We start from the raw sequence: 54,198 nt of genomic DNA on the forward strand, positions 1-54,198 counted from the left end.
GCAATCCGTCCAGCCCGACTTCCGTACCCACATCGCTCTGCTGGCGCGAGTTGCGCGGCAGCTTGATGCCGTTTTGCCCGAAGATGAAATTCATGAAGGACGAGCAATCGAACGTATCCGTTTGACCGAGCGACGCGCCGAAATCGTACGGCGTCCCCATGTACTGCATGCCCAGCAGCGCCACCGCATCGGCACGCCGCTCCCAATTGGCCGCCCCTTCTCCGGCCGGCATATACTTGTAATGCGGGTAGTTGCCGTTGGAATCTTGCTCGCCGGCCAGCGGGTCGTCTTCATTCTCGGCGGTAATAATCGCCGTTTGCGTCTTTTCGTTCCACTGCACTTTGTACCCGAGCGATTGCGCGGCCAGACGAAGCGGCACGTAAGTCGTTCCTTTGTAATTGAGGCTCGACGGAAGCTCCGTGTCGCCGTCGGCGTAAGGCTTGTCCGAGCTGTAGGTCTGCCCTCCGACGATCCAGCGGAACGGCACGGCGTCCAGTTCGACCTTCATCGTCCCGGAAGCGAGCGCGATTTGCGTCATAAACGAAAGTCCGGCCAACCCTGTCAATGTATAAGCGATCCATTTGCGCATCGAGCTTCTCCTCCGCTGCGTTGATTGGTGATCTTATAACGGTTCGGATCGACTGGCGGGTTTCGGGCAGTGAGTCAATTGGTACATATAACCAAAAAGCGCTTGGGGCGCAGGGTTATTTTATATACATAAACGTATATTATATTAAAAAATATTTGACAAAGCGGCGCCGATCTTTCAATATGAAAGAAAAGGCAGCTTACAAACTCGATCAGGGAGATGTCATCGTCATGAAACTACTCGGAATATCCGGAACGATCATCGGAGCAAAGACCGGCATTGCCGTCCAAAGCGTGCTGGAAGAAGCCAAGAAGCTCCATCCGGAGCTGGAAACGGAGCTTCTCGATCTGAAGCAATACAATGTGCAATTTTGCGACGGACGCGATCCGTCCGCCTACGACGGCGATACGCGGACGGTTATCGATAAAGTGAACGAAGCCGACTTTTACGTCATCGGCACGCCCATATTTCAAGCTTCCCTGTCCGGCCCGTTGAAAAATTTGTTCGATCTCATTCCCGTAACGGCTCTCACCAAAAAAGTCGTCGGCTTCGTCGCCACCGGCGGGACGTTCCAGCATTACCTCGTTATCGAAAACCAGCTCAAGCCGATCGCCGGCTATTTCCGCTCCTATGTGGCGCCGAGCTATGTGTATTTGCACGACAGCCACTTCAACGAGCGCCGGGAAATCGTCGATCCTGACGTGACGGACCGGATCGGACGGCTCGCGCAGGAGCTTCTGCATATGCATACCCGCCTGAACGGTTAAAACGAACGCGGCAGGCGGCGCGAAAGGGGGACACAACCGATGAAGCTGAGCGTGACCGATGCGGCCGTGTTTTGTTTTTCCAAGGAATGGGGCTTTCGCGAGGGCGAGCATATTCGCGTATACGTCCGCTATGCGGGCGGAGGTGAAGACCCGTACGCTCTCGGCATTATGAGCGGCAAGCCGATGGATGCCGGCCTGGAATCGAAGGCCGGAGGAATGACGTTTTTTATGGAAGAAACGGATCTGTGGTATTTGGAGGAGCGCGATTTGACGCTGGACGCCAAAGGCGAAGATATTTTTTTCCATCTGTCCGATTTAAGCTAGGCGCTTCGGAAGGTGGATGGGAAGAGACGCTCGGTGTTGTCGCCGGCGTCTCTTTTTTGGCATGTCCTTTATATTAGGCCGCAAGCGGCGGCATCCCGGAGAGGCAAAAAAAGCTCCGCATATGACATGCGAAGCTTGTCTGTAATGATCTATGCCGTTAGCGCGTCCGCTTGGACGAGACGCGTTCCTGCAGCAGCCGATACAGTTGAATGACCGAATCCTGATTTTTGTTGAACCGGAACGAAATTTTCGTTTCCCCTTGCCAATAAAAAATAAACAGGTTGTTTTTGCGGCCGATGACCAGCTCCACTTCCCATTTCGAATCCGTCAGCCGGTATTTGTCTTTGTTGAAAAACAGCTTGGGCCCGTCGGGCGTTTCATACATACCGAAAAAATCGTCGCCCAGTTTCAAATAAAAGCCGCGCTCGGTCGAGTCGAGCCTTTCTTCCATGACGCTATCGCTCCTTTGCTTCCGTTCGTTAGCATTCTTTATGCGAGCTTTCCCGTTCCCCGCAAAAAACAAAGCCCGAACAACAAAAAAACTTCAATCGGTTCGTTCGGCAGCTGGCTGGCATCGTTTTCGGTCAAGGCGACCTACGACTTTAGCCCCTTTAGCTTTGCGTCCCCAGCTTTCGCTAGGTTTGCCATTATCGGGAAATTTCCTGAAGTTTCGACGGCTATCAATCGACTCCTATTCATAGGATAATAGAGGACCTTGCTCTATACATCCTACTTTGTACCTATCTTTCAACCAGTACCATGCCTTTATACATAGCTCAAAAGCGTCACAAAACAACCGGACGGCAAACCGCCCGGTTGTTTCTGCTTCGCATTTTCATTGAACGAGCGCGGTCGTGACTCCGATCGAGGATTAATGCTCCTGATGCGGCTCTTTGATGACGAGCACGGGAATATTCGCATGCTGCACGACATGATGACTGACGCTGCCGAGGAACCATTCCTTGATCGTATTCAAGCCTCTGCTGCCGATGACGATCAGATCCGCCCCGGTTTCGGAGGCGCACTCCAAGATCGATTCGGCCGCATCCCCCTGCAGAAGCGTATACGTCACGCCCGGCAAATCGGTTACGCGAGCCTTCGCTTCGTCCAGCAGCTGCTCGGAGCTGGTCATTTCTTCGAGATCGGTAACGACAGGTGCGACAACCATCGCCTCGCCAACGATAAAATTCGGGTATTGAAACGCATGGGCCACCGTCAAATGCGCCCCGGGCGTCGCGCGGACCAGGCTTACCGCCCGATCCAAAGCCGATTGGGATTGCGGAGAGCCGTCATAAGCGACGAGTACGTGTTGGAACGGCATGGTCGAACACCTCTTCTATACGAAATTAGGTTTCTGCCTACAGTATATCATTTGCACCTTTATTATTCATACCCTTGTCTGACCGGTTTGAACCACCGGCATAGCGCGCGAAAAGCCGGACGCTCCTTGTGAGAAAGCCATTACTTGCCGGGAAAGATTTGGTATAATAAATAAGTCAGACTTCTGTTTGAAAAGAGCATCCATTCCTAAGAATGACCTTGCCAATCGAACATTTCCCAACGGGAACTTGTTTTGAATAGCGAAGTCGTTCCCTCACCTCATTTCACTTCGCATTTCCTTGAAATCCATTCGTTCAGCATATATAGACCAAGAATAAGGGAGTAATCCGATGAAAACGAACAGCAAGCACACCCCCGCGACGGCACCAAAAACCACACGATCCGCCAGCCAAGCCGCATTCGGCTCCGAAAGCGCGGCCAAGCCTGCCTTCGGAACGGGAGCCTCCTGGATCACGGCTCAGCGGACGATGGGCAACCGTGCGGTCGGCCGCATGCTCGAACAAACCGTTATGCGTCGCGCGGAGCCTCTCATGCCTATCTCTACGGCATCGAATACGGCCGTTCAAAGACTGATGAGCGAGGACAGCTTCAAGAAGCTGACAAAGGTGGATTACCGGATTCGCTCTAAAATCAAACCGGTGGACAAAGCTCTGGCCAAATACAACGCCACCGACAAATCCGATTATGTGAAAAGAGACGCGCTGCTTGATGACATACGCATGCACTGCGAAAACTACCTGGCCCATCCGAAAGCGCATCCCGACCGGATCGCGGGGGTTCAAACGCTGCTTGGACAAATCGACCGCGAGAAGGAAGTCTACGTCCCGTTGGCCGAAGCATCCGCAGCAGCAGATCCGAAAACAAGGTTCGCCAAATTGTGCGAGGGGCAAGACGCGCTCTTGGCCATCCGTGACAGAGAGGCCCTCGGACTTGATAACATGTCGCTCGATACGCAAATCATGAGCTGTCTGGAAGAACTCAAAGCCGTGCCTGGCGCAATCGACGATATTCTTCAACAAGAGCTGAACCAGCTATTGTCCATTATGAACGCCCCGGATACGCCCGACATTACGAAGCGCGTTCTGGCAGAAGTGCTGAACAATGCCGATAAGGTCCATATGAAATCTCATTTGCCGGGCGCCAGGCTGACCAATCAAAAGGAGAAGGATGAAGGTATCGGGGAAAAGTATGTCGTCAACCATCGCTTAGTCGCTCCGCTCGGCACAACCGAACGTCTGGGCTCGTTGGCGCACGAGCTAACCCACGTTTCGGTCTCGGAGCAGTTCGATAACTCTCAGCTGTTCTTCGCTTTCCCCCGAGATGCCAGCGACGACGAGGTCATGGATCTGGTACATAAGCGCCATGGCGATCTGGACGCGCTGCTCGGGCTGTTGGATCGAACGGTGTTCACGGGAGAGCAGATTGGGCTGTTGAACTCGAAGCTGGAGTACCCGCGCAAGTACGGAGGAGACGGCGTACGCCGCTACATAGGAAGTTTTTTTACGGCCAAGAAAATAACGGCCGAAGAAAAGGTGAAGTTCGAAGGTCTTGTCGAAAAAGGGATGGACAACTCGGTCATCGAATTCGATACGGTCATCAATCAGATGCTGATCTACATGCAGCAGTGGAAAGTGCCGCAAGATAATCCATTTTACGAGAAATTGAGGTCGGTCGCGGAGGATGCTTACGCCCATCGGACGGGCGGCTGACAAAGAGCAACTGCCGTCAAGAAGCTGCCGGCCTAGCGTCGGATCATCGTCTCGTACCTACGCTTGGTACGCAGCTCCGGCCACCTCTAGCATATCGCCGCATTCGCAAAGTTAATTTTAGTTAGAATCGTGCTGTCTCGCTTTTCTCCGGAAGGCGCTCGGACTCATCCCGACCCGTTTGCGGAATTGGTGCAAAAAATGGTTGTAGTTGGCAAAGCCGACGTCGAACGCCGCCTCCGAAGCGTTGCGGTCCGTATAGGAAAGCAGAAGCTCCGCCTGCCGCACCCTCATCGTATTCAACGTTTCGACGATCGAGTGCCCGGTCAGTTCCTTGAACAGATGAGAGAGCCGGGAGGGCGATAGTCCGACGGCTTTGGCCAACTCTTCGATCTTGAGCGGCTCGCGCATCCCCTCGGACAGCAGGCGCAGCGTCTCCTCGATCCGCGGGTCCAGCGGTCTTCTGAGCCGCTGCGCCAGCAGCAGCACGATTTCCCGGACGGCGTTCTCCCCAAGCTGCTGCCAATAAGGCCCGCGTTCCCCGATGTCGCGCACGGCGCGCTGCAGGGCGCCGTATACCCGTGTGCGCACCGAGTCGCTTTCGATACGGTGCACGATCAAGGGGCGGTCGGGCAGCAGCCCCGTTTCCGATAACCGGGCGGAGAAATGCGCCCACACGAAATGCCACCTCTCTCCCCGAACCGTGCCATAATGCTGCGGATTCCCCGGCGGGATCAGCACCATATCCCCCGCTTCGCACACGCTTCTTGCGCCTTCGGAAACGAAGAAGCCTCTCCCCTCGATCGTGTACGTCATCAACCAGTCGTCCCGCCCGTGAGGGCGCTGCACCGCGTAGCTGTCCGGTTCATCAAAATGCCCGGCGATGAACAGCCCTTCGTCGCCGCCGTTTCCGCCATTCCCTCCAGCATTCCTTTCTTCATACGCGAACCGTCCCAATCCGCTTTCCCGCCTCTCTACCGTTCGGCTGCCGCACAGACAGCGTGTCTCTTCCTTATAGGATACTGTAATAAAGGCTTGGGGAACAATGGTTTCCTGATCAATCCAGCAGAATCGTGTGATATTTCGGCACAAATGCGAATTCAAGCCGCACCCGTTCCGCCGTATGATGAAGCTATGTAAGCCGAATCGTTACGATATCAGGAGGAATGCCCATATGTCCACCGTGCCGAATCAGTTAACCCCGCAACAAAAACGCCGTTTTGAGGAAGACGGCTATCTACTCGTGAAAGGACTATTCGACCCCCTGGAGGTGTCGGAGCTGGAATCGGTGTTCGAAGAAATCAGCCACCGGGCGATCCCCGGGCACTTCATGCCCGATCTGCAAGCGGACGCGTCCGATCCGCTAAAGCGTTACCCGCGCGTCATGCATCCTCACCGGTTTAACGAAGCGGCCAAATCGTTCATGCTGCACAAGCCGGTAATGGATGTGCTGCGGGAGCTGTACGGAGAAGAGCCGCTCGCCGCGCAGAGCATGTTTTACTACAAGCCGCCGGGCTCCCGCGGGCAAGCGCTTCATCAGGACAATTTTTATTTAAAGGTTGAGCCGGGCAACTGTATCGCCGCCTGGACCGCCGTCGACGCGGCAGACGAGGAGAACGGCGGACTGCTCGTCGTCCCCGGGACGAACGGCTACGAGATTGTTTGCCCGGACGAAGCGGACCGGAACGAATCATTTACGACCCACTATGTCAAGCCGCCCAAGGATGCCAAAGCCGTCCCCGTCGTCATGGATAAAGGGGATGTGCTGTTTTTCAACGGCAATCTTATACACGGCTCGTACCGTAACAAGACGAAGGACCGATTCCGCAGGGCGTTCATCTGTCACTATGCCAACAGCTCGGCAGCGAGCATAGCGGCGCATTACCGCCCGCTTTATCGAAGCGACGGCACGGAAGTGATGCTGGAGGAAAATCCCGGCGGCGGACCTTGCGGAATGGAGGCCGATGTCGCATATCCTCATTAAAAGGAAGCTGATTCAAAATAGGAAGTTGATCTCGGATGGAGCTTGAACAACTTTCAGCTGACGTTCAGTTTTCTTTTATGTTCATTTAAGCAAGACAACCTATACTTGGGGGGGTGGTTCGAGAACACTTTGACGGAAGCGGGGAATGTTATGAATTACCGAAAAGCGTTTGGGACGGGAATCGCATTGATGATCATATTGAGCGGCTGCGCATCGGACAAAGGCTCCGCGTCGAACGGCGGCCAGACGGCAAGCGCCGCCTCCTCGCCGCAGGCCAATGCGCAGAACGGGCAAGGCGGGAGGAACGGGGGACCGGGACAAGACGGCATGAACCGCCAGTCCCTGAAGATGAACTTCACCTTCCGCTCGCTCCTGACGATGGATAAATCGGATGGACTGGCGATCACGAAAGAGCAGGCCGACTACATGCTCCCACTCGTACAGGCCGCCATAACGAAAGCGGATTTGACCGACGAGGACGAGAAAAAGCTGCTGGAGAAGCTGACGGACAAGCAAAAAGCGTACATACAGGATGCTTCGTCGCGGGTGCCGAACGGCGGGGGCCAGCAGGGCGGCGGCAGGCCCGAGGGACGCGGCGGCGGTCCGGACCGCGGCAGCGCTTCGGGCAGCAGCGGCGCTCCAGGCGGCTCCGACGCATCCGGCAATGCCGGATCCGCAACCGGCGGCACCCAAGGACGTGCAGGCGCCACCGACGGCGGCAGCGCTCCCGGCCAAGGACGCGGCGGCGCTCAAGGCCAAGGCCAGGGACGCGGTGGCGGCCAAGGCGCTCCCGGCGCACAGGGCAGCGACGCTCCCGACGGCGGAACGATAAACGACGGCATGAATATAGCCACCATCGGGCAGCAGCTTGTCGAGATGCTTCAGTCCAAAATCAAAACATAAACGAAGAAGGCCTCCGCAGCGGAGGCCTTCTTTGCTGCGTCAGCCCCGGAAAAAACCGCACGTCATCCCTCCATTCAAGCTGAAGCCGCTCAATTGGGCGCTTCGGCGCTTTTTACCCAAAATGCAGAACGGTTGGCGAACTTCCCGCATATCGTAGCCATTGGGAGTCTGTGCATTCGCGGAGGCCGGCCGATCTTGCTTCTATTTATTACTTTTTCTGATCGGTTCCACAAAAGTTCATTATGAATAGAAGAATGACCTCTAATATAATAAATCGCCTTAAATTCCACTCGAAATACGCGGATTACTTGGTTTTCTCAGGTTTCTTTATTCCAAAATAACATAATCTCCAATCCGTATTGACACGTATTCCCAGCGATGGTACGATTGCATCCATATTAAAACCAACTAAATTTATTGGTTTAATTGGTCAACCGGACAGCCGGAGACCTGGAGAGCCGCTGGCTCTAACAATCCAATTAAAGAAAAGGGAGTTCGAAACCAATGAAGAAACCGATCCTGCTGTCCGTTCTATCCACCGTCCTGCTTATCGGTCTTACCGCTTGCGGAGGAGGAAACGCCGCATCGGGCGGGGATACGAAAGCAGCATCAGGCTCCGAGAAGTCGGCCCCAACTGCCGGTGCTACGGATAACAAGCCCGCCGCCAAGCCGGCCATTGAATTGCTGAATGTCTCCTATGACCCTACACGCGAATTGTACGATGAATATAACAAGGCGTTTTCTAAATACTGGCAGGAAAAAGCGAATCAAAAAGTAACCATCAAGCAGTCGCACGGCGGTTCGGGCAGCCAAGGCCGCTCGGTCATCGACGGCATCCAAGCCGACGTGGTCACGCTGGCGCTGGCCTACGATATCGACGAGATTCAAGGAAAAGGACTTATTAACGCCGATTGGCAAAAACGACTGAAGGACAACAGCTCGCCTTATACGTCCACGATCGTCTTCCTTGTGCGCAAAGGCAATCCGAAGGGTATCAAAGACTGGAACGATCTGATCAAGCCGGGAGTCAGTATCATAACGCCGAACCCGAAAACATCCGGCGGCGCCCGCTGGAATTACTTAGCCGCATGGGGTTATGCCCTGAAGCATAACAACAACGACGAGAATGCAGCCAAAGATTTCGTCAGCAAGCTGTACAAGAACGTGCCGGTGCTCGATTCGGGCGCGCGCGGCTCCACGACTACCTTCGTCGAACGCGGTATCGGCGACGTGCTGCTCGCTTGGGAGAACGAAGCGTTTCTTTCTTTGAAAGAATTCGGTCCGGAGAAGTTCGAAATCGTCGTTCCGTCCTTGAGCATTCTCGCCGAACCGCCCGTATCGATCGTCGATAAAGTCGCCGACAAGAAGGGCAGCCGCGAGGTCGCTCAAGCGTACCTGGAGTACTTATACTCCGAAGAAGGCCAGGAAATCGCCGCCAAAAACTTCTATCGCCCGCGTCTGGAGTCGGTAGCCAAGAAATACGAAAAGCAATTTCCGAAAATCGAGCTGATTACCATCGATAAGCCGTTCGGCGGCTGGCAGACGGCGCAAAAAACGCATTTTGCCGACGGCGGGACGTTCGATCAAATTTACAAACCTTCCAAATAACTGGTTCGCATATTGGCGCAAAGCATTCGACTTTGCGCCAATGCGCACTGGGTGACAGGAGAGACCTGAACCTATGGCTTCCATTAAAAAGAGACGTTCCGTCCTGCCGGGCTTCGGCTTATCCATGGGCTTTACCATTCTGTACCTGAGTTTGCTCGTTTTGTTTCCGCTTGCAAGCATTATCATCAAGTCGACGGAACAAAGCTGGAGCAAGTTCTGGGGAACGGTCACCGATCCTCGCGTGGTCGCTTCCATTCAGGTCAGCCTCACGACGTCCTTCACCGCCGCTCTAATCAACGCCGTGTTCGGCTTGATCGTCGCCTGGGTGCTGGTACGTTATACGTTTCCGGGCAAACGGCTCATCGACGGGCTCGTCGACCTGCCGTTCGCCCTGCCAACGGCCGTAGCCGGCATCGCCTTGACGGCGATCTATTCGCAGAACGGCTGGCTCGGCAGCTTCTTCGCCAAATTCGACATCAAAACCGCCTATTCGCCGCTCGGCATTACGATCGCCCTGCTGTTTATCGGCTTGCCGTTCGTGGTGCGGACGATTCAGCCGGTGCTGGAGGATCTGGAGAAGGACGTCGAGGAAGCCGCCGCCTCGCTCGGCGCCTCCCGCTGGCGCACGTTCCGGCGCGTTATTTTTCCCGCCGTCCTGCCTTCTCTGCTGACGGGCTTCGCGCTCGCCTTCGCCCGCGCGATCGGCGAATACGGCTCGGTCGTGTTCATATCCGGCAACATGCCGATGAAGACGGAGATCGCTCCGCTCCTCATCCGCACGAAGCTGGAGCAATACGATTATATCGGCGCAACGACCATTGCCCTCGTCATGATGGTTATTTCGTTCGTCCTGCTGTTCGTCATTAACATTCTACAGTGGCGCGCAAGCCGCCGAACGATTCAGAACGTCTAGGAGGAGAATCTAATGGCCGGAACTGTCGCCGCACGCACCGCCCTTCCGTCCAGCCAGCCGCGGACGTCCGCTACGAGCGAATCCGCCGTGGTCAAATGGCTGCTGATCGCCATCGCTCTGCTGTTTATCGGAGTGGTGCTTATTTTGCCGCTCATTACCGTGTTTACGCAAGCGTTCCGTAAAGGAGCTGAGGTTTTCTTAGCCGCCATCGTCGAGAAGGAAGCGTTGTCCGCCGTCCGTCTGACGCTGACGACCGCCTTGATCGCCGTGCCGCTGAATACGCTGTTCGGCGTCGCCGCGGCATGGGCGATCGCCAAATTCAGCTTTCGCGGCAAGCAGCTGCTGACGACTTTGATCGATCTGCCGTTCGCTATCTCCCCGGTTATCTCCGGGTTGATCTTCGTGCTGCTGTTCGGCGCGCAAGGCTGGTTCGGTCCGTATCTGATCGATCACGACATCCCGATCATCTTCGCGCTGCCCGGCATCGTGCTGGCCACGATGTTCGTCACGTTCCCGTTCGTCGCCCGCGAGCTGATCCCGCTAATGCAGGCGCAGGGCAGCCAGGAGGAAGAAGCCGCCGTCAGCCTCGGCGCAAGCGGCTGGACCGTCTTCCGTCGGGTGACGCTGCCGAATATCAAGTGGGGGCTTCTGTACGGCATTATCCTTTGCAACGCGCGGGCTATGGGCGAATTCGGAGCCGTCTCGGTCGTATCCGGACATATCCGCGGCGAAACGAACACGATGCCGCTGCACGTAGAAATTTTATACAACGAATATCAGTTCGCGGCCTCGTTCGCCGTCGCCTCGCTGCTCGTGCTGCTGGCGCTCGTCACGCTGGTCGTCAAAAGCATCGTCGAGTGGAAGCATCATCAGGCCACCGTACAAACGGAATCGCCGGGAGGGAACTAAGCGATGTATATTGAAGTGAAGGGCTTGGTCAAAACGTTCGGAAGCTATACCGCCTCCGACAACATCAGCTTCGGCATCGAGAAGGGCCGCCTGATCGGGCTGCTCGGACCGAGCGGCGGCGGCAAAACGACCATTTTGCGCATGCTGGCCGGTCTGGAAACGCCGGACTCCGGCGATATTTTCATCGACGGCAAACGGGTCAACGACGTTCCAGCGCAGCAGCGGGGCATCGGCTTCGTCTTTCAAAGCTACGCGCTCTTCCGTCATATGACGGTATACGATAATATCGCCTTCGGGCTAACCGTGCAAAAAAAATCGCGCAGCGCCATTCAAGCTCGCGTCTCCGAGCTGATCGAGCTGACCGGCCTGAAAGGGCTGGAGAAGCGCTACCCGAACCAGCTGTCCGGCGGACAGCGTCAGCGCGTCGCCTTCGCCCGCGCTCTTGCTCCCGAGCCGCATCTGCTTCTGCTCGACGAGCCGTTCGCGGCCATTGACGCCAAAGTCCGCAAGGAGCTGCGCTCGTGGCTGCGGGCAACGATCGAGCGAATCGGCATCACGACGCTATTCGTCACGCACGACCAGGAAGAAGCGGTCGAGGTTGCGGACGAAATTATGATTATTAGCGGGGGACGTTTGGAGCAGAAGGGTGCGCCGATCGATATTTACAAAAATCCGCATACTCCGTTCGTCGCGGGCTTTATCGGCGAATCGAGCCAGCTTGACAATCCGTCCGGTCTGAAAGGCTTCGAGAACGAGCTGCCGGGCTCGAAGGCGATTATCCGCCCCGAGTTTGTGGAAGTCGGGCTGCCGGGCGAGCTGCCGACCCCGTCCGCCGCGGAAAGCGGCTTCGTACGCAATGTGTTTTTTCGCGGCAGCAGCTGGCAAATCGACGTGCAGATCGGCTCGCAATGGGTTTCCGCCTATCGTTCGCTGGAGAAAGAACCGCTTCAAGCCGGCGACCGCGTGCTCGTGCTGATTCACCGCCTGTACCTGTTCAACGACAAACAATCGCGCATTGTGGAGAACGGGATGAAAACCGATCCGATGCCGGTCAGCATTTAAATACAACCATCAAACGAGCAGGAGGGGTTCATGTGAGCACACCGGTGCAATTGGACGATATATGGGCGGAGCGCATTCTGGGCAGCATTGCGGGTCTGGAATACGGAAGCGTGCAAATCATCGTACATGACGGTAAAATCGTGCAGATCGAGCGGACCGAACGCAAGCGGTTCGACACGCCCGCGGGCAAACCCGCGCAGCCAGAGCGCCCGAGAACGAACGCTCAGCGGGATGCCGACGGCCAAGTCGCCCAGTGGAAAAAACGCAAAGGCTAGCTTCGAAACGACAGGCGGCTTGCCGCAACTCGCTGCGCAATAGCCCAAACCGAATAAAAGACGCCCCTGCCTCATTAGGAGGAAGGGGCGTCTTTGTATGATCGCGGCTGCTTAGGCGTTGAACAGCGTACGGTCCGTACCCGAGGCTCGGTACAGAGTTCTGCGCCTGCGGTCGCCCTATCCGGCCACGGGCTCGTACCAAGCGATTACTTCGTCCCAAGCGTATGCCCCATAGTAGAAGGACGCTGCGTCGATACCGGCAATCGCCCTGGACGCATTCGATCCGTCCCCGCGGGCCAGCCACGCTTCCGCCTGCTCTCCGCCGCTGCGGACCCAAGCCAGCTTGCCGTGCGAGGGCAGCCAGACGGGAGCGTAGTCGCCCTGCTGCGGGGGCGGCTCTCTGATCGGCTTCTGCACGTTCGAGCGCAGGTCGATCCGTACAAGCGCAGGAAGCGGCTTCAGGACGGTGCCGGACCCTTCCTCGCCCTCCTTGGAGCGAGACACGGTAATGAACCGTTCGCTTTCCCAAGCGAAATCGCGATCGGCATACCCTTCGGGCGTATAGGATGGCGGCGTATCCGCGGGAAAGGACGCGATCTTTAAACGCTTGTTATGAATCGCAAACCGGCCCTCTCCGGCGATAAAGGCCAGCCGGTTCCGATCCGGAGCCCAGCGGAACCATGCCGGGTAACGCAGCATCTTGTCCACTTGACGAAACGTTTTGCCGTCCGTTGCAAGAACGCACAGCGTGTTGCTGTCGGCCGACCAGGAGGCCGTCGGAACGGCGATAAAGGAAATCCACTTGCCGTCCGGCGACCACCGGAAGACGCTCGTGCCGACGGCAAAAAACGTGTCGGACTGCGCCGGCAGCGTAAAAAGCCGCTTCGTCTTGCGAGGGTCCATACCGGCATCGACCGGGACCTCGAATAGCTGAACGCTCGTCCAGCCGTTCGGGAGAAGACTTGCCGTTGAAGAGACGAGGAAGCCCGACCCGTCCGGCAGCCAGGAATAGTTGCCCGTTCCGCCGGTGACGTTCCGGAAAGGCTCGACCTTCTCGGGACGGACGTCGGCATAATTGAGGATCGAATCGATGGTAAAAGCCAGCCGGTGGCCCTCCGGCGCCCATTCGTAATGGGAGCCTCCGCTGTATACCTGAAGCTGCCGCTTGCTTTCCAGGCTGTATACCCAAATATCCCCTGCGCGGTCACCCGCAGCATACGCCACGAATTTCCCATCCGCCGACCATTTGGGCGTCTGCGCCCGAGCGCCGTGCGTAATTTGCGTTTCTTCCCCGCCCAGCTTTAGCCACAGATCGCCCTTGCGGACAAAAGCCGCCTGGAGCGGCTTGACCGGATCGGCATGGCCGGTCCATCCCGGCGCTGTTAGAACGAGCACGATTGCCAGCAGTGCGCTCAACACGAATTTAGGCAAACCATTTCCTCCTATCCTCCGTTTCATTCAAGGTTATTGTTTGCCGATTCACCGTAACCGCTCGGGATGAGGGTTCGATTTTTCCAATCTGCCATTTTGAACGAAAGCGCGCTTGCCCGGGCCGTTCCCCTGGGGGCAAACTTGCCTAAAACCTTACGATGGCGACCGATTCCGTCAGCTTTATATCAGAACAACAACATCTTCAAACCCGATTGACAGGTTCATGCAGCGATGATAAGATTCCCACATGGATAAACCAACTATTTTCATAGGAATAGTGGTTTAAGATTTCATTCGGCTTACGCAAAGAAATGGAGGAATGAACGATGAGCAATCCCGTACAATTGGATGACGTCTGGGCGGACCGCATACTGAACAGCGTAAACGGACTGGAATACGGAAGCGTGCAAATTATCGTGCACGACGGCAAGGTGGTTCAGATCGAGCGGACGGAACGGAGACGGTTCGATTCCCATTCCAACAACAACCAGTCGCGCATCCAGCGCGAGCCGTTGAAACAACAGATTCGATAAGCCTACCGGACCGCCGGAGGCTTCCGCGCCGCATATCCGAAGGACGGGTACGGGCAGCGGAAGCCTTTTTTCTTTTTATTTCTCATCCTACTGGAAAGCTGGTGCGCACATGTCGCAAGTCGTCCTTATATCCGGAAGTCCTACCGCTTCCTCCCGCCTGAACGGCATACTCGATTTTGCCCAAACGATACTCGAAAGCTCCGGCATCGCCGTGGATCGCATCATCGTCCGCGACCTGCCGCCGGCAGACCTCGTGCACGCCCGCTTCGACAGCCCGGACGTCGAGAAGGCGCTCGCCCTGATCGAGCAAGCCGACGCCGTGGTTGTCGCTACGCCGGTATACAAGGCAGCCTACACGGGAGTGCTGAAAACGTTCCTCGACCTGCTCCCGCAAAAAGCGCTCGTTCGCAAAACGGTATTGCCTCTGGCGATCGGCGGCACGATTGCGCATCTGCTGTCTATCGATTATTCGTTAAAGCCCGTCCTCGCCGCTCTCGGCGCCACCCGTCTGCAGACCGGCGCCTACATTGTCGACTCGCAAGTGTTGCGCGACGATCAAGGCCGGTTCTTGATCGAGGAGGACGCGCGCAAACGGCTGCAGGAATCGCTTCAATCGTTTATCGCGGAAATCGAGCCGGTGCGGGAACGGGTGTAACGAGCCGCTATGCCGGACAAAAGGTTCGCATACGCCTACGCCCTCGTGCTGCTCGTGCTCGGCTTTGCGCTGATCTTCGGCTGCGGGGAGAAAACGAAGCCGGAAGCCCCTTCCTCCGGTAAGCCCCCCGCTTCGCAAAAGCAGCCCTCGCCGGCCGCATCCCTATAAGACCCGGTCACTCGTTCGGCCGGAATACGCGAAAAAACCTCCAAGCCCGCTTCATCGGTTCTGGAGGTTTTTTCGCGTATAGGCTCTTCCTTTCACGGCCCCGGAAAGCCGGATAAGCGGCGTTAACGCAGCCAGACGCTAGTGGACACTATCCATTCTTGCCGGAGCGTCGCAGAGGCCTCCCGCCGCCGGTCAGCGCCTGGCACCTAGATGAATCGGCCAAGCCTGACTGAGGTATCAGTCCCCTCCGCCACCGCACGAGGAGCAGGACGAGGAGCTGCATGAGGACGAATCCCCCGAGCCCGAGGAGGAATCGCCGGAATGTCCGCCGTCGGAGGAATTCCCGTCAGAACTTCCGTCGGTATTCCGGGACTCCGGCCCTCTGTCACCCCCGAAAGCAGAGCAGGAGGAGCTGCCGCAGGATGCTTCATTGCGCCTTACTTCCTCGGGGATCGCTTCCCGCATATGCTCTTCATAGCCTAGCGGATCGAGGACCGAGAACATCATCATCGCGGATGCCATCATGGCAAAGTTGGAGCCCCCGGCATAGGCGGAATTCGGCCCAGAACCGGATGGTTCCATCCGGTATGAGTGCGTACGGCCATCCTCGCGATCGTAGGTATCGGCAAAGCTCTCTTCCGTTCGGTGATCCTCGGAACGTCCCGCCCGGTCAATCTGCTCCTTCGCCTTGCGGATTAAGACCGATACGCACTCGGCGGCTTCCGGCTGTACCCCGTCGGACGATCCGCGAAACCGCAGCCGGGCGATCGTCTCTGCCGGTTCGTCTTTCAGCGTCTGCAGCAACTCCCCGTCAAGCGGATAGAGGAAAAATCCCCGCCAGATGCACCCGCTGTACGGGGTGGGCGTAAACATCTGGCTGTACGCCCAGTCGAACCAAGCGCGCTCCCCCGGAATCGGCACCGCCTCCCCGTGCGGGGCATGATGCACCGTCCGCCCGTTCCATTGCAAACAAAACCGTTCATATTCGCGGGTGAACATCAGCATTTCATGCCAGAGGTCGTCCACCTCGGGACTGAACATCGGAACGCCCTTCAACACGGCGTTCATCAGCAAATACCGTTTCAGCTCCAGCAGCTTCCACGCATATTCGGCTTCGGACATACCCGGATGCTCGTTCAGAACGCGCTTCTTCAGCGTCGGACCGAACTCGCTCTCGAACGCCCGCTCGAGCTTCGCCGCCGTATCCGCAAGCGGCATATCCGGCGCGAGACCCAGCTTGGCAGGCAGCGTACCGTCCTCATAAGGTTTCAGCGCCTGCAGCCGCGCAGCCATGCGGGCGGCTCCCTCCGTCCCCGCCACGCTCCCCGGGCTCCGATTTTTTCTGGAGACTCTGCCTATCCATAACAAAACGAACAATACGACGATGGCGATGACGATGGTTTGAGACATAGTACCGCTCCTCTTCTCCGGAATGTTGTTGGTTTTACTATACCACGGATACTGCCGGCGCTTCCTCTTCGCAAACGTTTTTCGTTTTTGATATGATGTTGATAGGATAGGATGAAACGAATGGACGGAAGGAGAACGAACCATGCGCAGCAAACGCACGCTACTGCTTGTTCTGATGGAGCTCGTGTTCGCCGTCGCCTTCGTGACGGCCTCGGCGCTCGTCTTCCTGTACAAAAACGACAACATGTGGGTACAGGTTCTGCTCGTGCTGGGCGGCATCGCCGGTCTGCTGAACGGCGCCTACCTGCTGAAGCTGCGGAGCAAGCCTCCCGTCCGCAGACGTCCCGGCGGACCCAAGCGGTAGGCTATGGTCGGTTATGGTTGGCTGCTGCAGTTGGCCCCCGCGTGCCGCCGACCGGCACACCGGACGGTCGCATAAAAAAACGGCCCTATCCCGTCGGGAAGGTCCGTCTTTTTGCGCTACTTTTTTATGTACTTGCCCGCCTTCTCGATCGCCTCGTCCTCGCTCGGGGCCGTCACGTAACGGCCGTTGACAAAGATGAACGCCGCCCGTGAGCAGGGTCCGCAATACGATTTGCAGCCGACTTTCACATCGGAGTCCGGGGTGATCTTTTGCAGCTTGGCAAGCGCCGTTTTCACTTTCATATGCTTGCATTTGTCGCAGATGCGTATATCGTTTGCCATGTCCGTTCCTCTTCCGGCCCGTGCTCAGGCGTCAGTGGTCGCCATGGTTTCCTTTGCTCGGGTTTGTAATAAAAAATCCTTCGTTCGGCAAAAACAAATAGTCGATCTTAACGCCGTCTAGCACAGGCTCGTTTTTGTCCAAGATGACCTCGATCCCTTTATCCGACTCGACTACGATATCGTCTTCCGTGGGCTCGTCCAAGCCGAGTGCATAATGGACATGGTTGCCATGCGTGAAGTCAACCTTGACCCGCACCTTCAGCCCGCTGTTTTCTTCTTGCTCCAATTCCTTTAGCAGCACCTTCGCCGCGCTTCTCGTAATTTTGACTTTCATGCTTTCCACTCCTTGTTTGACGTGTCCACTTTCAAAATGATACCACGTTTTGCCGACATCGTCTAATTTTGTGGACTTCCCACGGGCAAAACGATAAAATGTGGAATATCTACCCTTGGTTCGAGGTGAAACCATGCTGTCGTTCTACAAAAAATATTACAAAACGGTGTTCGATATCGCTCTGATGGCTCTGACGGTTTATTTGTTCATGCTGACCTTCAGCTATCTGTACCGGATCGCCACGCCAATCTTCATGGCGCTGGTCATCTTCGCGATCATCGAGCCGTTCGCCCGGTTTCTGAGCCGCAAGGGCATGAAGAAATCGATCGCCACGACCATCTCTACGCTGGTGTTCGTCCTCTTTATATTGGCGGTCATCATCGGCGCAGGCGCGATCTTTACGACGCAGCTGTACCAGCTCATCCAGAAAATACCCGCCTACTCCCGCATACTCCAAGAACAGATTTTCAACAACATGGGCTATTGGCAATCCAGACTGGAGACCATCCCTCCCGACTGGCTCGAACGGGCCAAGGAATATTCGACGATCATTACCGATAAAGGCGCAAAACTAGCCACGACGTTCCTCGGCGGACTGTTCGGCATGCTGACGTCGGTGTCCTCGTTCGTATTCAACTTTGCCATCGGCGTGATTTTGGCGTATTTCCTTAGCGTGGAGATCGAGTCTTGGAAACGGTTCGCTTCGGACAAGACCCCGAGAACATTCAAAACAGCCTTCTTTTTTCTCAAGGAAAACGTGTTAAAAGGAATCGTCACCTACATCAAGGCTCAAGCGAAGCTGATCACGCTGACGTTCGTGATCATATTCGCGGCCCTGCTGCTGCTTCGCGTGCAGAACGCCTTCATGATCGCGCTGCTGTCCGCTATCTTCGACGTGCTGCCGCTGCTCGGCGTATCGACCGTGTTTATTCCGTGGATTATTTATTTGTTCGTCGTCGGCAACATTGAGCTCGCCATCTGGCTGACCGTGCTGCTTGTGGCCGTCGTAGGGACGAGGCAGATTCTGGAGCCGAAAATAACCGGCGATTCGCTCGGCGTATCCGCCTTTACGATGCTTTCGTTCATGATCGTATCGCTGTCGCTGTTCGGCGTAGCGGGCGTCATATTGTCCCCGGTGCTCATTATTCTCGTCAAGGCGTTGTACGATCAGGGCTACTTGCGCAAATGGATCCGGCTGCCCGAGGAAGAATACGACAAGCATCTGCTGTAGCCCGTTCCGCCGGACAAGCTTCTATAAGACCGCTCCGTACTTGCGCTCCGCGCGGGAAGCGAACCAGTTCATCGCGAACAGGGTGATGGCGATATCGTCGACGGGCACGAACGGAAGCGCGTCCGGGAGTACCCAATACAGCAATACCGGAACTCCGAACAGCAGCTTCTCTGCGAGCGGCACCCCGGGCGAAGCGATAAGCCTCCAGACGCGGGGGCCCAATTGGCGCCAATGGTTCCAAGTGAACAGCTTTCGGATCATGGACCGTCCTCCTTCCCGCGGGCATATGCGCTTGCGAGCGCCCGGCCCGCCAACAGCATGACCTACATGATGCTCGGCTCAATGCCGATTCAAGGGAGTTTGATTGGGAAATGCCCGTATTCCTTCTTGTAGCCGGCGACCTGCTTGTCCTGTATGCGTTCGTTATCGCAGGCAGGCAAGACCATGCAATGGCGTTCTCGTTGGCCGCCTCCTTGGAGACGGCCTTCCCGTTTGCGATCGGCTGGCTCGCCGCGCTGGCCATTGTCCGGACCTACCGGCTCCGGACCGTTTCCTCCGTCGGGAAAGCCGCGCTGTATGCGCTGCTGACCTGCTGCATCGCCGTTCCGCTCGGCCTGCTGCTTCGTTCCCTATGGCTTGGAAGGCTGCCGAACGGATCGTTCGCCGTCGTAGCTTTCCCTTTAATTGCCTCCTTTATGTTGATATGGCGGACGTTGTGCGTTTTTCTGTTCCGAAACCGCCGTTCGTCCTAAACGCTAACGGGACCGGCTTGTCCGCCCGAAGCGACCAAACCCTCCATAGCCGCTGCTGCACAGCGGTTTTGGAGGGTTTTGCCGTTCGTTCGCTTTCTATTCGGACAAGCGCGTCATTTGCCAGAACACGGGGGACACTCTGATTTGTTCGCCCAGCCATTCCTGCGCGATCGCTTGGAATGTCTCTGGCGTGCCGCTGCAAAAAAAACGATGCACCGGGACATGGCCCGACTGTTCCAGTTGCCCCCTATGATGCAAGATGGTGCTGATCTCCCGGGCCGTCTCGTCCGCCGAGCTGATGATCGCTACCTTCGGTCCGACGACGTCGGCAATTGCCTGCGTCAGAAACGGATAATGCGTGCAGCCGAGAATGAGACAGTCGATCGGGCTGCCGAGCAGCGGCCGCAGCGACTGTTCGACCGTCTGCTTCGCTTCCGGCGAGCGGTACATCCTTCGTTCCACGATCGGGACAAGCCGGGGGCAGGCTAAGCTGAAAACCTCGGTATGCGGATTGATGGCCTGAAGCGCCTGATGGTACGCTCCGCTGCGAATCGTGTTTTCCGTGCCAATCACGCCGATGGAGCCGTTCTTCGTCGACTTGATCGCCGCACGCGATCCCGGCTGAATGACGCCTACGACCGGGATCTTCACCTGGGCCCGAATATGCTGGAGCGCAATGGCCGTAGCCGTGTTGCAGGCGATAACGATCATTTTCGGACGGAACTGGAGCAAGTATTCGACGATTTGCCGGGTGAATTTTAGCACTTCCTCCGCGGCTCTCGGACCGTACGGCGCCCGCTCGGTATCGCCGAAGTAGACTATTTCCTCCTGCGGCAGCTGACGCATGACTTCCTTGGCGACCGTAAGCCCCCCTACCCCGGAATCCAAAATGGCGATCGCTTGAGCCACGTAGAATCGCTTCCTTTATCTTGGCAGGATGAAGACTACATATTTAGAATATGAGCGGTTGCGGGGAAACGTTCCCTAGGCGTTTGGCGGTATCGCAGCAGCGGCAAAAAGTCAGGGGCGTTTGGCGGTATAGTCAGCACCGGCAAAAAGCCAGGGGCGTTTGGCGGTCGTAACGCGCACCAACAAAACAAAAGTCCGGCGCTCCGGCCGGACTTTTGTTTTACGCTTATGCGGAAGGCTTACTTCTTTTGCAGCTCGGACAGCGTGCCGAACTCGTAGCCTTCGCTTTTGATTTCCTTCAAAATGCGGTCCATGGCCGCGATATTTTCCTTGGACGCCTGGTGCATCAAGATGATATTGCCGTCGTGCAGATTGCCGATGATGTCGTTATAGGCATCGTCCGCCCCGTTCTTGCGCGGCTCCCAATCTTTCATCGCGGTGGACCAGAAGTACGAGGTGTACCCCAAGTCGGACAGCAGCGTCAGCAGATGAGGGCTGTACGTTCCGTAAGGGAAGCGGAAATATTTCGGCACTTCCTTGCCGGTAATCCCTTTGTACAGCTTCTCGAAATCCGCCACTTCCTGCTTAACCTGCTCGTCCGTCAGCGTCGTAAAGTCTTTATGGGTAATCGTATGATTGCCTACCGTATGCCCTTCCTCAAGCAGCAGCTTGATATAGTCCGGGTTGTTTTTGAGATTGTAGCCGGTCACGAAAAACGTCGCCTTCACGTCGTTGTCCTTCAACGATTGCAGCAAAGTCTTGTAGTCCAGCAGTTCGCCGCCGACATCGATGGTCAAATACACTTTTTTGCCGGTACCGACCCAAACTGCCTTCTGGTCCGGCTTTAGCTGCTTCGTCTCCGCCGGGAATCCGGGCACCTCGCCTTTTTTCTTCTTCATGTAGTACCACGAGACGGCTTTCTTCTCCGCCGCTGTCGGCTTGCCCGTCTGCTTCGGCGGCTGGTACGTTTGCTCCTGTACGGTCGTCTGCTGTGCAGAATCGGTCTTGACCGGTTCCTGAGTTTGCTTCACCGGCTCCTCCGCCGGTTTGGCATCCTTGGGCGGCTCTTCCGCAGACTTGTCGGGCTTGTCCGCAGGCGGAACGGAGCTTTTGACGTCCGGCTGCTGAACGGGAGCGACCGGCGTCTGCGGTTTGGCCGAGGCGCCTTCGTCGCTTCCCTTCGAGCATGCGGCAAGCAGCGTGCCTGCCGTCAAAGCGATCGCCACTATCGAGCTTATTTTACGCATTCGTTCGATCCCTCCTGACGGTGTGTGCGCAAGAATGTGCCGACATTAGCGGCGGCCTTGGCGGTCGATCTTCCATAATACGAGCTGAATGGCCGTAATGAGCGCGAACCCGGTCAAGGCAAGGAACGGAATCGTCACGAAGCCGAACCAGTTGATGTATTGCGCGTCGCACGGCACGATGCCGCACGAGAATGAATTCGACTTGAACAGATCGGTCTTCTCCATCAAATAGTGGTAAATCGAGATGCATCCGCCGAGCACCGTCATCGGCAGCACGTACATGTACACCTGCTGCTTGCGGATGGCGGCGATGCCGAGCAGGAATACCTGCGGGTACATCAGGATGCGCTGATACCAGCATAGCTTGCAAGGCAAATAACCCTTCACCTCGGAGAAATAAAGACTTCCGAGCATGGCGACCAGCGCGATCGCCCAAGACAGATGAAGACCGTTCTCCTGCATAAATTTGCGCATATCCCCGAAAATTCTCCTTTACTTGTCCGCAGGGCGGCAACAGCTTTTCCATTTATTATAGTGGATGCAAGGGGCATTTGAAAAGAAAGCGCTCCGAGGACAGGAAGAACGGACAGCCGTTGAAACTTTTTGCCGGCTTATACGTCAATTGTATTGACTATTCATATCGATCCGGAAAGGACTGTCGATGAACCCAAAACCTGTACAATCGCCCTCAACGCCAAAAACGACTACCAGTAAGCGCAAACGCAAGCCGCGGCGGCTGCTGCGCGCTCTGCGCAATTTGACGATCCTGCTGCTGCTGTGCGCCGGTGTGTTCAGCGGCTGGTTTTTTATGACCGCTTCCGGCAGCGAGCTGCGCTACCTGATGGCCGATACGCTCATTACGACCCAGCACCGCCATTGGGCCAAATATTTGATCGGCCAGGACGGTCTGGACCGGCAAGTGGCGAAATATACGACTCAGTTCGAGCAAATGTCCGAGACGCCGAGCACGATCGCCGCGCACATCCCGACGGTTCCGGAGAAGCAAAAAGAACCGGACAAGCCGCTTGTACGCATCGAGCCGATCGAAGGAGCCAAGTTCAAAGGCCACCTGCTAATCGTCAGCGACCCGAAAAAAATCCGTCTCGCCGTTCCGGACAAAGTCGGCAAAGGGGAGAAAGTATCCAGCATGGTCAAGCGGACGGGCGCGGTCGCCGGGATTAACGCCGGCGGGTTTATCGACCCGGAATGGAAAGGAAACGGCTTCCAGCCGACTGGCATCGTGATCTCCGGGGGCAAAATTTTTTACAATGACAGCTCGATGAGCACGTCCACCTCGATCGTCGGCATCGACAAGGAAGGCCATATGATTGCCGGCAAGTATACGCCGACCCAGATGCTGGCGATGGGCGTTCAGGAGGCGGTTACGTTCACGCCGAAGTTCATCTCCGACGGCAAAGGGCTGATCAAGGACCAGAACAGCGGCTGGGGCATCGCGCCGCGGACCTGCATGGCCCAGACGGCCGACGGCACGATCCTGTTCGCCATCATCGACGGCAGGCAGACGCACAGCATCGGGGCGACGCTGTACGACGTCCAGCAAATCTTCCTGGAGAAAGGCGCGATTATCGCGGCCAATCTCGACGGCGGCTCCTCGACCGTGCTCGTCCACGACAACGAGATCGTCAACAAGCCGGCCAGCCCTTACGGCGAGCGCTATTTACCGACCGCCTTCCTCGTATTCGAGCATCCGGAGAAGGCGCCGATCCGCAACGTCTGGGAAGGACTCGATATTAGCAAAATCGATCCGTCCAAGTGGTAGTATCCAATCTTATCCGAGAACGGTTCAGAACCAAAAAGAAGAGGAGACTCCCGGCCGTCGGAGTCTCCTCTTCTTCGGTTATTTCAAGTCGCGGCGGACAAACACGGCAGCGTCGGCCGGCATCATTTCGTCTTCCGCTTCCTCGCCGGATATCGCCACTTCCTTGCGCGCTTCCTTCCACGCTTTGACCTCGTCGGTGACCGTTTCCGCTACTTCCTTGGCCTTCTGCACCCATTCTCCGGTATGCTCCGACACCTGCTTAGCTAACACGTGGGTTTTGGTGTTAACCGTTTCGGCCAGCTCTTGCGTCTTCTCGGAGATGACATGTGCCTGCGTAGAAATATCCGCTCTCAGCTCCTTACCGCTCTTCGGAGCGAACAACAACGCCGTAACGGCCCCCAGCACGCCTCCGACGATTGCGCCAAGTATAAAGTCCTTCCCTCTTCCTTGATGCTCAGACATCGCTCTCAATCCTTTCGTATGGTTGCTTGGGCCGCGCTGCTCCGCTTTGTTTCCGGGATTGCCATTTGCGCCACAAGTGAAGACCGAGCGACGCCCACTCCAGCATCTCCGAAGTCCGGTTGCGCTCGCGGCTTGCTTTTTCTCCAGCCGCCCGGACCGAATTCGATACCGTAGCGGATACTTGTTTGACGGAAGTCGTAATCTGATGAACCGATTCCCCCACTTGCCCGACGGACAGGAACAACGCATCCAATGACTTCAGCTTTCCCTCCACATCCCCGGCAATATGCTCGGTGCGCTGCATCAGCTTTACGGTTTCCGCCGTTATCGTATCCAGCTTCATATCCACGTGGGCCAACGTCTCGTTCACTTGCTTCAAGGAAGCTCTGACGGACTGCAAGGTGGCGGCAAGAAAGACAACCAATACGATAAAAGCTACGGCGATGCATGCTACGCTAATTTGAATGATCACAACGCTTCACCCCTCCGGCTTCTGGCACCATCGACTCCGCAGACCGGCGAAGCTGCCTGCGCCGCTTCGCCGTTTTCCTAGACGAATGCCCAGTTCTTACTTTTATTATAAGTACATCAGGCATGGTTTGACACAGCAACGGCCGAAAAAAATGAAAAAAATGCCGAAGCTCGTCAAGAAAACGCCCATCCTGCGCCGAAAAAACCGCGGCCGCAGCCGCTCGGATAGACTTGCGGACCGCATTAAGGCTATAATAGATCGCATCAAGACCACCAGACCATACACGAAGGAGTCTGCTCCATGGATCGCGAACAAGGCTTGTCCGAACTAAACCGCACTCGCATAATCGCCATTCTTCGCGGAGTGCGCGAAACCGATATCGAGCGGCTGGCCGAAGCGCTGCTCGCCGGCGGCATTACCGTGCTGGAGATTACGCTCAATACGCCGGGCGCGCCCGGTATGATCCGCCGGCTGCAAAGCCTCTACGGGGAACAATTGTATATCGGCGCCGGCACCGTGCTTGATATGGACGATTTGCAGGTTGCGCTTGACGCCGGCGCTTCCTTCATCGTGACTCCGAATACCGACGAGGACGTCATTCGCCGCTGCCGGGAGAAGAACGTGCCGATCTATCCGGGAGCGATGACTCCGTCGGAGGTCGTCCGCGCTTGGAAGGCCGGCGCTACCGCCGTCAAGCTGTTCCCGAGCGCCAGCCTCGGCCTCGGCTATATCAAGGAACTGCAAGGTCCGCTCCGCCACATCCCGATGGTTGCCGTAGGCGGCGTCAACACGGACAATATCGCCGACTTTATCCGCGCGGGCTGTCAAGCCGTCGGCATCGGGGGCTATGTAATCAACCTGAAGGAAATCGAGGCCGGCAACTTCGAATGGGTTCGGGAACGCGCCGCCCAGCTTATCGCCCGTACGCAGCCGTTCGCTCCGTAACCGTATGGCCCGAAACGAACAAACACCTGCAGCCTGCCGCTTCCGCGACAAACGCTGCAGGTGTTTGTTGGCATTTCAGCCTCGCTTCCCGGGCGCGGCGATCCGGTACACGCATTTACCGCCGCCCTTGGCCAGACATTCCGTTCGCTCCACCTTCGTGCCCAGCAGGTCTTCGAACAGCTGCTTCTCGCACTCGCAGGCTTCGTCGTATTGATTGGCCACCTGGGAGATCGGGCAGTTGAACTCCTGAAGAATAAAGCCGTTCTCCGTCGGCTCCCAGTCGACCATGTAGCCGTTGGCGTTCTGGATTTCCGCGAGCTTCTCCACCCGTTCCTCCAGCGTCCTGCCTTCCATGCTTGCTTCATGCTTCTGGAGAAGCCGTTCCTTGCGTTTGCCGAACAGCTTGCCTACCGCCTGCTCATCATCCATTTCCCCGAGCAGATCGAGGGCGAGCATATGATAATTTTTCGGAAACAGATCTTCCGCCGCTTCCGTCAAACGATAAACGTGCATCGGTCTGCCCATGCTTTGCCGAACAATGTGGGAATCGATATAGCCGTCGCGTTCGAGCGTGTTCAAGTGTCGACGCACGGCCATTTCGGTAATGGCAAGCCGTTTGGCCATATCGCTTACCCCGAGCGGCCCGGACGTCTTGAGCATTTTGACGATCGTTTTTCTTGTTGAGGATTCCTGCTCCATGTTCAACCTGACTCACCACCCGGCGCCTATTGCGCACTTCAATGGTTTTAAGCGCGCTTACCGTCATTTTATCGTATTTTGACACATAAGTAAATTAGTAAACAACATTGTTTCGAAAATAGGCGGCGCAGACGTCTACGCCAACTCCTTGGCGACGAACGCCTGCACCGATTCGCCGAAGCGCGCCAGCAGATCCGGCAGCCGTACGGTCAGCGGATGCAGACTGCCGCGTTCGAGCCCCGCATAATCCTGGACGAGCGGCTTGCGCAGACGGACCAGCCGCTGCAACGGCTCCAACAGCTCCGGCGCGAACACGTCTTCCCCGTGAATGATTTCGACAATATCCTCATAGCTGCTCGCATCCCGCATCAAAAAACCGTCGATCAGCAGGCTGCCGAGATCGGTCACCAGTTCGACGGACAGGTGAAGCAGCCTCTCCTGAGCCAAGATGTGGAGCAAATCCGGTTGGCCTTCTCGCCATTCCGCACCAAGCCGCGTAGCCGCCTCGGACAAAATCGGAATGATGCCGAGCCTTTCCCCGATCTGCTCGTGATTGACATAGTACATCGGTTGTCCCTACTTTCCGTTGCGCTTGCGCTTATTCCATCTGGCCCAGGCGATCGTCACGACGAAGGTCAGCACCACGACCAATACGACAAACATCGCTTGTCCGATATCTTCCATTTCCAGCTTGGCTTCCAGCGGCCAATAATTCATTTGCAGTCTCACCGTCCCAAACGTTTGAGCCGATTCCTCCGTCCTTAGGCGGCTGCGCCAGTCCGGTTCATCGTCTTCATCCAGTTTAGCCTCGCGCCATGCCACCGTCAAGAAATCGGCACGTACAGTCATGATTCGTTCAATTTCACGCTTACTTTTTCTCTAGTATGTACCTTTTTTATGACAAATCGTGTATAGTAAACCTATTCACATTTATTGGCGGTATTAAAGGAGAGAATGGAAATGTTTGGCGTTGGCGTTGGCGTTTGGGTGCTGCTGATCATCATGACCGTCTTGATTATTGGTATTTTCATATACGCCTTGAACAAAGGTTACTCGCGAAAATGGGACGAATAACGACGAAAAGAGTCCGAAACTAGTAATTAGACGTTGTCAAACTCTGGTAATTGTTGTAAAATGAAGACGTAATAGATGTTAACGGAGGAATATGCCATGATGATCCCCGTCCTGAAAACCAAAAATGAAAACGAAACCGAGCTCGTCATGCTGGACCTGAACGATGTGCTTTATATCAATATCGAGAAACGCAACATCGTCTATCATACGCTCGATGACAAATATTTGCACTTATCTACGCTAACCGAGCTGTATGATCATCTGTTCGACAACGGCTTCGATTTGTTGGACAAGACCAATCTGGTCAACCTGCACAAAATCAAGAAGCTGGACAGCAAGCAAGGAAAAATTTATTTCGAGGAAGCCCCTTCGGACGACAGCAAGTACGCCACAGTAGCCTTTATCAAACAGAAGCTGTTCCACAACGTCATCTCCCGCGCAATCGCCAACAACACCAACACGAGCCTGGAGTATACCTCCAAGCCGACCAACGACGGCTTCCGCATGACGCCCCGCACTTCGGAAGAGTAGCCCTTGCATGGAATCGGCCCATATGGCCGGACATGAAAAAAGAACCTTTCCGAAGAAAAGGTTCTTTATTTGTTTTCCGCAAGCGAGCCGTGAATGAAAGCGGCCATCGCCGGCTGCGGAGCCTCCTGCGTGATCTCAAGCTGCTTGAAGCAACGGCTGAGCACCAGCAGTTTCTCCTCCGCCTGCTGCTTCGTAAGCGGCGATCCGAGCCGTTGTCCCTTATAGCTTATGTAGTAAGGCATAGATTCAGGCCTCCTTTTAGCTTTCTCTATAGTCAATAACAGCCTCTCCTATAATGTATACGCGGGTATAGGCAAAAATGTTACCGTACCCCCGCATATTTTTTCTCCATCATTTCTCGTTTTTATCCGCAGTATCCCCTTTATTCTTCAAAACCCCGATTAGCTTACGGACTCCTTCTGGCAGCGGAACGCCAAGGTTTCCGCAATTTTCCGTAATCGAGATGAGCTCGTTCGCCATATAAAAGTAAATGAAGCCGGCCATAAACAAATCGGTGCCGAGCAGCAGATCGAAGCGGTGGCCGACCATCACGATGACGACCATCAACCCTTTGCGCCATATCCCCCAAAACCCTTTGGTGCTGCTTAAGCCTTCGCCCACTTTGATCGAAGCCGCAACTCCGGTAATATAATCCACAGCCACCAACAGCAAAAAAAGCTGCACCAATTCGCTCCAGCCTCCGAACATGTAGTTCAAAACCGCGCCGGCAATACCGACAACCGTGTTAAAACCAAATAGCGGCATAGTGTCCTCCTCCTTCACCCCCATTTCTATCAATTTATGCGAAGATGGTAGAAACGTGCCGGTTTGGTGCGGATTTTTGTCGTGCTGCCGGCATGAAACCGGCACTATGCCTGGAACGTGAATGCCCATAACCCTTCGCTCCCGGGGCGTTTTGCCGCTGGAATAAAGAAAGTGTGCTCGAGGTAGAGCATATTTTTCGTTTTTTTGTTAAAATAGAGTTTAGCACTTCTCATTCAGCGCATCCAAGCCGAACGGCTTCTATGTTTCCAATCAAGGAGGTACGACTAATGCCCAAGTCAAAGATGAGATCGGACATGATCAAAAAAGGGTTCGACCGCGCCCCTCACCGCAGCCTGCTGCGTGCGGCCGGCGTTAAGGAAGAAGATTTCAACAAGCCGTTCATCGCGGTGTGCAACTCCTACCTCGATATCGTTCCGGGTCACGTGCACTTGCAGGAATTCGGCAAAATCGTCAAGGAAGCGATTCGCGAAGCGGGCGGCGTTCCGTTCGAGTTCAATACGATCGGCGTCGACGACGGCATCGCCATGGGTCACATCGGCATGCGCTACTCGCTGGCCAGCCGGGAAATTATCGCCGACTCGGTGGAAACGATGGTCAACGCCCACTGGTTCGACGGCATGGTCTGTATTCCGAACTGCGACAAAATTACGCCGGGAATGATGATGGCGGCTCTGCGCGTCAACATCCCGACAATCTTCGTCAGCGGCGGCCCCATGAAAGCCGGACGGACGAAGGACGGCCGCGCCATCTCGCTTACTTCGGTATTCGAAGGCGTGGGCGCCTATATGACCGGCAAGATCGACGAGAAAAGCTTGGAAGAGCTGGAGCAATTCGGCTGTCCGACTTGCGGTTCCTGCTCGGGCATGTTCACCGCGAATTCGATGAACTGCCTGGCCGAAGTGCTCGGCTTGGCGCTGCCCGGCAACGGCACGATCCTCGCCGTCGCTCCGGAGCGCCGCGATTTCGTCCGTCAATCCGCCACGCAGCTGATGGAGCTGATCAACCTCGATCTAAAGCCGTGCGATATCGTCACGAAGGATTCGATCGATAACGCCTTCGCGCTTGACATGGCGATGGGCGGTTCCACCAATACGGTACTGCATACGCTCGCCCTGGCCCACGAAGCCGGGATCGACTACCCGATCGAGCGCATCAATGAAGTGGCGAAGCGCGTGCCTTATTTGTCCAAGCTCGCTCCGGCCTCCGACCACCATATCGAAGACCTGCACAACGCGGGCGGCGTCAGCGCCATTATCAACGAGCTGTTCAAGAAGGAAGGCGCCCTGTACGGCGACGTTCTGACCGTATCCGGCAAGACGCTGCGCGAAAACGTGGCCGGCTGCGACATTACGGACCATACCGTCATCCGTCCGATCGACGATCCGCACAGCAAGGAAGGCGGCCTGTCCGTCCTGTTCGGCAACCTTGCTCCGAACGGTTCGATCATCAAGGTCGGCGCTGTCGACAAGTCCGTCGGCGGCTACCACCGCGGACCGGCGATCTGCTTCGATTCGCAGGAGGACGTATTGAAAGGGCTGGCCGAAGGCAAAGTGAAAGAAGGCCATGTCGTCGTCATCCGCTACGAAGGACCGAAGGGCGGCCCGGGGATGCCGGAAATGCTCGCTCCGACGTCGCAAGTCGTCGGCATGGGTCTCGGCACGAAAGTCGGCCTCATCACGGACGGACGGTTCTCCGGCGCGTCCCGCGGCATCTCCATCGGCCATATTTCGCCGGAAGCGGCCGAGGGCGGACCGATCGCCTTCGTGCATGACGGCGATATGATCGAGCTGGATATGAACAACCGCACCATTACGCTGGAAGTCAGCGACGAAGAACTCGAGAGCCGCCGCGCATCCTGGCCCGGCTTCGAGCCGAAGATCAAGCGCGGCTACCTGGCCCGCTACTCCGCGCTCGTCACCAACGCCAGCCAAGGCGGCGTCATGAAGATGTAAGTGCTGCCCTGCATGGGCTGTCGGAACGGATTACCGGAGGAGAATCGACACAGCCCGACCGGCGTACGCCTATCGCACCATAACAAACAGCCTTGGTTCCCCGAAAGGGGGCCAAGGCTTGTTCGTTTTCATTCCATGCGGAAGGCGACAGGCGAACGGATTCCCGCCTTATTTCGAAACCAGTGTCCGTTTTTCCCGCTCGCGGGCCAAATGTTTCATCACCGGATAAAGCGCATAGAGATCCGTAGCGTTCAACTCCTCCAGCAGAAGCATCATCTCTTCTTTCAAATCCAGATTCTTCTAGTCCGGTTTCGATGGCGGACGGCCCGAATAGCCGGCACTCGTCCCATTGCTTCTTCCCGCAGACCCGCGACCTCCGCTCGGCCCATGACGAAGAGTGACGTTAATCTTATGTAAATGGATTGTTTTCTGAATTTTTGGACTTGATTTACTTTTACTCCTGCAGTTGCAAATGCTTATCTGCCTGTTGTATACTAAGGAAGTCGCTTGAGGGGCTTGTCTAAATGGATGGAAAGCCTTGCTAGCAACAATGCCGGTTAACCTTATACTTAACATGGGGCCTTAGCTCAGCTGGGAGAGCGCATCGCTGGCAGCGATGAGGTCAGGGGTTCGATCCCCCTAGGCTCCATACTTACGAAAGCTCCACTCGAAAGAGTGGGGTTTTTGTTCTATTACAGGAGTTCGGGGATTGAGCCGCTAAAGGGGTTCTGACCGCGTGCAAGTAACGTAGCGGATGAGCACGGCATGGAGATCGAGATCTCCGCTAAGATCGTCATCGTCGGGTCAGCTTCGTCCGTAACGTTCAATCCGGATTTCCATTTTCCCCTTGGCACAGGAGGAGGAGGCGAACCCCGGGGTTCGCCTGCTAGCAAGGAGTAGGATTTCGGGGTTCCGCAAAGTAATCGGAATTACCTTCGATACACGGATTAACATTACGGCGATCAATTACCTTCGAAGCACGGCATCACATTGCGGGGATCAGTTACCTTCGAAGCACGGATTAACATTGCGGGGATCACATTGCGTGGTATAGCACTGAGCACGGCGTTGAATTCTACCTCCAGGAATTTGCCTCGTTGTATATGGCTCGGGTGACTGCAACGGAATTCAGCGACCTTATTTGAATTATTTTGCAGATATAATAATCTCAAAGGAACTCAAAGCCGTTATTCGCCTATTTCGATGGCAGTCCTTCGCGAATTGTAGTCAATAGCGGCGTATGGTTCCGTTAGTTTTCAAAAACGACCAAATTTCGTAGAATAACGTCTCTAAGTTCCGTTGGCTCTCCGCTCCCCTCTCTCCTCTCTCCTCTCTCCTCTCTTCTCTCTCCTCTCTTCTCATAGATTCCTCAGGCTGCTGCCTACATTCAACTGATAAGTCCGAAATCGCAAATGACCTCCAACCACAATCACATGCTGTTTCTCCACTAAGCCATGCAGCACATTACGAGCGTAACGATCGGTCACTCGAAGATGATTCGCAAGTTCCATTGGTGTAAACGGCCGCATAACTCTTCGCGCATACCGCACCGTTTCCGCCTCCATATGATTCAACCGGGCATCCACCTCGAACGAAAGAAACTTCCCAATGAACGATAAAACCAACTGCTTGCAAAACTCCGGTTCATCCCGAATCGACAAATACGCAATCGGTAGAAAGATCCAATCGTCGAGCGATAACAAACTTTGTCTGCGGCACAAATCTTTGAAACGCCGTGTATCCAAATCTCTGGCGTGCGATCCGAAATCTTGAACTTCTATATCTCCTTTAGCGCCTCCTGGCAAAAAAGCCAAATCGAGATACCGATACCCGTTGTTGAAATCGCGGACCTCCCATTCCGGATACAAGTGATCGAAATTACCGACAACCGGATACCAGATCGAACGCAACAACTCCACAGTTCCGTGGCTAAGTCCTTTTTGTAACATCTCACGTCTGCGATGATTCTTCTCCTGCTCAATTTGTTTCTGCATCCATATCTCATATAGTTTCTTAAACATAAAACTCCCCCTATCTTCTAAACGAAATAAAAAAAGCCGCCTCGATACTTTTAAGTATCAAAGCGGCATGTGCTTCATGGCCGTTGACTTGAGTATAGCACTGAGATTTGTTCAGAATCAAGGCGGGATTGAGGGTTCGTCTGCTCGATCTGATATAGTTAAGCCCAAAAAGAGGTATCCATATATGCATGCAAGAGCATGTGCGAGGCGATTCTTGGCGATTTCAATTAAATACGGTAAAGGGTCTTCGTTTACATCATCAGCGGGCTTAAGTCTGTACGGGCGAAGGATGCAGATCGTTCAACCGTTCCGTCAATGATGATATCCCATTACAGTGGGATGAGGCTAATCGGTAGCCTTAAAAAGAATTATCCGCACGCGGATCCGAAAAATGGATATTGAAACCTTTCCCCTTCTATGGTAACGAATTTTTACCTTTGGAAGGGGATTTTATATCATATTTTGCCCCAGTGTATAATTGACTACAGGCTTTTCAATATGCTGAGATTACAAGGGTCCCATCTATGCGCAGATGGCCAACGGAAGGAGCAAGGGAGTTTGCTGAAGAAGCATCATCGGTCTCTGTCGGCCAGTCTGCTATTGCTTTCGGCTTTCTGTGCAACGGTATTCCTCGGTCAGGAAATGCTAATCTCCATCGTTACCCTCATTGTCCTGTCGGCAGAGCTCGGGATTTCGAACGGGCTCTTCAAGAAGCATGACAAAAATGTGAAAATAGAAGGGAAAAACAAGCAGGAAGCGCTCCTTGTGAATACCTACACGGATGGAGTAAACCTCGTAGAAGAAAACGGCGCCGTGGGCATGCAAATCGTGTCGCTGCTGAAAGCGGTGAAGCGGCTTGACGCAACCGAGACGAACGAGCTCAGGAGCTGTGGGGCCATAACCGCTTCCAATTCGGAGAAAGCCAACCTCTATTCGAAGCCGGCATTCCGGTTATCGGACTCATTCCTTTGCCGGACTACCTGCTCGTCGATCGGGAAAGCCGGGAGATGGATAAATTGGACGTGAAACTCATGTGCGAGCTGAATGCTCCCCCGCTTCGAACGCGTTTCACGGGTTCAGGTATTGTAAATATGACATATAGCTGTCACGTTCGAAATGTTAAAATATACAAAAACCAGGCAAAGGAGAAATACAATTTGAGTAAAAAAATAGAGTACAAGAAAGATTTTAAACATCTCTATGTGCCTAATCGGTTACCGGAAATTGTTGTAGTGCCGAGGATACCTTTTATTATGGTCAGTGGCTCCGGAAACCCTAACGGCGAGGAATTTTCCAGTGCGGTAGAAGCTTTATACAGTTTGAGTTATGCGGTGAAAATGTCTTACAAAAGTGACGATGTGCCGGCCGGATATTACGAATATACGGTTTTTCCTCTTGAGGGCGTGTGGGACTTGCTTGATCGGACCAAGCCGGCGACGGATAAAAACAACTTGAAGTATACGATTACGATACGCCAGCCCGATTTTTTGACTGAAGCCTGGTTTATGCGGTTTCTGGAACAGACGAAAAAGAAAAAACCTAATCCGTTCCTTGAGAAAGTCCGGTTCGAGTACGTGGAAGAAGGATTGTGCTGTCAAATGATGCACATCGGCAGCTTTGACGATGAACCGCAAAGCTTTGCTCAAATGGAAGGGTTCTGTGAAGAGAATCGTTACATCCGTACCAGCAAAATTCATCGGGAGATTTATTTGTCAGATCCTCGAAAAACGCAACCGGAAAAGCTTAAAACCGTGTTAAGATTTCCTATTATACAGGCAGATTCTCGTCCTTAGGCAAATTGGGCGAAATCCGGAAGAGGAGGGAAACCGGCAAATGGACAAGTCGACAAGCAACGCCTTGACCGATGATGCGAAAGCGCTGACCGCCATGCGCATGCAGATCGATCGAATCGTACCGATTCCTCCGGAGGAATGGGCGTTTTTTGCAGCAAGGACGTCGCGTCGAACGCTGCTTCAGCACGACCATTTTGTCCGCGCGGGAGAGGAACTCGACGAAATCGCTTTCTGCACCTGCGGCTTGTTCCGCCTGTATTACACAACGCCGGACGGCGCCGAGTTCAATAAAAACTTTTGCACGAGCGGCGACTTCGTCACCGTTTACAGCTCCTTGCTGCAACAAGTCCCTTCCTATTTTTCCATTCAGGCCATGGCCGACAGCGAGCTGATTGTATTCCGTTATTCGGATTTCAAACCATTGTACGATCGCCATGCTTGCTGGGAAAGACTAGGGCGAGTCATTGCCGAGATGTTATATCTCCATAAAGAAACCCGCGAAAGGGAGCTGTTGCTGTATTCCGCGGAGGAGCGCTATCGGTTGTTCTTGCAGCGTTATGCTTCGTTGTCCCGGCAGCTTCCTCTATATCATGTTGCGTCTTACCTGGGCATAACCCCCGTCGCGCTGAGCCGGATACGCAAAAAAATGACGGACCTAAACCTAGGATAAGGAAATCTCCCCCTTCAAGCTCTATACTGAACGGAAGAAAGGGGAGTTGATCATGAATCCGTCAGGGCATACGATATTGATCACCGGAGGCGCTTCCGGAATCGGTCTGGCTTTGACCGAGCAATTTCTCAAGCACGGGAATAAAGTGATCGTCGCAGGCCGCAGCGAAAGTAAGCTGTCCGAAGTGAAGGCGCGCTATCCGGATGTACAGGTCATTCCGTGCGATATTAGCCGGGACAGCGACAGGGGCAGGCTTGTGAAGTGGCTCAACGAGGAGCATTCCGATCTAAGCGTGTTGATCAACAATGCGGGCATTCAATACAACTACGCTTTCACCGATTGGAACGTCCAAGAGGCCGACAGAACAAGAACAATCCAGGAGGAAACGGACATTAACCTGACCGCACCGATCAAGCTGATCGCCCAGCTTCTTCCGCTGCTTGCCCGGCATCCGCAAGCCGCTATCGTCAATGTTTCCTCCGGCTTAGGCATTGTGCCCAAGAAGTCGGCCCCGGTGTATTGCGCGACGAAAGCCGGATTGCATCTGTTTACGAAAGCGCTCCGGTATCAATTGGAATCGACCCCTGTTCGCGTGTTTGAAGTGATTCCGCCGCTGGTCGACACGGAGATGACGCGAAATCGGGGAAAACGCAAACTGTCCGCCGAGCAGCTGGCCGCGGAATTTTGGCGGGCGTACCGCCGCGACCGGCTGGAAATTGCGATCGGCAAGGTCAAACTGCTCAATTGGATGAATCGTTTTGCTCCCGCGGTTGCCGAAGCCATTTTGAAAAACAGCTAATCTAGGTCTGACCGACTGCTCGGCAGAATAGTCCAGTCGGTCAAGCTCCCCCATGTTTTGTGTCCGCTTCAATGTCCCCTTCTTCTCCGACCCCATCCAGTCGGAAGCTCATCGTGCCCCATTCGGGCTTCTTCATGTTCACTCCCTCCAAATGCACGGCTTGTCCGCTCTCTTCCATTTCCACGCCTCCACTCGCGGCACAGAGTGTCTTGTTTATTATGTGTTGATTGGAAACTTGTACAATAAGCTCGAATTTTGTAGAAAGGATTTCGCAGCGTCTGTATGGAATGAATCGGAGAGCGGGAATGTATGCGAAATGAGGGAAGCGTGTTGCTGGGACAGACGCCGTTTGGAAGAACCGTATTGATTTGCTTGGTCAGCCTTCTATTTTGTTCGCTCATCCCCCTCTCTGTCCTGTCGAATCCCGACAAAGCGGGGACTTCCTTGTACGTCCGCGAAGGGGTAATGGATCTCGGCACATGGAACCCTGATCGGGATAAAATCGTCAGACTGGACGGTGAATGGGAATTTTATTGGGACCGGCTGTTGACCCCTGACGATTTTCGCCAGCAGTCGCTTCCTTCGGTTCCGGGGAACGTCGCGTACATGCATGTTCCTTCAACGTGGAACGGGAATAACGTTGACGGCACTTCATTGCCGCCATATGGGGCAGCGACGTACCGCATGGTGCTGAAGCATCTTCCGTTCTCCGGGGTCTTCGCGTTGAAAAAGACGAATATCCGCTTTTCCAGCCGAATCTACGTAAACGGACAGGAGTTGCTGGAGGACGGGCTGCCTGCCCGTAACAAGCAATCGTATCGATCGGGAAACCGGCCCCAAATCGGTGTTTTTGCCTCCGATGGCGGAGAAGTCGAGATTGTCGTCCAGGTCGCCAACCACGATTATATTAATGCGGGGATTGCGGTCTCGCTGATGTTCGGCAAACAATCGGACTTGCTGGAACAGCAGCAGAAAGAGCTGGCTCGCGAATTCGCCCTGCTGGCGATTCTAGGCACGCTTGCGCTCATTTATTTCATTTGCTTCGTTGTGGCAGCCATTTATCGTAAGAAGGATAACTCCCTTCTTCTGCTCGCCCTCATGTGTCTCATTTACGGATTATATAACAGCTTGATGGGAGAACGGCCTTTCTTTCTGCTGGTGAGCGGGATTTCCTTCGAGGCGTTGTACAAATTCAAAGACGTCCTTTCCATCGTCAGTTGCATGGTATTGGCTATCTTTTTCCATCATCAGCAAAAAAGCATCATTTCCTTGAAGCTGACGCAGATCGTATCGCTCGTACTGGGCGTTTTCGCTATGCTGATCCCGTTTCTGTCCATTGGTCAGTATACGATGATTCAGTATTACATCGTCGTTTTTTATTCCTTGTTGCAAATATGGCTGCTCGTAAAAGCCGGCTTCTTGTTTGTCGGAAGCGAGCAAGCGAATCGTTTGAAATCTTTGCTGCTTTACATGGCCGTACTGATGGTGAATATTTACTCGATTGATACGATCTTGTTCGCGCTTGGCGTGATCGACAATATATGGGTTGGACGGTCCTGTATCATCATCCTGAACATCATCATGATCTTTCTCGTTGTTCTCCGTTTTTTTGAAGCCTACCATACGATTGATGAGATGAAGAACGAATTGCTGCGGCTGGATCGGATTAAGGATGAGTTTCTGTCAAATACGTCTCACGAATTGAGAACGCCTTTGAATGCGATGGTGAACATTTCGGAATCGCTGCTCAAAGGAGTGGGCGGTGAGGTTAACGAAGTGCAAGCGCAAAATTTATCGATTATTTGGAATAGCGGTCGAAGACTGACACATCTCGTCAACGAGCTGCTGGACTATTCCAAATTGAAGCATGGGGATATCCAGCTTCATCCAAGCGACTTGAATTTGGACGCCTATGTCGAATCGGTTATTCAGCTTCATCGCTTTCTGCTTACGGGAACTGGAACGAAGCTCGTCAATCGAGTACCGGAGCACCTTCCTCCCATCTATGCGGACGGCAACCGACTCATTCAAATTTTGCATAATTTGATCGGCAATGCGATCAAGTTTTGCGACGAGGGCGTTGTAGAGGTGAGCGCTGTCGGGATTGGAGAATGGGTTGAGGTCACGGTCAGCGATACCGGCATCGGTATCGATCCGCATATGCAGGAACGGATCTTCATGGATTACGAGCAAGGGGAGCATGTCGGAACGTCTCGCTATGGCGGAACCGGCCTCGGATTGGGCATTACGAAACGGCTGGTGGAGCTGCATGGAGGACAAATTCATGTGAGTTCAAGTCCCGGACATGGGTCGACATTTACGTTCACGCTTCCCCTGGCCTCCACAGAACAGGAACTTGACGGCACAGAGAAGCTGCCGACGATCGAGGAAGTATTCCCTCCGCATGTCGGCAAGCCGCCGTATTGGGCGTATCCGCTGACCATTGAGGGCGAGAAGCAGGAACCGATCTTGGTTGTGGACGATGACTCGGGCAATTTGCAAAGCATGATCAATCTGTTCAAGCTGGAAGGTCATACGATCATTGTCGCCAATCGCGGGGAGCTTGCCCTTCAACTGCTCTCCTCTCGTCACGATCTGTATCTCGTCGTATTGGACATTACGATGCCCGACTTGTCCGGATTCGAGGTGCTCAAGCGAATCCGCGAACGATTTTCGCTATTCGAGCTTCCGGTCCTGATGTTGACGGCAAGAAGCCGAAGCGAGGATATTCGTCTGGCGCTGGAACTCGGGGCGAACGATTTTGTCGGTAAGCCGTTCGAGTCCGAGGAGTTGATGGCCCGCGTGAAAAGCTTATTGCGATTGAAATCGTCCGTTAAGCTGGCACGGGATGCGGAAATCGCCTTTCTACGCTCGCAAATCAAGCCGCACTTTCTGTACAATGTGCTGACGGCTATCGCCGAACTATGTGTGACCAATTCGAGTCGGGCGGAGGAAGTTACGCTGCAGTTATCGAGCTATTTGCGCAACAGCTTCGATTTCAAGCAGTTGGACGCCATGACGACGCTTGAAAGCGAGCTGGAATTGGTCAAGTCTTATGTCGCGATCGAGCAAGCCCGCTTCGGTCCCCGCCTGCAAGTGGAATATGAGGTGGACGCGAATCCGCATCTGCTAATTCCTCCGTTGATTATTCAGCCGCTGGTGGAAAATGCGATTCGGCACGGTGTAAGAGCCCACTCCAAAGGGGGCAAGGTGACGATTTCTGTCAAGGAGCAGGTCGACGGTATGGTCGCCCTATGCATCGAAGACGATGGCAGAGGAATGAGCGATTCGAAGCTGCATGCTGTTCTGAATCCGGATAACGCGGCGAAGGGCATCGGGCTTTGGAACATCACCCGGCGTCTGAGACTGCTTTACGGTACGGATATGCGGATTGCAAGCAAGGAAGGCCAAGGAACCTGCATCGAGATCGTAATTCCCGCGAAACTATCTTTACGCAAGGAGGTCTAACGTATGCTCAGAATTATAGTGGTGGACGACGAGGAATTACCGATGATGCGATTGAAACGTTTATTAACCGAAATCAGCGAACATAGCGAAATTGCAACGTTCCTCGACCCGCTCGATGCGTATGATTATGCCCGATCGCATCGTGTCGATATTGCATTTCTGGATATTTCCATGCCGGATGTGAACGGAATGAAGCTGGCGGGCTTGCTGGTGGACATCCACCCGAACATAGAGTTCATCTTCGTAACCGGCTTCGACGAGTATGCGGTTAGAGCTTTCGAGATCAATGCGCTGGATTACATCATGAAGCCGGTTACGATCGAACGGTTGACCGTCACGATGGAGAAGATCCGACGAGTGCACCGCCCTGTCGTTGCGGGGGCGGATTTGGAGGTTCATCTGTTCGGCGGGATGCGCATCCACTATCAAGGTGCAGGAGGCGGGCGAGAACTCCTGAAACTGCGAAGCCCGAAGACGGAAGAACTATTCGCATTTCTGATCTGCAAACGAACGGTAAGCCGAGAGGAAATCATAGATATGCTGTGGAGCGGCTTGTTGCCGGATAAAGCTTGGAAAAACTTGAATTCCACGCTCTACTATATTCGCAAGGCCATTGATGCAAGCAATTGCTCGTGCGAAATCACGACAATGGGAGACGAGATCCGACTGCATACGGACGGACTTTATTGCGATCTGTATGAATTCGAACGATTATGGAAGGAGATCAGGCACACATCTGAGCGCAATGCCGACTTGCTTGAGCGGGCAGCAGCTTTGTATACCGGGCCATTGCTGCAAGGAAAATCATGCGAATGGGCTATTCCGTATATCCGGCATTCGGAGAAGCAATACATGGAACTGCTGGAGCTATTGGCCCAGCATTATCGCGAGTGCCACCAGCCCATACGCGCCTTGCATTATTATAGCGAAATCGTAAAACTGGACGGGACCCGCGAGGACATCCACGTGGAACTGATACGGGTGCTCGTGGAGCTTGGGAGAAAGCATGAAGCGACGAGGCAGTATCAACAATTGGAGGAGATGCTGCTGCGCGAGCTGGATGTGAGACCCGATCCGAAAATAAAAGAGATGTTGTTGTAAGCACAGCGACGGCGGCCTAAGGGAGCCCGAAGGGCCCCCTTTATATTCACGTTCAACTCAACCGTTCAATTCTCTAACGCGATCGACCCGATCAAGCCCTTCAGCTTATCGGCCGAACGCTGCAGCAGCACCTTCTCGTCCGCGGACAGCTTCAGCTCCAGAACCTCTCTTACGCCCTGCCGGTCGACAATGCAAGGAACGCCGAGGAATACGTCGGAAATGCCGTGATAGTCGACGAGCCTCGTGGATACGTTCAGAACGGCGCCCTCGTCCCGTAAAATGGCTGTGCAAATCCGGTCGAGCGCAAGCGCGATCGCGTAATAGGTGGCGCCCTTGGCGCTAATGATTTGATAAGCGGCATCCCGCGTATTCGCAAATATGTCCTCTTTGTCCTCTTCGCCGATGTCCAGCTCCGTTCCCGCCACATTGGCCAGGCTCCATACCGGAAGCTCGGAATCTCCGTGCTCCCCGACGATATGGGCATGCACGCTGCGCGGATCGATATCCAGACGTTTGCCGATCAAATAACGGAATCTGGCGCTGTCCAGCAGCGTTCCGGACCCGATGACGCGCTTGGCCGGCCATGCCGACTTTTTCCACGTAAAATAGCTCATAATATCGACCGGATTGGAAGCGATGAGTAAAATACCGTGTTCGTTATGCTTCAATACCTCGCTGACAATATCATCGAAAATCGAGACGTTCCGCCTCAGCAGATCGATGCGGGATTCCCCTTCCTTCTGCGCGGCCCCAGCGGCGATCACGATAATATCCGCCTCCCGGCAATCCTCGTACGTGCCCGCCCAAAGCTTGCACCCTCCGACAAAAGGCATGCCGTGATTCATATCCAGCGCGTCTCCGACAGCTTTCTGATGGTTCGCGTCGACCAGCACAAGCTCGTCGGCACGGTTTCTGAGCAGCAGCGTATAGGCGGTAGTCGAACCGACCGCCCCGGCCCCGATGATGACAATTCTCGTTTTTTTCATTCTCTTTTCCTCCCGTCATATCTCTCTATTTCATGAATCCATAATAATACATAAAGTCAGCGGAATGAATACTCGAAAGAAACGATCGCCGAGCTTAAAATGAAAAGATGTTATCTTATTCCTGCTTTCCGCATTGCAAGCGAATATTCCGGCCTTCTTGGGCTTACCGTTTACCGCACTTACGGTGGGTCATTGGCGATGAGGTCGGCACAACACTCCAACCCTTGACAAGTGAGGTTTACTACAATAAACTCTTTTTAAGAAGGTTTATAGCGGTAAACTCACTAGGAGGACAATCCGAATGGAATCGTACAAACTGTTCGATGCCGAATACAAATTCGCATGCCTGATTTGGGATCATGAACCCATTAATTCTACAGATCTTGTCAAGCTAAGCCAGACCAAGCTTGGCTGGAAAAAGTCCACGACCTATACCGTCCTAAGAAAGCTGTGTGAGCGGGGCATCCTCAGGAACGAGGACGCAACGGTCACTGCAATGGTCAAGAAAACCGATGCGTTGAAATACGAAAGTCAGACGGTGGTTGCCAAAGCTTTCAACGGATCTTTGCCGCAGTTTTTAACCGCTTTTCTGGGCGATAAGAAGCTGTCTGAGAGGGAAGCTAAGGAGTTGAAGCGGATTATTGAGGAGGCGACCGAATGACGAGCCTTTTTCTTATGATCCTCAATATGAGCGTAACGGCAAGCTACGTGGCGCTTGCGGTAATCATAGCAAGACTTCTTTTGAGGCGCGTTCCTAAACTATTTTCCTATATGCTATGGTCGGTCGTAGCCATCAGACTGGTCTTCCCCGTCACCTTCACTTCAGACTTCAGTATATTGCGGCTGGCTCAGCCTCAGACCAAAACCGGCACAGGCTTCATGGAGCTTGTACCGCAGAATATGGGGATGCAGAAAATTCCGGTCGTGGAGGCTGCAATAAGAGAGATGACTCCCCTGACAAGCGCCAATCCGCTACCATTCATCCTATGGATCGGAAGTATCATCTGGATAACAGGCGCGGCCCTTCTCCTTCTTTCCAGCGTCGCTTCGTACTTGAACATGTTGTCCAAAGTCCGGACGGCGACACTCGTCAAGGACCATATTTTTGAGACGGACCGGATTTCCACACCTTTTGTTTGCGGTTTTCTCAAGCCGAAAATATACATTCCGACCGGCTTAAGCGAGCATGAGCTGTCTTATATTTTAATGCACGAGCAGACGCATATCACGAGACGGGATTATCTAATAAAACCTTTTGCATTTGTGCTGCTTATCGTCCACTGGTTTAATCCGTTGATGTGGCTGTCTTATGCGCTCATGAGCAAAGACATGGAAATGTCCTGCGATGAGCGTGTCGTGAACAAAATGGGCGACCGGATCAAAAAAAGCTACTCCACCACCTTGCTATCGCTTTCCGCAAGCAGAAGCGGGTTGCTAACCGGTAGTCCGCTCGCTTTCGGAGAGAGTCATGTGAAGGCCAGAATAAAAAATATTCTTTCTTATCGCCGGCCCTCTTCCTGGACGGTCGCAGGCTCTATGCTCGTTATTGCAGCCCTGATTGTAGGATGCACAACCAATCCGAAGCCTTTCCAGCCAATCTCGCAGCCTCCCTTGCAGCTATTGCACTCGGGATATCATATGGATAAGCTGATGAACAACAAAACGCTTTACGTGGGTAACCATATAAAGGTTGGCGGTCTCGTTGGCGGAATGCCCAAGCCGGCGGGTGTGGAGGTCAATGGACTTGAGCTTCAAACAACAGCTCAGCCTTACGGAGTGACCATCCATTATATAATGAATGACGCGACTGATGTGTCAGTAGATGGAGCAATACGAGGTGAAGCTTTTTATCGCAATTCCATTCTGCTCTTAAGCCTGATTGATAACGTAGGCAGTATAACTCATTCGATTGTAGACACCACGGGTCGATATGACGGCGCGGTCTATAGCTTCACGTACACTCGAGACGAGGCCGACAAACTGCTTGAAGAGGATGTCCGGCATTATGGTTCGGACGAAACAAGCTTGCGGCAATTGATCGATCGTGTAAACAGTCTATCCTTAAAAGAAGCCGGTAACACCATCTAATGAAAAGTTCATCCCCCATTCGGGGGGTTTTTTTTTATTCGAAATAGACTTAAAGTAGATATACAATGGGGAAAATTTACAAGGAGATGCTACTAGCATGAAATACAGGGGACGCTTCATCTCTTTACTGGTTGTCGTGACCAGTTCTCTCGGTTTATTACTTTATAACTATGTATTTCATGGATTCTTGGATATGATTTATGTGATTGCCACAGTCTGCTTCTTAGCTATAGGTTGGGGAATGGGTAAACAATACGACGAGGTTAAGTATCTTTCCGAAAAAGATTTATTGACCGAAAGCTACAATCGCAGATTCTTGGCTACTATTTTCCCTAAACTGAAACAGTTGTCCGACAAAAAATCCCGGAAACTAATCATTCTCTTAATCGATGTCGATAATTTCAAATCAATCAACGATCAATACAATCATTCCATGGGCGATTTTGTCCTGCAGCGGATTTCTATTGTCCTAAAGAATTTGTTCAGAGTCACAGATTATATTGTTAGATGGGGAGGCGATGAATTTTTGATTCTTGTTCCGAATCCGGACGAGTCTTGGATCAATCAACCGCAAGACCGTCTGCGTCTTGAATATAAGTCCTTATCGAAAATGATATCCATGGATGTTACCGTTTCCATCGGTTACGCCATCTATCCGGATGAGGGTACGGAACTGAAAGATCTGATCGAGATTGCGGATCGTAAGATGTACAGGGACAAGTATGACAAAAACTACGCTCAACACCTTTGAACATTTGTGAGAGGAATGGGATATGGACGAATATATAGGCAAAATCGCCAAACACGATATTACGAACTCGAACGGGACAGTCCTCGTTCCCGCAAAAACAAAAATAACGGAAGAACATGTCCATTTATTAAGAAATCATGTCGTCGATCCTTCCTTAATTCCTTTTATAACCGGGGATGATCAGGAATTCAGGCGATCTATGAAGCGAACTGTCGATACGTCAAAGGAATTGTTTCATTCCATCGAGAGTTCTCGTAAAGTTCCGCTTTTGGAAATCAGGCAAAAGATTTTGCCATTCGTTCAGCAAGCGGCGGCATATTCCAATGTTTTTCAATTATTTGAATCGGTTAAGGCAACCGACGAGTACACCTATCAGCATAATATCGCCGTCGGCATTATCTCTACGCTAATAGGCAGATGGATGAGTTTGACGGAGTCGGACATTTCCATCCTTTCCCTGGCAGCGACATTGCATGATGTCGGAAAAGTTAAAATTCCGGTTGAAATATTGAATAAGCCCGGGAAGCTGTCGAACGACGAATACGCCCTAGTGAAAAAACATACCGTATACGGATATGAGCTGTTGAAGGAAACGATCGGATTGAATCCGCGCATCCCTCTCGCCGCCTTGCAGCACCATGAACGAAATGACGGCAAAGGGTATCCCTTTGGCCTCAAAGAGGACAAGATCCATTTGTTCAGTAAAATTGTAGCGGTCGCGGATATTTTTCATGCCATGTCCTCGAAACGTCCATACCACCATCCCCTATCCTTCCATGAAATTGTCATTCAGATGAGGAAGGGGATTTTCGGAGAATTGGACCCGAACATCGTTACGGTGTTTCTGGATAATATCATGAGGAAAATCGTTGGGGAACGTGTCGTATTAACCGATGGCCGAGTTGGCGATGTCGTTTACTTGAATCCGCATCATCTGGAATCCCCGCTGATTAAAACCGGCGATGAGTTTATCGACCTAAGCAAGCGCAATGACCTCCATATTAAAGAAATACATATTTGAGGAGCCAAATCTCCACATGGTTTGAGGTCTTCTCACATAGAAAAAATAATCGCCTTGCCCATATTCACTGGGCAGGGCGATTATTACGTTTTGCTTCAATGGTTGGAAGGAGATCGGTGGATCTGCGAGCACAATGCCGGAGAGAATGTCGTATAATATTGACAATAAGTTAAAAATAAATTACGATATGTTAAAAATATATTACATTTCGTTTGAGGATAGGCGGTGACCCCATGTAATGAATAAAAACGGCGAACTGATCAATACCATTCCCGTTCTCAGAGCTGAAAAGAAATGGTCCCAGCAAGAATTGGCCAATCAAGTTGGAGTTAGCAGACAGACCATCGCCTCTATCGAGGCAAACCGTTATAACCCTTCTTTAATTTTGGCGTTTGAAATCGCCTCTGTTTTTGGAAAAGAAATTCACGAAGTGTTTCAATACAAATTGTAAAACAGGAGGTCGTACAATGCTTAACTTCATCGGTTCTTTTCTTTCGTTTTTGGGACTTGCTACGTTTATTTTCGTCATTCGTTTTATGAAAAAAGAAGGAAATGACGAGAGAGGCGACAAAATATTGGGGAAAGCGGGGATGGCCGGATTCGTTTCCTTCCTGCTCGGTTACATGATCATTTTCCTCGCAAATGCGCTTAACGCATTAAACGGTGTGCAATATACGTTTGCTCTAACTTGCCTTCTTGCTTTCGTGCTTCTTGCTTATAGCGGCACCATATTCGTTCTAAGAAAGAAATATTGATCGGTTAAACCGCCAAACACAAGGAGTTCCAAGTGTTTGGCGGTTTTCGCGTTCCCGGGCTATCATCTTTCGCCGAAGTCCAGCGCAGCGGCAATCAACGCGGCCGCGACGCCGCGGGCTGTGATGACGATGTCCGTGTTGCGGTCCATACGTGCGGCGACCATGGCGCCGTCGAAGAGCAGCAGAAGCTGCTGCGCCAGCTGTCCGGACTCCGTCGCCCCGGCGGATTGCGAAGGCTTGACCATGAAGATTAGGTCAACCTGGAAATCGGGCGGCCGCTTTACTCCAACGCAAAGCGGTCGCCCGTCTCCTCGATCCACTGGGCGAGCCGGCGGTGCAAAGGCTCGCGAAACGGATGATACCGGCGAACGTGTGCCAAGTTGACCTGCTCGTAAGGATCGTCGGTCAACCGGAACAGGAGCCACGGCTGACGCTCCAGCGCGACATATTTCCAGCCGTCCCGCGTGACGATGCCGCGAAACGGACGATCCAGTCCATCGCGGACTCCCGAAGGGACGACGAGACTGAGGTAGGCGCTGTCCGGAGGCGGGGTCGCGGGCTTCACGCCAGTGGCATTCCCGGAATAATCGCTGCCGACCATCCAGTTCGGCTTGGGGATGCCGCACAGCCCTAGCGTCGTCGGGGCGATGTCTACGTGATTGAGCGGGTCGTCCGCTATGCTGGCGGCTCCCGACATGTCCGGCGGTCCTCCGATAATAAACGGAATCCGCACCGCCTCCTCCCAAGGGCAGCTTTTGCGAAACTGTCCGTGCGAGCCGTGCATATCGCCGTGATCGCTGAAAAAGACGATGTACGTCTTCTTGTCGATGCCGAGTCTTTCCAGCGCCCGCCGAATACGTCCGACGTTCCAGTCCAGCCGCTCGATCGCCGCGTAATAGCCGACCAGCTCGCGCGCCGCCTGCTCTCGCACCCAGTCAACGCCCGGCACGTTCGGTCGGAAACGGATCGAATCCGGCGTGCGCGCGCCCTGGGCCCCGGGCGGCAGGTCGTACGGCGAATGGGGCGGCTGTACGGAAAGAGCGGCGAAAAACGGCTTCTCGTTTCCGTCTTGCCCGCGGGTTTGCTTCTCGATCCAGTCGATTGCGAGATCCGTCAAGCTGTCGGTTTCGTATCCGGACAGCCGATACGCTTCCCCGCTGGCGGACTCGTGCGTATGCACCCAGCAGTCGTATGGTTTGTTGTTGTTCTCGTAAGCGAACCAATGCTCGAAGCCGCCGCGCCGCTCTGGCGGCACGAACCTCCGTGAATCCCGGCGAAGCTCGGGAGGAAGCTCCGCCGCATCCGTACCGCGACCGGCCAAATGCCATTTGCCGATCCAGCAAGTCCGGTAGCCGTGATCCCGGAACTGATGAGCGATCGTTTTCGCTTCCGCAGGAAGCGGGTAATAGTTGCCGAGTACCCCCGACTGGTGCGGATATTGGCCGGTCAGCAGCGCTCCCCGGAACGGCGTGCACCATGGCGTGCCCGATACCGCGCCGACGAAGCGGACCCCTTCCTTGGCCAGCCGGTCGATTTCCGGCGTGGACACGTTCGAATCGCCGTATATGCTTGTCGCCTGGGCCCTCATCTGATCGCACAATATCCATAGCACGTTCGGCCGTTCGCCGCCTAACGTTCCCTGACGTTCCGTTTCCACGCCTGTTTGCACGTCTATTTGCACGCCTCCTTGAGCATTCTCAGCATTCTCGCTGCCACCTCCGGCCGCTCCTCGGCCACATTCGTCCGCTCCCCCGGATCGGCTTCCAGATCGTACAGCTCCGGCTTGTCATTGTACGTTTCGATATATTTGTAGGACCGGTCGGCGATCATCCGGCTGTTCAGCAGCTCGCTAACCTGGTAAGCCTTATGCGCCCGCCCCGGGTCCGTCAATACCTGCAGCAGCGATTTGCCGTCCAGGCGGGAGGCGGCGTATTCCGCCCCCGCCCAATCCAGCATCGTCGGGTGCAAGTCGTTCAGCTCGACCAAGGCGTCGCTGACCGCCCCCGGATGGCCGCGCCGGGGATCGGCGACAATGAGCGGGACGCGCAGCGCCCCTTCGTAATGAACCGTCTTCAAAAACAGGCCGTGATCGCCCAGCATTTCCCCGTGATCGGCGCAAAACACGACGATCGTCCGGTCCGTCAAGCCTTTTCGCTCAATCCGCTCCAGTAGCTGTCCGACCCAATCGTCGATCAGCCGGATTGCCGCGGCGTAATGCCGTTTGACCCGCAGCAGTCCTTCCGGTGTCAGCTCCCGCGACTGCTTCTCCATGCGGAGGCGGACCGCCTCCGGCTTTCCGTCCGCTTCGGGGCCGACGGATTCGGGATACTCCCGCTCCGCATAGCGGCAAGCATAGCTCTCCGGCGCATCCCAAGGATTGTGCGGGCCGACGAAGCTGACGAACAAGTGCCATGGCGCGTCGCCGTTTACGCGCTCGATCCATTCGCACGCCTTGCGTCCGATATAGCTGTCGTGAACGTCCGCGGGATCGAGCGGGCACGGATCGGCATGCCAGACGGACTGCCGGCTCCGCCGCTTCCGGTCGTCCAGAAACGGCTCGAGCAGTCCTTTGTCCCGCAAGTACCGCTGGTACGGCCCGGCGAGACGAAATTCGCCCGCCTCCGACGACGCCGCCGGCTTGGAGGCATTGCCTTTGCCCTCCGTCTCATGCGGCTGCGTAAACCCGAAATGGTACAGCAGCGGCAAATCCCCGTCGGCTCCGTAGTCATGATCGGCCTTGTGCAGATCGGTTTTCCCGACGACGCCGACCCGATAGCCCGCCCCGCGCAGCGCCTGATAATAAGTCGGGCAGTCGCGCGGGTAGTTGTGCTTGTTGTGCAGGACGCCGGTTCGGTGCGGCAGCAGGCCCGAGGCGAGGGACGCCCGGCTCGGCGCGCATACCGGGGACGTGCACGACGCTTTGGCAAAACGGACTCCGCGCGCGGCGAGCGAATCGATATGGGGCGTGTCCACGCCCGCGTTGCCCGCGCATCCGAGCCAATCGCTCCGAAGCTGGTCGGCCATGATCAGCAAAATATTCGGGCGCGCGTCCGTCATTTCTTCACTTTGGCATAGGCAGCCGCATATTCTTCCGTCACCTGGTCGCCTCCGGATTTGCGCCACTGCTCAAGCGCCTGCCTCCAGCCTTCCTCGTCGATTTTGCCCATGACGAATTTCGTCTTGGCGTCCTCGATCAGCTTGTCGAGCTGGCCGCCCTTTTCCGCATACGTTTCGGATACGAGCGCCTCGGCTGCGTTCGCGACCGCATGCTTCGCATTGTCCTTGTTCAGCTCGGCCCCCTTGGCGACAAGCGGCGGCTCGCTGCCCTTGAGCGCTTTGGCGTCGTCCGCGGCCATCAGCTTCTGGTAAGGAAATACTTCGAGATTATACAGCTTCGCATCGATGTAGACCGGCTGGCCATTCTCGATTTTGTAATGCTTGCCTTCGAGTCCCCACTTGAACAGCGTAGACAATTCGGGACCGCCAAGCCGGTCGAAAAAGGCAAGAATCCGCTTCAGTTCCGCCTCCGTCTTGACGCTCGATTTCGGAATCGAGAAAATGCCGTTGGAGCCGTTCTCCGCTTTGGCCGGACCGCCCTTCAAGCCGGGCAGCCGGTTGAACATGTTCAGCTCCGCTTGCGGATTCGTCTTTTTCAGCTGCTCCTCGAGCTTGAACGGCGTGTCCGTAATGTTGGACAGCATCGCCCCTTTGCCCTGGAGAAAAGCCGCCTCCCAAGCCGATTTCTCCATCACGGCGAAATCGCGGTTGATCAGCTTCTCGTCGTACAGCTTTTTGACGAATCTCAGCGATTCGAGATAGGCGCCGGTCGTCGGCGCGTACACCGGCTTGCCGTCCGCGATGCCCCAATCGTTGGGCGCCCCGAGCCAAATGGCGACGCGGTCGACGATGCCGAGCGATTTGAATTCGAGGTAGCCGTATTTGTCGGCTTTGCCCGATCCGTCGGGATCGCCGGACGCGATCGCCTTCAGAACGACGTAAAAGTCGTCAAGCGTTTGCGGCTCGCGCAGCCCGAGCTTCTTGAACCAGTCGGCGCGGTACGTGATCGCCCCCCGGCTGACCGGACGAACGGCGGGCAGCCCGTAGACTTGGCCGTCCAGCGACGTGTTCTGGTAAATGAGCGGATCGATCGCCGCCAAGTTCGGGTAGTCTTTCAAGTAAGGCGTCAAGTTCCAGAACGTGCCCCCGCGCATCGCCGCGACCATATAAGGCAGCTTAAGCTGGCTGTTCGTCACCGACACGACCTTCGGCAGCGTGCCGGATGCGACCATCACCGGCAGCTTCTCCTTGATGTCGGTCAGCCACTGGATGTCGAGGTCGCTGTTCGTCAGCTTTTCGATCGTCTTCTGCACCTCGTTGCCGGGCTGCGGCGCTTCGCCGATATAATTGACGAGCACCGACAGCTTGAGCGGCTCGTTGGACGCTGCGGCGCCTGGGCTCTTCGCCTCCCCTTTTGGAGACGCATCCCCGCCGCAGGCGGTCAGCAGAGTGCCCAGCATCGCCAGCGAGGAGATGAGGACGGTCGTTTTTTTTGCATAAGGCAGTCGGTTTTTCATTGGAGTTCCCCCTCTTTTTTCAATGTCTTCCCCGGTTATTCCAGCTTGTCGTCGCATGCGCCTCGTCGAGCCGCCAATCGTACGCGATCGGCTGCAGCCGGCCGGCCGCCGCATGCGGATCGCCATGCTCTTCCAGCCAGGCGAGCAGCCGGCCGCGCTGCGTCTCGAGCGCCTCCCGGTAAGCCGAATCGCCGGCGAGATCGCGGCAGTCGTTCGGATCTTCGCGAACGTCGAACAAAAACTCAAGATCGTCTTCGCTGTACCAAATGTACTTGGTCGCGCCGTCGCTTACGGCATATACCGTGCCGCAAACCCCGCACGTATACGGCCGGAACGTGCCGGTCGCTTCTCTCCCCAGCAGCGGCAGCAAACTTGTGCCGCTGACCGATTCGGGGATGGGGATGCCGCATGCGTCGAGCAGCGTCGGCATCACGTCCATCAGGGCGACCGGCGATTCGCGGTCCGTCTTCCCCCGCGCAAACCGGTCCGCTTCGCCGCGTGGCCGCGGCGGCCGGACGATAAACGGGATGCTGGCCGAGCCGCGGAAAAAATCCCCTTTCGCAAACGTGCCGTGATCGAACAAGTTGTCCCCGTGATCGCTGGTGAACACGATCAGCGTATCGTCCAGCAGCTTGTGCTCCCGCAGCGTTCCGAGAAATACCCCGATCATGCTGTCGATATGGGTGATCAAGGCAGCGTAGCCCTTCAGCGTCTGCTGGACCATAAGCGGATGCTCCCGCCACTGCTCGTAATTGTGGCGAAGCCGCATGAAGCGGACCCGGCTCGGCAGCTTGCTTTCGGTCCATTCGCCGACGACCGGCTCCGGCATGACGGCGTCACGGTACAGATCGTAGTAGCTCTGCGGCGGTGTGAGCGGCGGATGCGGCTTGTCGAACGACAGGTGGAGGAAAAACGGTCTCGTCGGATCGCGCCGCTCGATAAATTCCATCGCTTTTTGCGCCGTCCAATGGGTCGACGTCAGCCGCTCCGGAAGCGGATCGATCCGCGCCCCGTACTGATTGTTGCCGAGACCGTGCGTGTAGCGCACGTGGGACCAGCCGTTATCGTCGAGAAACCGTTCGTAGTCGTCCTTCCAGCCGATATGGTCGACGCGGCCTTCCTCGTTCAGCTGCACCTCCTCGAAGCCGATCCGGTTTCGCTTCGGCGACGTGTGCAGCTTGCCGGCGGCGAACGTTTGATAGCCCGCCCGGGCAAGCAGTTCCGCCAGCTTCGGCCCTTCGGAAAACGGCTGGCTTTCGCGGTTTTTGTTCATGTTCACGCCGTACGGATTGCGTCCGGTCATCATAATCCGGCGCGCGGGCACGCAAGTCGGGCATTCGCTCATGGCGGCCTGAAACCGGACGCCTTCGTAAGCAAGCTCGTCAATATGCGGCGTCATGACGACCGGATGGCCGCCTATGCCGAGCCAGTCGGCGCGCAGCTGATCGCAGCTGATCCAGACGATATGGGGCTTCACATGCGTTCATCCTTTCACCGAGCCCAGCAATAAGCCTTGGGCGAAATGTTTTTGCAGAAACGGGTAAACGAGCAATATGGGAATTGTCGATACGACGATGACCGCCATCCGAATCGATTTCGGCGGCACGAGCCCCCCGGCGAGCTCCGACGAATCGCCGATGCTGCTGCCCGCCATCATGATCATGTTGCGCATAAGCACCTGTATCGGCCATTTGGCCGTACTGTTGATATAAAGCACCGCGTCGACGTATTCGTTCCAGTTGCTTACGGCGTAAAACAAAGCGAAGGTGGCGAGCGCGGGCGTCGACAACGGCAGCACGATGCGGAAAAACGTGCCGAACTCGCTCGCCCCGTCAATTTTGGCCGCCTCCTCGAGGCCTTCCGGCAGCTGCTGGAAAAAGTTTTTCATCACGATCAGATTGAACGAGCTGATCGCTCCGGGAACGACCAGCGCCCAGTAGCTGTCGATCAGGCCGACGTTTTTCACGACAAAATAGGTCGGAATCATGCCCCCGCTGAACAAGATCGTAAATAACACGAGAAACAAGGCGATTCTCCGGCCGGCAAGCGCTTTGCGCGAAAGCGGATAAGCCGTCAGCGCGGTAAGCGCAAGCGACAGCAGCGTTCCGACGACCGTGATGCCGACCGATACGAGCAGCGCCCTGGGAAGCGTACGGGTCGAGAAAATGTAGCGGTAGGCGTCCAGCGTCCAGCCTCGCGGCAGCAGCCCTTCCGAATCGGAAAACGAATGAACCGCCACGTAGACGAACGGAAACACGGCCGCCAGCGCGAGCAGGAGCAATACGGCGCGGTTGACCGCGTCAAACAAGCGACCGGGCAAGGTGCGATCCTCCACCATCGATCAGTACACCCCCTCTTCCCCGAATCTTTTGGCCAGCCGGTTGGCCGCTGCGACCAGCAGGAGCCCGACGCCGTTTTTGAACAGCTGGACGGCCGTCGTATAGCTGAATTGGCCGCGCTGCAGGCCAGCGGTATAGACGTACGTGTCGTACACTTCGCCCACCTCGCGGTTGAGTGCGTTGAGCATGAGAAAAATTTGTGAAAAATGCGAGTCCAAAAAATGGCCGAGCCGTAAAATAAGCAGGATGATGATCGTGCTGCGTATCGCCGGCAGTGTAATGTGCCACATTTGCCTCCACCGGTTCGCGCCGTCCATTCGGGCCGATTCGTACAGCCCCGGGTCGACGCCCGCGAGAGCCGCCAAAAAAATGATCGTGCCCCAGCCCGTTTCTTTCCAAATAATCTGCGACGTCACCAGCGTACGGAACCAGCCGGGCTCCATCAGGAAAGCGACTTCTTGCCCGCCGAACGCCCGGATCAGCTCGTTGACAAGCCCGCCTTCGGTAGTGAAGAAGATGTAATACACCCCGACGATCACGACCCACGACACAAAGTGCGGAATGTACACAAGCGTTTGTACGAACTTCTTGTATACGGCCTGCCTCACCTCGTTCAGCAGCAGGGCGAATACGATCGGCAGCGGGAAAAAGAAAGCGATGTTGTACACCCCGAGCAGCAGCGTGTTGCGGAACAGCCGCCAAAACTCCGGCTCGCCGAAAAAACGCTCGAAATGCTTGAAGCCGACCCATGGGCTATTCCAAAAGCCAAGATGCGGCATGTAGTTTTGAAAAGCCATCAACACGCCCCACATCGGCGCATATTTGAACACGGCGAAGTACACCGCGCCCGGCAGCAGCATCAGATAGAGCAGCTTGTCCTTGGCCAACTTCCTGAAAATCGTCATAGGTCCTCCCGTTTGCGGGTCGAAGCTCCCGCTCGTGATGCTTTCGATGCAATCCGCATGCCCCTTCTTCGGCAGTCCGATCGAAGAGCTGCATCGCTTACGCCGATTATAAGGACGCTTGCGCTCAATCGTCCACATCCCTTAAACAACCTATTCCGCCCGGAATAATGCAGCTCTGTAGACCGTTTTTCGCCGGTCGTATCCATTTCGCAACCCGCTCTTTCTCTGCATGCTTTGTTCAGGATAGACGCGCGGATGACGGACGCGCCGTCCGGCGTCGCCCTTCCCCATGCTGTCCAATGACAAATAAGGCGCGCCGAATCGATTTCCGATTGGCGCGCCTTATGGCGTACGCGATATTAGGTCGCCGGAGCAGCCGGCCCGGGCTCGGAACGCGGCGCCGCCTGCGTCTTCTTCCGGTATTCGCCCGGCGTCACTCCTTCCATATTGCGGAAATAGCGGACGAATGC

General features: G+C 54.8%; 62 protein-coding genes, 1 tRNA gene and 1 riboswitch (2 of these 64 only partly in view). Of the genes, 33 read left to right on the plus strand and 30 right to left on the minus strand.

The features are described from left to right. Positions 1–589, minus strand: the 5' portion of a protein-coding gene (locus tag ABD796_RS04385) for a C40 family peptidase (protein WP_344903391.1). 200 nt of this gene lie to the left of the window's left edge; the window shows 589 of its 789 coding nt (coding positions 1–589); it begins with the start codon at positions 587–589; its stop codon lies off the left edge, out of view. Between the two features lie 230 nt (positions 590–819). Between ABD796_RS04385 and ABD796_RS04390 the strand changes: the two genes are divergently transcribed. Further along, positions 820–1,356: an NADPH-dependent FMN reductase gene (locus tag ABD796_RS04390; RefSeq protein WP_344903394.1), complete on the plus strand. Its 537-nt coding sequence runs from the start codon at positions 820–822 to the stop codon at positions 1,354–1,356. A 39-nt stretch (positions 1,357–1,395) separates the two neighbouring features. Further along, positions 1,396–1,680 (plus strand): HesB/YadR/YfhF family protein, encoded by a 285-nt coding sequence (locus tag ABD796_RS04395; RefSeq protein WP_344903397.1) that lies wholly within the window; start codon positions 1,396–1,398, stop codon positions 1,678–1,680. 157 nt (positions 1,681–1,837) lie between these two features. Here ABD796_RS04395 and ABD796_RS04400 read toward each other — a convergent pair whose 3' ends face one another. Both ABD796_RS04400 and ABD796_RS04405 read right to left on the minus strand, forming a co-directional pair. Next, positions 1,838–2,131 carry a hypothetical protein gene (locus ABD796_RS04400; protein WP_344903400.1) on the minus strand — a complete coding sequence of 98 codons (294 nt, stop codon included), beginning with the start codon at positions 2,129–2,131 and terminating at the stop codon, positions 1,838–1,840. Positions 2,132–2,236: 105 nt separating this feature from the next. Continuing rightward, a riboswitch (cyclic di-GMP riboswitch) is annotated at positions 2,237–2,336 on the minus strand. 215 nt (positions 2,337–2,551) lie between these two features. Continuing rightward, positions 2,552–3,001: a universal stress protein gene (locus ABD796_RS04405; RefSeq protein WP_344903403.1), complete on the minus strand. Its 450-nt coding sequence runs from the start codon at positions 2,999–3,001 to the stop codon at positions 2,552–2,554. A gap of 349 nt (positions 3,002–3,350) precedes the next feature. Between ABD796_RS04405 and ABD796_RS04410 the strand changes: the two genes are divergently transcribed. After that, positions 3,351–4,730: a hypothetical protein gene (locus tag ABD796_RS04410; RefSeq protein WP_344903406.1), complete on the plus strand. Its 1,380-nt coding sequence runs from the start codon at positions 3,351–3,353 to the stop codon at positions 4,728–4,730. 117 nt (positions 4,731–4,847) lie between these two features. On the opposite strand, the gene ABD796_RS04415 is transcribed toward ABD796_RS04410, so the two are convergent. Continuing rightward, the gene (locus tag ABD796_RS04415; RefSeq protein WP_344903409.1) at positions 4,848–5,684 is read right to left on the minus strand and encodes a helix-turn-helix domain-containing protein; all 837 of its coding nucleotides are present in this window, start codon (positions 5,682–5,684) and stop codon (positions 4,848–4,850) included. Between the two features lie 217 nt (positions 5,685–5,901). On the opposite strand from ABD796_RS04415, the gene ABD796_RS04420 reads away from it, so the two are divergent. The 7 genes from ABD796_RS04420 to ABD796_RS04450 all read left to right on the plus strand — a co-directional run bounded on the left by ABD796_RS04420 (position 5,902) and on the right by ABD796_RS04450 (position 12,381). Further along, entirely contained in the window at positions 5,902–6,711 is an 810-nt protein-coding gene (locus tag ABD796_RS04420; protein WP_344903412.1) for a phytanoyl-CoA dioxygenase family protein, read from the plus strand. Positions 6,712–6,861: 150 nt separating this feature from the next. Then, positions 6,862–7,614: a hypothetical protein gene (locus tag ABD796_RS04425; protein ID WP_344903415.1), complete on the plus strand. Its 753-nt coding sequence runs from the start codon at positions 6,862–6,864 to the stop codon at positions 7,612–7,614. A 504-nt stretch (positions 7,615–8,118) separates the two neighbouring features. After that, positions 8,119–9,222: a sulfate ABC transporter substrate-binding protein gene (locus ABD796_RS04430; RefSeq protein ID WP_344903418.1), complete on the plus strand. Its 1,104-nt coding sequence runs from the start codon at positions 8,119–8,121 to the stop codon at positions 9,220–9,222. A gap of 73 nt (positions 9,223–9,295) precedes the next feature. Continuing rightward, the gene (gene cysT, locus ABD796_RS04435) at positions 9,296–10,135 is read left to right on the plus strand and encodes a sulfate ABC transporter permease subunit CysT (protein ID WP_344903421.1); all 840 of its coding nucleotides are present in this window, start codon (positions 9,296–9,298) and stop codon (positions 10,133–10,135) included. 12 nt (positions 10,136–10,147) lie between these two features. Further along, the gene (cysW, locus tag ABD796_RS04440; protein WP_344903424.1) at positions 10,148–11,044 is read left to right on the plus strand and encodes a sulfate ABC transporter permease subunit CysW; all 897 of its coding nucleotides are present in this window, start codon (positions 10,148–10,150) and stop codon (positions 11,042–11,044) included. Between the two features lie 3 nt (positions 11,045–11,047). Then, entirely contained in the window at positions 11,048–12,106 is a 1,059-nt protein-coding gene (locus ABD796_RS04445; RefSeq protein ID WP_344903427.1) for a sulfate/molybdate ABC transporter ATP-binding protein, read from the plus strand. Positions 12,107–12,138: 32 nt separating this feature from the next. Further along, positions 12,139–12,381 carry a YezD family protein gene (locus ABD796_RS04450; protein ID WP_344903431.1) on the plus strand — a complete coding sequence of 81 codons (243 nt, stop codon included), beginning with the start codon at positions 12,139–12,141 and terminating at the stop codon, positions 12,379–12,381. Between the two features lie 177 nt (positions 12,382–12,558). Here ABD796_RS04450 and ABD796_RS04455 read toward each other — a convergent pair whose 3' ends face one another. Then, on the minus strand, positions 12,559–13,812 hold the full coding sequence (locus tag ABD796_RS04455) for a TolB family protein (protein ID WP_344903434.1): 1,254 nt from the start codon (positions 13,810–13,812) through the stop codon (positions 12,559–12,561). Between the two features lie 326 nt (positions 13,813–14,138). On the opposite strand from ABD796_RS04455, the gene ABD796_RS04460 reads away from it, so the two are divergent. The 3 genes from ABD796_RS04460 (at position 14,139) to ABD796_RS04470 (ending at position 15,168) form a co-directional block, all read left to right on the plus strand. Beyond that, complete coding sequence (locus ABD796_RS04460; RefSeq protein WP_344903437.1) at positions 14,139–14,345, plus strand: YezD family protein; 207 nt, start codon at positions 14,139–14,141, stop codon at positions 14,343–14,345. A gap of 109 nt (positions 14,346–14,454) precedes the next feature. Continuing rightward, a complete protein-coding gene (gene ssuE / locus ABD796_RS04465) occupies positions 14,455–15,000 on the plus strand; it encodes an NADPH-dependent FMN reductase (RefSeq protein WP_344903440.1) in 546 nt (181 codons plus the stop codon). A gap of 9 nt (positions 15,001–15,009) precedes the next feature. Next, positions 15,010–15,168: a hypothetical protein gene (locus ABD796_RS04470; protein ID WP_344903443.1), complete on the plus strand. Its 159-nt coding sequence runs from the start codon at positions 15,010–15,012 to the stop codon at positions 15,166–15,168. A 237-nt stretch (positions 15,169–15,405) separates the two neighbouring features. On the opposite strand, the gene ABD796_RS04475 is transcribed toward ABD796_RS04470, so the two are convergent. Next, positions 15,406–16,578 (minus strand): glycine-rich domain-containing protein, encoded by a 1,173-nt coding sequence (locus ABD796_RS04475; protein ID WP_344903446.1) that lies wholly within the window; start codon positions 16,576–16,578, stop codon positions 15,406–15,408. 142 nt (positions 16,579–16,720) lie between these two features. On the opposite strand from ABD796_RS04475, the gene ABD796_RS04480 reads away from it, so the two are divergent. After that, on the plus strand, positions 16,721–16,942 hold the full coding sequence (locus ABD796_RS04480; RefSeq protein WP_344903449.1) for a hypothetical protein: 222 nt from the start codon (positions 16,721–16,723) through the stop codon (positions 16,940–16,942). Positions 16,943–17,058: 116 nt separating this feature from the next. Here the strand turns inward: ABD796_RS04480 and ABD796_RS04485 are convergent, their stop codons facing one another. Beyond that, positions 17,059–17,283: a YuzB family protein gene (locus ABD796_RS04485; protein WP_344903452.1), complete on the minus strand. Its 225-nt coding sequence runs from the start codon at positions 17,281–17,283 to the stop codon at positions 17,059–17,061. 31 nt (positions 17,284–17,314) lie between these two features. Further along, positions 17,315–17,617 carry a HesB/IscA family protein gene (locus ABD796_RS04490; RefSeq protein ID WP_344903455.1) on the minus strand — a complete coding sequence of 101 codons (303 nt, stop codon included), beginning with the start codon at positions 17,615–17,617 and terminating at the stop codon, positions 17,315–17,317. Between the two features lie 133 nt (positions 17,618–17,750). Here ABD796_RS04490 and ytvI point away from each other — a divergent pair, with 133 nt between their 5' ends. Then, positions 17,751–18,848 (plus strand): sporulation integral membrane protein YtvI, encoded by a 1,098-nt coding sequence (gene ytvI, locus ABD796_RS04495; RefSeq protein ID WP_344903458.1) that lies wholly within the window; start codon positions 17,751–17,753, stop codon positions 18,846–18,848. Between the two features lie 21 nt (positions 18,849–18,869). Here ytvI and ABD796_RS04500 read toward each other — a convergent pair whose 3' ends face one another. Then, positions 18,870–19,109, minus strand: coding sequence for a hypothetical protein (locus tag ABD796_RS04500; RefSeq protein ID WP_344903461.1), 240 nt, complete (start codon positions 19,107–19,109; stop codon positions 18,870–18,872). 110 nt (positions 19,110–19,219) lie between these two features. Here ABD796_RS04500 and ABD796_RS04505 point away from each other — a divergent pair, with 110 nt between their 5' ends. Then, on the plus strand, positions 19,220–19,600 hold the full coding sequence (locus ABD796_RS04505) for a DUF3054 domain-containing protein (protein ID WP_344903464.1): 381 nt from the start codon (positions 19,220–19,222) through the stop codon (positions 19,598–19,600). A 96-nt stretch (positions 19,601–19,696) separates the two neighbouring features. On the opposite strand, the gene racE is transcribed toward ABD796_RS04505, so the two are convergent. The 3 genes from racE to ABD796_RS04520 form a co-directional block, all read right to left on the minus strand. Next, positions 19,697–20,509: a glutamate racemase gene (gene racE, locus ABD796_RS04510; RefSeq protein WP_344903467.1), complete on the minus strand. Its 813-nt coding sequence runs from the start codon at positions 20,507–20,509 to the stop codon at positions 19,697–19,699. A 239-nt stretch (positions 20,510–20,748) separates the two neighbouring features. After that, complete coding sequence (locus tag ABD796_RS04515; RefSeq protein WP_344903470.1) at positions 20,749–21,756, minus strand: polysaccharide deacetylase family protein; 1,008 nt, start codon at positions 21,754–21,756, stop codon at positions 20,749–20,751. A 45-nt stretch (positions 21,757–21,801) separates the two neighbouring features. Further along, positions 21,802–22,230 (minus strand): disulfide oxidoreductase, encoded by a 429-nt coding sequence (locus ABD796_RS04520; RefSeq protein WP_344903474.1) that lies wholly within the window; start codon positions 22,228–22,230, stop codon positions 21,802–21,804. 187 nt (positions 22,231–22,417) lie between these two features. On the opposite strand from ABD796_RS04520, the gene ABD796_RS04525 reads away from it, so the two are divergent. Then, positions 22,418–23,536, plus strand: a complete 1,119-nt coding sequence (locus ABD796_RS04525; protein ID WP_344903477.1) for a phosphodiester glycosidase family protein — start codon at positions 22,418–22,420, stop codon at positions 23,534–23,536. Between the two features lie 78 nt (positions 23,537–23,614). On the opposite strand, the gene ABD796_RS04530 is transcribed toward ABD796_RS04525, so the two are convergent. Both ABD796_RS04530 and ABD796_RS04535 read right to left on the minus strand, forming a co-directional pair. Beyond that, entirely contained in the window at positions 23,615–23,998 is a 384-nt protein-coding gene (locus ABD796_RS04530; protein ID WP_344903480.1) for a YtxH domain-containing protein, read from the minus strand. Then, complete coding sequence (locus ABD796_RS04535) at positions 23,991–24,470, minus strand: DUF948 domain-containing protein (protein ID WP_344903482.1); 480 nt, start codon at positions 24,468–24,470, stop codon at positions 23,991–23,993. Before ABD796_RS04535 ends, ABD796_RS04530 begins: the two co-directional genes overlap by 8 nt. 300 nt (positions 24,471–24,770) lie before the next feature. Between ABD796_RS04535 and ABD796_RS04540 the strand changes: the two genes are divergently transcribed. Then, the gene (locus ABD796_RS04540; protein WP_344903485.1) at positions 24,771–25,415 is read left to right on the plus strand and encodes a bifunctional 4-hydroxy-2-oxoglutarate aldolase/2-dehydro-3-deoxy-phosphogluconate aldolase; all 645 of its coding nucleotides are present in this window, start codon (positions 24,771–24,773) and stop codon (positions 25,413–25,415) included. Positions 25,416–25,490: 75 nt separating this feature from the next. Here ABD796_RS04540 and ABD796_RS04545 read toward each other — a convergent pair whose 3' ends face one another. The 3 genes from ABD796_RS04545 to ABD796_RS04555 all read right to left on the minus strand — a co-directional run bounded on the left by ABD796_RS04545 (position 25,491) and on the right by ABD796_RS04555 (position 26,963). Beyond that, a complete protein-coding gene (locus tag ABD796_RS04545; protein WP_344903487.1) occupies positions 25,491–26,120 on the minus strand; it encodes a helix-turn-helix transcriptional regulator in 630 nt (209 codons plus the stop codon). Between the two features lie 129 nt (positions 26,121–26,249). Then, complete coding sequence (locus ABD796_RS04550; RefSeq protein ID WP_344903491.1) at positions 26,250–26,681, minus strand: DUF86 domain-containing protein; 432 nt, start codon at positions 26,679–26,681, stop codon at positions 26,250–26,252. A gap of 9 nt (positions 26,682–26,690) precedes the next feature. Next, positions 26,691–26,963 (minus strand): hypothetical protein, encoded by a 273-nt coding sequence (locus tag ABD796_RS04555; protein WP_344903495.1) that lies wholly within the window; start codon positions 26,961–26,963, stop codon positions 26,691–26,693. A 321-nt stretch (positions 26,964–27,284) separates the two neighbouring features. Here ABD796_RS04555 and ABD796_RS04560 point away from each other — a divergent pair, with 321 nt between their 5' ends. After that, complete coding sequence (locus tag ABD796_RS04560) at positions 27,285–27,719, plus strand: LytTR family DNA-binding domain-containing protein (protein WP_344903498.1); 435 nt, start codon at positions 27,285–27,287, stop codon at positions 27,717–27,719. Positions 27,720–27,784: 65 nt separating this feature from the next. Here ABD796_RS04560 and ABD796_RS04565 read toward each other — a convergent pair whose 3' ends face one another. Both ABD796_RS04565 and ABD796_RS04570 read right to left on the minus strand, forming a co-directional pair. Then, positions 27,785–27,961 (minus strand): hypothetical protein, encoded by a 177-nt coding sequence (locus ABD796_RS04565; protein WP_344903502.1) that lies wholly within the window; start codon positions 27,959–27,961, stop codon positions 27,785–27,787. 109 nt (positions 27,962–28,070) lie between these two features. Then, complete coding sequence (locus ABD796_RS04570) at positions 28,071–28,484, minus strand: phage holin family protein (RefSeq protein ID WP_344903505.1); 414 nt, start codon at positions 28,482–28,484, stop codon at positions 28,071–28,073. Positions 28,485–28,771: 287 nt separating this feature from the next. Here ABD796_RS04570 and ilvD point away from each other — a divergent pair, with 287 nt between their 5' ends. Beyond that, entirely contained in the window at positions 28,772–30,457 is a 1,686-nt protein-coding gene (gene ilvD, locus ABD796_RS04575) for a dihydroxy-acid dehydratase (RefSeq protein WP_344903508.1), read from the plus strand. A gap of 576 nt (positions 30,458–31,033) precedes the next feature. Continuing rightward, positions 31,034–31,106 (plus strand) — tRNA-Ala (locus ABD796_RS04580). 709 nt (positions 31,107–31,815) lie between these two features. Here ABD796_RS04580 and ABD796_RS04585 read toward each other — a convergent pair. Then, on the minus strand, positions 31,816–32,478 hold the full coding sequence (locus ABD796_RS04585; protein ID WP_344903511.1) for a transcriptional regulator: 663 nt from the start codon (positions 32,476–32,478) through the stop codon (positions 31,816–31,818). Positions 32,479–33,036: 558 nt separating this feature from the next. Here ABD796_RS04585 and ABD796_RS04590 point away from each other — a divergent pair. Genes ABD796_RS04590 through ABD796_RS04605 form a run of 4 tightly spaced genes read left to right on the plus strand, consistent with a single transcriptional unit; the run spans position 33,037 to position 35,740 of the window. Beyond that, positions 33,037–33,504 (plus strand): hypothetical protein, encoded by a 468-nt coding sequence (locus tag ABD796_RS04590; protein WP_344903514.1) that lies wholly within the window; start codon positions 33,037–33,039, stop codon positions 33,502–33,504. Further along, positions 33,486–34,271, plus strand: a complete 786-nt coding sequence (locus ABD796_RS04595; RefSeq protein WP_344903517.1) for a GyrI-like domain-containing protein — start codon at positions 33,486–33,488, stop codon at positions 34,269–34,271. Before ABD796_RS04590 ends, ABD796_RS04595 begins: the two co-directional genes overlap by 19 nt. Positions 34,272–34,311: 40 nt before the next feature. Next, a complete protein-coding gene (locus tag ABD796_RS04600; protein WP_344903520.1) occupies positions 34,312–34,941 on the plus strand; it encodes a Crp/Fnr family transcriptional regulator in 630 nt (209 codons plus the stop codon). Between the two features lie 52 nt (positions 34,942–34,993). Next, positions 34,994–35,740 (plus strand): SDR family oxidoreductase, encoded by a 747-nt coding sequence (locus tag ABD796_RS04605; RefSeq protein WP_344903523.1) that lies wholly within the window; start codon positions 34,994–34,996, stop codon positions 35,738–35,740. 40 nt (positions 35,741–35,780) lie between these two features. Here the strand turns inward: ABD796_RS04605 and ABD796_RS04610 are convergent, their stop codons facing one another. Then, positions 35,781–35,918 carry a hypothetical protein gene (locus ABD796_RS04610; protein WP_344903526.1) on the minus strand — a complete coding sequence of 46 codons (138 nt, stop codon included), beginning with the start codon at positions 35,916–35,918 and terminating at the stop codon, positions 35,781–35,783. Between the two features lie 131 nt (positions 35,919–36,049). Between ABD796_RS04610 and ABD796_RS04615 the strand changes: the two genes are divergently transcribed. Together ABD796_RS04615 and ABD796_RS04620 are read left to right on the plus strand one after the other, a co-directional pair. After that, complete coding sequence (locus tag ABD796_RS04615; RefSeq protein WP_344903529.1) at positions 36,050–39,208, plus strand: ATP-binding protein; 3,159 nt, start codon at positions 36,050–36,052, stop codon at positions 39,206–39,208. 3 nt (positions 39,209–39,211) lie between these two features. Then, complete coding sequence (locus ABD796_RS04620; RefSeq protein WP_344903532.1) at positions 39,212–40,309, plus strand: response regulator; 1,098 nt, start codon at positions 39,212–39,214, stop codon at positions 40,307–40,309. A gap of 65 nt (positions 40,310–40,374) precedes the next feature. Here the strand turns inward: ABD796_RS04620 and ABD796_RS04625 are convergent, their stop codons facing one another. Beyond that, complete coding sequence (locus tag ABD796_RS04625) at positions 40,375–41,295, minus strand: L-lactate dehydrogenase (RefSeq protein ID WP_344903535.1); 921 nt, start codon at positions 41,293–41,295, stop codon at positions 40,375–40,377. Positions 41,296–41,596: 301 nt separating this feature from the next. Here ABD796_RS04625 and ABD796_RS04630 point away from each other — a divergent pair, with 301 nt between their 5' ends. From ABD796_RS04630 to ABD796_RS04655, 6 genes are all read left to right on the plus strand, one after another. Next, a complete protein-coding gene (locus ABD796_RS04630) occupies positions 41,597–41,956 on the plus strand; it encodes a BlaI/MecI/CopY family transcriptional regulator (protein ID WP_344903538.1) in 360 nt (119 codons plus the stop codon). Next, positions 41,953–43,383 carry a M56 family metallopeptidase gene (locus ABD796_RS04635; protein ID WP_344903541.1) on the plus strand — a complete coding sequence of 477 codons (1,431 nt, stop codon included), beginning with the start codon at positions 41,953–41,955 and terminating at the stop codon, positions 43,381–43,383. Before ABD796_RS04630 ends, ABD796_RS04635 begins: the two co-directional genes overlap by 4 nt. Positions 43,384–43,480: 97 nt before the next feature. Continuing rightward, positions 43,481–44,134: a GGDEF domain-containing protein gene (locus ABD796_RS04640; RefSeq protein ID WP_344903544.1), complete on the plus strand. Its 654-nt coding sequence runs from the start codon at positions 43,481–43,483 to the stop codon at positions 44,132–44,134. 22 nt (positions 44,135–44,156) lie between these two features. After that, on the plus strand, positions 44,157–45,155 hold the full coding sequence (locus ABD796_RS04645) for an HD-GYP domain-containing protein (protein ID WP_344903547.1): 999 nt from the start codon (positions 44,157–44,159) through the stop codon (positions 45,153–45,155). A 238-nt stretch (positions 45,156–45,393) separates the two neighbouring features. Beyond that, the gene (locus ABD796_RS04650; protein ID WP_344903550.1) at positions 45,394–45,606 is read left to right on the plus strand and encodes a helix-turn-helix transcriptional regulator; all 213 of its coding nucleotides are present in this window, start codon (positions 45,394–45,396) and stop codon (positions 45,604–45,606) included. A 16-nt stretch (positions 45,607–45,622) separates the two neighbouring features. After that, entirely contained in the window at positions 45,623–45,910 is a 288-nt protein-coding gene (locus ABD796_RS04655; RefSeq protein WP_344903553.1) for a DUF2178 domain-containing protein, read from the plus strand. Positions 45,911–45,972: 62 nt separating this feature from the next. Here ABD796_RS04655 and ABD796_RS04660 read toward each other — a convergent pair whose 3' ends face one another. The 8 genes from ABD796_RS04660 to ABD796_RS04695 form a co-directional block, all read right to left on the minus strand. Further along, complete coding sequence (locus ABD796_RS04660) at positions 45,973–46,155, minus strand: hypothetical protein (protein WP_344903556.1); 183 nt, start codon at positions 46,153–46,155, stop codon at positions 45,973–45,975. Between the two features lie 35 nt (positions 46,156–46,190). Next, entirely contained in the window at positions 46,191–47,579 is a 1,389-nt protein-coding gene (locus tag ABD796_RS04665) for a sulfatase family protein (protein ID WP_344903559.1), read from the minus strand. A gap of 2 nt (positions 47,580–47,581) precedes the next feature. Then, positions 47,582–48,967, minus strand: coding sequence for a sulfatase family protein (locus ABD796_RS04670; protein WP_344903562.1), 1,386 nt, complete (start codon positions 48,965–48,967; stop codon positions 47,582–47,584). After that, positions 48,964–50,484 (minus strand): type 2 periplasmic-binding domain-containing protein, encoded by a 1,521-nt coding sequence (locus tag ABD796_RS04675; RefSeq protein WP_344903565.1) that lies wholly within the window; start codon positions 50,482–50,484, stop codon positions 48,964–48,966. The genes ABD796_RS04670 and ABD796_RS04675 overlap by 4 nt, the downstream gene beginning before the upstream one ends. Positions 50,485–50,503: 19 nt before the next feature. Further along, a complete protein-coding gene (locus ABD796_RS04680; RefSeq protein ID WP_344903568.1) occupies positions 50,504–51,961 on the minus strand; it encodes a sulfatase-like hydrolase/transferase in 1,458 nt (485 codons plus the stop codon). A 6-nt stretch (positions 51,962–51,967) separates the two neighbouring features. Then, positions 51,968–52,822 (minus strand): carbohydrate ABC transporter permease, encoded by an 855-nt coding sequence (locus ABD796_RS04685; RefSeq protein ID WP_344903571.1) that lies wholly within the window; start codon positions 52,820–52,822, stop codon positions 51,968–51,970. A 3-nt stretch (positions 52,823–52,825) separates the two neighbouring features. Then, positions 52,826–53,728, minus strand: a complete 903-nt coding sequence (locus ABD796_RS04690) for an ABC transporter permease (RefSeq protein WP_344904219.1) — start codon at positions 53,726–53,728, stop codon at positions 52,826–52,828. A 359-nt stretch (positions 53,729–54,087) separates the two neighbouring features. Further along, positions 54,088–54,198, minus strand: the 3' end of a protein-coding gene (locus ABD796_RS04695; RefSeq protein WP_344903574.1) for a helix-turn-helix domain-containing protein. 2,253 nt of this gene lie beyond the right edge of the window; 111 of the gene's 2,364 nt are visible here — the last part of the coding sequence; its start codon lies beyond the right edge, outside the window; the stop codon is at positions 54,088–54,090.

This window comes from Paenibacillus hodogayensis (assembly GCF_039536325.1).
GTDB classification, from domain to species: domain Bacteria; phylum Bacillota; class Bacilli; order Paenibacillales; family NBRC-103111; genus Paenibacillus_AB; species Paenibacillus_AB hodogayensis.

What these genes read in the sequence shown, in the direction of transcription:
- ABD796_RS04390 (WP_344903394.1), top strand. Translation starts at nt 820, where the DNA reads ATGAAACTACTCGGAATATCCGGAACGATCATCGGAGCAAAGACCGGC.
- ABD796_RS04395 (WP_344903397.1), top strand. Translation starts at nt 1,396, where the DNA reads ATGAAGCTGAGCGTGACCGATGCGGCCGTGTTTTGTTTTTCCAAGGAA.
- ABD796_RS04400 (WP_344903400.1), bottom strand. Translation starts at nt 2,131, where the DNA reads ATGGAAGAAAGGCTCGACTCGACCGAGCGCGGCTTTTATTTGAAACTG.
- ABD796_RS04405 (WP_344903403.1), bottom strand. Translation starts at nt 3,001, where the DNA reads ATGCCGTTCCAACACGTACTCGTCGCTTATGACGGCTCTCCGCAATCC.
- ABD796_RS04410 (WP_344903406.1), top strand. Translation starts at nt 3,351, where the DNA reads ATGAAAACGAACAGCAAGCACACCCCCGCGACGGCACCAAAAACCACA.
- ABD796_RS04420 (WP_344903412.1), top strand. Translation starts at nt 5,902, where the DNA reads ATGTCCACCGTGCCGAATCAGTTAACCCCGCAACAAAAACGCCGTTTT.
- ABD796_RS04425 (WP_344903415.1), top strand. Translation starts at nt 6,862, where the DNA reads ATGAATTACCGAAAAGCGTTTGGGACGGGAATCGCATTGATGATCATA.
- ABD796_RS04430 (WP_344903418.1), top strand. Translation starts at nt 8,119, where the DNA reads ATGAAGAAACCGATCCTGCTGTCCGTTCTATCCACCGTCCTGCTTATC.
- cysT (WP_344903421.1), top strand. Translation starts at nt 9,296, where the DNA reads ATGGCTTCCATTAAAAAGAGACGTTCCGTCCTGCCGGGCTTCGGCTTA.
- cysW (WP_344903424.1), top strand. Translation starts at nt 10,148, where the DNA reads ATGGCCGGAACTGTCGCCGCACGCACCGCCCTTCCGTCCAGCCAGCCG.
- ABD796_RS04445 (WP_344903427.1), top strand. Translation starts at nt 11,048, where the DNA reads ATGTATATTGAAGTGAAGGGCTTGGTCAAAACGTTCGGAAGCTATACC.
- ABD796_RS04460 (WP_344903437.1), top strand. Translation starts at nt 14,139, where the DNA reads ATGAGCAATCCCGTACAATTGGATGACGTCTGGGCGGACCGCATACTG.
- ssuE (WP_344903440.1), top strand. Translation starts at nt 14,455, where the DNA reads ATGTCGCAAGTCGTCCTTATATCCGGAAGTCCTACCGCTTCCTCCCGC.
- ABD796_RS04470 (WP_344903443.1), top strand. Translation starts at nt 15,010, where the DNA reads ATGCCGGACAAAAGGTTCGCATACGCCTACGCCCTCGTGCTGCTCGTG.
- ABD796_RS04475 (WP_344903446.1), bottom strand. Translation starts at nt 16,578, where the DNA reads ATGTCTCAAACCATCGTCATCGCCATCGTCGTATTGTTCGTTTTGTTA.
- ABD796_RS04480 (WP_344903449.1), top strand. Translation starts at nt 16,721, where the DNA reads ATGCGCAGCAAACGCACGCTACTGCTTGTTCTGATGGAGCTCGTGTTC.
- ABD796_RS04485 (WP_344903452.1), bottom strand. Translation starts at nt 17,283, where the DNA reads ATGGCAAACGATATACGCATCTGCGACAAATGCAAGCATATGAAAGTG.
- ABD796_RS04490 (WP_344903455.1), bottom strand. Translation starts at nt 17,617, where the DNA reads ATGAAAGTCAAAATTACGAGAAGCGCGGCGAAGGTGCTGCTAAAGGAA.
- ytvI (WP_344903458.1), top strand. Translation starts at nt 17,751, where the DNA reads ATGCTGTCGTTCTACAAAAAATATTACAAAACGGTGTTCGATATCGCT.
- ABD796_RS04500 (WP_344903461.1), bottom strand. Translation starts at nt 19,109, where the DNA reads ATGATCCGAAAGCTGTTCACTTGGAACCATTGGCGCCAATTGGGCCCC.
- ABD796_RS04505 (WP_344903464.1), top strand. Translation starts at nt 19,220, where the DNA reads ATGCCCGTATTCCTTCTTGTAGCCGGCGACCTGCTTGTCCTGTATGCG.
- ABD796_RS04515 (WP_344903470.1), bottom strand. Translation starts at nt 21,756, where the DNA reads ATGCGTAAAATAAGCTCGATAGTGGCGATCGCTTTGACGGCAGGCACG.
- ABD796_RS04520 (WP_344903474.1), bottom strand. Translation starts at nt 22,230, where the DNA reads ATGCGCAAATTTATGCAGGAGAACGGTCTTCATCTGTCTTGGGCGATC.
- ABD796_RS04525 (WP_344903477.1), top strand. Translation starts at nt 22,418, where the DNA reads ATGAACCCAAAACCTGTACAATCGCCCTCAACGCCAAAAACGACTACC.
- ABD796_RS04530 (WP_344903480.1), bottom strand. Translation starts at nt 23,998, where the DNA reads ATGTCTGAGCATCAAGGAAGAGGGAAGGACTTTATACTTGGCGCAATC.
- ABD796_RS04540 (WP_344903485.1), top strand. Translation starts at nt 24,771, where the DNA reads ATGGATCGCGAACAAGGCTTGTCCGAACTAAACCGCACTCGCATAATC.
- ABD796_RS04550 (WP_344903491.1), bottom strand. Translation starts at nt 26,681, where the DNA reads ATGTACTATGTCAATCACGAGCAGATCGGGGAAAGGCTCGGCATCATT.
- ABD796_RS04555 (WP_344903495.1), bottom strand. Translation starts at nt 26,963, where the DNA reads ATGACTGTACGTGCCGATTTCTTGACGGTGGCATGGCGCGAGGCTAAA.
- ABD796_RS04560 (WP_344903498.1), top strand. Translation starts at nt 27,285, where the DNA reads ATGATGATCCCCGTCCTGAAAACCAAAAATGAAAACGAAACCGAGCTC.
- ABD796_RS04565 (WP_344903502.1), bottom strand. Translation starts at nt 27,961, where the DNA reads ATGCCTTACTACATAAGCTATAAGGGACAACGGCTCGGATCGCCGCTT.
- ABD796_RS04570 (WP_344903505.1), bottom strand. Translation starts at nt 28,484, where the DNA reads ATGCCGCTATTTGGTTTTAACACGGTTGTCGGTATTGCCGGCGCGGTT.
- ilvD (WP_344903508.1), top strand. Translation starts at nt 28,772, where the DNA reads ATGCCCAAGTCAAAGATGAGATCGGACATGATCAAAAAAGGGTTCGAC.
- ABD796_RS04585 (WP_344903511.1), bottom strand. Translation starts at nt 32,478, where the DNA reads ATGTTTAAGAAACTATATGAGATATGGATGCAGAAACAAATTGAGCAG.
- ABD796_RS04595 (WP_344903517.1), top strand. Translation starts at nt 33,486, where the DNA reads ATGGATAAATTGGACGTGAAACTCATGTGCGAGCTGAATGCTCCCCCG.
- ABD796_RS04600 (WP_344903520.1), top strand. Translation starts at nt 34,312, where the DNA reads ATGGACAAGTCGACAAGCAACGCCTTGACCGATGATGCGAAAGCGCTG.
- ABD796_RS04605 (WP_344903523.1), top strand. Translation starts at nt 34,994, where the DNA reads ATGAATCCGTCAGGGCATACGATATTGATCACCGGAGGCGCTTCCGGA.
- ABD796_RS04610 (WP_344903526.1), bottom strand. Translation starts at nt 35,918, where the DNA reads ATGGAAGAGAGCGGACAAGCCGTGCATTTGGAGGGAGTGAACATGAAG.
- ABD796_RS04615 (WP_344903529.1), top strand. Translation starts at nt 36,050, where the DNA reads ATGCGAAATGAGGGAAGCGTGTTGCTGGGACAGACGCCGTTTGGAAGA.
- ABD796_RS04620 (WP_344903532.1), top strand. Translation starts at nt 39,212, where the DNA reads ATGCTCAGAATTATAGTGGTGGACGACGAGGAATTACCGATGATGCGA.
- ABD796_RS04625 (WP_344903535.1), bottom strand. Translation starts at nt 41,295, where the DNA reads ATGAAAAAAACGAGAATTGTCATCATCGGGGCCGGGGCGGTCGGTTCG.
- ABD796_RS04630 (WP_344903538.1), top strand. Translation starts at nt 41,597, where the DNA reads ATGGAATCGTACAAACTGTTCGATGCCGAATACAAATTCGCATGCCTG.
- ABD796_RS04635 (WP_344903541.1), top strand. Translation starts at nt 41,953, where the DNA reads ATGACGAGCCTTTTTCTTATGATCCTCAATATGAGCGTAACGGCAAGC.
- ABD796_RS04640 (WP_344903544.1), top strand. Translation starts at nt 43,481, where the DNA reads ATGAAATACAGGGGACGCTTCATCTCTTTACTGGTTGTCGTGACCAGT.
- ABD796_RS04645 (WP_344903547.1), top strand. Translation starts at nt 44,157, where the DNA reads ATGGACGAATATATAGGCAAAATCGCCAAACACGATATTACGAACTCG.
- ABD796_RS04650 (WP_344903550.1), top strand. Translation starts at nt 45,394, where the DNA reads ATGAATAAAAACGGCGAACTGATCAATACCATTCCCGTTCTCAGAGCT.
- ABD796_RS04655 (WP_344903553.1), top strand. Translation starts at nt 45,623, where the DNA reads ATGCTTAACTTCATCGGTTCTTTTCTTTCGTTTTTGGGACTTGCTACG.
- ABD796_RS04660 (WP_344903556.1), bottom strand. Translation starts at nt 46,155, where the DNA reads ATGGTCAAGCCTTCGCAATCCGCCGGGGCGACGGAGTCCGGACAGCTG.
- ABD796_RS04670 (WP_344903562.1), bottom strand. Translation starts at nt 48,967, where the DNA reads ATGACGGACGCGCGCCCGAATATTTTGCTGATCATGGCCGACCAGCTT.
- ABD796_RS04675 (WP_344903565.1), bottom strand. Translation starts at nt 50,484, where the DNA reads ATGAAAAACCGACTGCCTTATGCAAAAAAAACGACCGTCCTCATCTCC.
- ABD796_RS04685 (WP_344903571.1), bottom strand. Translation starts at nt 52,822, where the DNA reads ATGGTGGAGGATCGCACCTTGCCCGGTCGCTTGTTTGACGCGGTCAAC.
- ABD796_RS04690 (WP_344904219.1), bottom strand. Translation starts at nt 53,728, where the DNA reads ATGACGATTTTCAGGAAGTTGGCCAAGGACAAGCTGCTCTATCTGATG.